Genomic DNA, 57671 nt, shown 5'->3' with positions numbered 1-57671 from the left:
GAGCGCGCCACAGGATTCCGAGGCAATCTCGTTCTGCATGGCCAGGGGGTCGATCTCGCCGAATACTTCGCAGTGGTGGATCAAGATGGCATGGACCCGGCGATAGCGGGGCTGCTCGAGTCGTGTTAAACCCTGGCGGCAGGCCAGGCGAATCGCTTCCAGTGGCGCATCGTCGAGGGCCGGATCGTCGATTTCGTCAATTAGTTCCTGAAAAGGCATGCGAACCCGATCGAGCATGGCGCGGAACAGGTCGGCCTTGTTGCGGAAATGCCAGTACACCGCGCCGCGGGTCATGCCGGCCTGGCGTGCAATCTGCTCCAGTGAGGTGCGAGCAACGCCACGTTCGAGGAAGATATCCTCGGCGGCATCGAGCAGGGCTTCACGGGTGGCAGCGGCTTCCGCCTTGGTGCGTCGGGCCATGATGGGGTGCGTCTCTCCTCGGGCGTGGCGTGGTCGCTATTCTACCTGAGCGATGCCTTTTTTACATTCAACTCTGTATGGATGTGGTTTGGGATCCATCCTCGTCATTTTGCTGGCATCGCGGTATAAGAGAGTAAACACTGTTCTATTACAGGAAGCCGCATCATGGCTCGCGCCCCCTTCGAACTCGCTGGCATCAAGGTGATGCCGGGAAACCGAATCCAGATCGATGTGCCGGTGGCACGTCTCTACACGCATGCACCGCTGCACATTCCCGTGGAAGTGGTTCACGGTCGTCAGCAGGGGCCAATATTGCTGGTATGTGGCGGGATTCACGGCGATGAGATCAATGGCGTCGAGATCGTGCGCCGGCTGCTTCGCTCGAAACAGATTCAGGGGCTGCGCGGTACCCTGGTGGCGGTGCCGATCGTCAACGTGTTTGGCTTCATGCAGCACACGCGCTACTTGCCGGACCGCCGTGACCTCAACCGCTGTTTCCCCGGCAGTGAATCGGGCTCGCTGGGAGGTCGTGTCGCGGCGCTGTTTCGCGAGCAGATCGTCGACCATGCCACCCACATCATCGACCTGCACACCGGCGCCATTCACCGTACCAACCTGCCGCAGATTCGCGCCCAGCTCAGCCCCGGCAGCGAGACCGAGCGCATGGCCAACGCCTTCGGGGCCCCGGTGATTCTCAACGCCGAGCTGCGCGAAGGCAGCCTGCGCCACTATGCCCAGAACCGCGGGATTCCCGTGCTGACGTATGAGGCCGGGGAGGCGCTAAGATTCGACGAGTGGGCAATTACCCCGGGTGTGCGCGGGGTGCTGCGGGTCATGCGGCGGCTGGGCATGCTCACCGGTGAGCATCGGCGTCGGCTTCCGCCTGCGGCCGAGCTGGCCAATGGCTCAAGCTGGGCTCGGGCACCCATCGACGGCATCCTGCGGCCCAAGGTACGCCTCGGAGCTCGGGTGGCGAAGGGAGAAGTGCTGGGTAAGGTGGCCGATCCCTTCGGTAACGCCGAAGAAGCCATCATGTCCATGGCTGATGGCATCGTCATCGGCATGAGTCGTCTGCCACTGGCCAACGAAGGCGAAGCGCTGTTCCACATTGCTCGTTTCGATGAGATCGAAGAGGCCGAAAATGCCGTGGAGGGTTTTCAGTCCAGCCTTGAGCCTCCCCCCGATTCGCTCTACTGAACGTCTCAGGCAGTCTCTGACGCTGGGGCTGTCTCTGGCACCAGGCTGAGGGCGTCGTCAAAGACCCTCAGGCAGGCGCCGTCCAAGTGGCCGTTCTCGGAAAGGTGCCGGCGGAAGCGGCGCCCGCCCGGCTGGCCCTGGAACAGGCCCAGCAGGTGGCGTGTGATGTGATTGAGCTTGGCACCCTCATCGAGGCGCCGGTCGATATAGGGACGGAAGGCCCGGGCGGCGGCATGGCGGCTGGTTGCCGGCCCCGCCACGCCGTAGAACGCCTGGTCCACGCCGGCCAGCAGCCAAGGGTTTTGATAGGCCTCGCGGCCGACCATCACGCTGTCCACGTGCTGCAGTTGCTCGCGGCACTCGTTCAGGCTCTTGATCCCGCCGTTGATACCGATGTGCAGCTCTGGCCGACTCGCCTTGAGGCGGTGCACTCGCGGATAGTTGAGCGGTGGCACGTCACGGTTTTGCTTGGGCGAGAGCCCCTGTAGCCACGCCTTGCGCGCGTGCACGAAAAACACTTCGCAGCCGGCATCCGCGACCTGGGTGATGAAACGCTCGAGGTCGGCATCCTCGTCCTGATCGTCGATACCGATGCGGCACTTGACCGTCACCGGAATCGAGACCGCCTCGTGCATCGCACGTACCGCCGCCGCCACCTTCTCCGGATGCGCCATCAAGCAGGCGCCGATCAGGTTGTTCTGCACCCTGTCGCTGGGGCAGCCCACGTTGAGGTTCACCTCGTCGTAGCCCCACGCCTCGGCGATGGCCGCACACTCGGCCAGCTCGCCGGCATCGCTGCCACCCAGCTGCAGTGCCAGGGGATGCTCCACGCCGTCGTAACCGAGGAAGCGCTCCCGCGGGCTGCCGTGGAGGATGGCGCCAGTGGTCACCATCTCGGTATACAGCAGGGCGTGCCGAGTCAGCGTGCGCGCGAACGCTCTCTGGTCCCGGGTAGTCCAGTCCATCATGGGGGCAACAGAAAAGGTGCGGTCGAGCTCAGGCATCGTCATCACTGGGTCGGGTGGAAGAAGGGGCATAGTATATCAGCCTTGGTCAATCCTTGACTGATCTTGCCCAGCAATTGTGGACACCGATCCAAGCGATCATTCGGGCCTCGAAGTCCACTGGAACTGGGTAAGATCACACAACCATAATAAAATCTATTTTCCATGCGATTGAATACGAAAAGCCAAGTCATTCGGGACGCTAAAAACATCTTTTTTTCTGTCTTTTCTTTTTCTCAGAAGTTCAAGTTTGTCTGACAGTTTCAAAAGATCTGTCCTGGCTGTTTGGTAAGATATTTCATATTCTTTTTTGTGCTGATTAATTGTATATTCTTCACCGGGGTTCTTTAATGCTCTTTCAATTAATTGAATTTGCCGGTAGTTTAGTTTGTCAACTAGATTGGTGCTGCGTAATAGTTCTTTTGTATCTTGGATCTGTTTGTTTTTCTCTCTTAGGTAGTCGTGAAGCTCTTGTATGCTCATTTGTATTACTTTCATCTGATGGTCGATGAAGTATGTAAGGTCGGCATCATCTGTTTCTGTGTATAGATATGATTTTATATAGCGAGCCAGTGATCTTTTTAATATTCTTGATATTGAAATATACTCAATAAGCCAGTATTTATTTTTGGCAAGGTACCAATAAAAAAGTGCTCTAGCAGTTCTTCCATTACCATCTACAAAAGGATGATCATATCCAATCATAAAATGCAATATTATTGCTTTTATTACTGGAGGGCAGTTGCTGTCATTTTCCGAATTTGCAAAGTTGCATATTTCTTGCAGTCTATTTTCTAATGTTTTTGCACTAGGCGGTATGTGCAGCAGCGTATCATCCGGCGCGAAGACACAGATGTCATCACTTGCTTTCCTGAGCTTACCTTCGTTTCCCTCATCTTGGGGATCGAAGGTGCCGTCGGTTAACATTCTGTGTAATTCAAAAATTATGGGCGGAGTAAGATCCTCATTTTCGATTTCTTTTATAAAATTCATTGCATAATAATTGTTAAAAATCATTTTTTCATGTTTGTCTTTAGGCTTCCTGTTCTTCTGAATCATTTCTTTTGCAACTCTCCTCGTTGTAGAGGCCCCCTCCAGCTGGCTAGAGCTGATTGCCTCCTCAATCAAAGAGTTGTAAATATAGCTTTTGCCAATTCTTGAGTTTGCGTCCTCATTCTCCATGAGAATCGAGCCAGAAGAGTTTTTTTCGATCCAAAGAAGCTCTTTTAAAAGTTTGTCAGTTATTATATATTTAAACGGCTGGTCATGCTTATCTTTCAAATGGGTGTGGCGATACTGGCTACTCCTTGCCGACTTTAATGCAAGCCAGTACTCTTCATGGCTAAGGTCTGAAGGTGGAGTAATATGCCTTAGCTTGTCCCAGTGAATATATTCATCATCCTTATGCAGCGGTCCAATGTTTTTTTGCAAGATATATATATATCTTTGATGATTTTTGCCTTCTATTAACTTGAGCATTATTTCCATGTGATCTGGGGGGGTTAAGGGAATTTTCATTTGCTCACCTTGATTGGCTGGCTGGAAATGATGGCTGTATAAATTCTACTAAAAATTTGAAAATTAGTACATTGTACAAATAATCTTTTGAAAAGCATTCAAAAACAATAGGTTGAAAGTTTTTTAGTCTTAACATGGTGCGTATGCCGCGATGCAACCAAGGGCTCTAGCTTTTGTTGTCAATGGGTAGGGTCAGGATTCTTGCTGGAGGGCGAGTTCATCAAGGAACTATGCAAGGAACTATGCAAGGAACTATGCAAGGAACTATGCAAGAAAGATCATTACCTGAAAGCCTGAAAGATCGGCCAGTTAACAGGCAGTGCACCATTACCGTGCGAGGCGCCCCGTAAAGCCTGTCATCTCGGGGCATGTCGTCCAGTCCATCATGGGCGCGACAGAAAAGGTGCGGTCGAGCTCAGGCATCGGCATCACTGGGTAGGGCGGAGGAAGGGGCGTAGTCTATCAATCCTGGTCAATCCTTGACCATCTCAGACACTAACCATCGCCGAGGAAGCCTCATGCAGTGAACACCGCATACACCATCTGCAGCGCCAGCCCCATCAGCATCACGGCGAAGACTCGCTTAAGCAGGGCGACGGGCAGCCGGTGGGCCAGCCTGGCGCCGATAGGGGCAGTGAGGATGCTGAACGGCGCCATCAGTAGCAGGGCGGGCAGGTAGACGTAACCCAGGGCGGCATCCGGTAGGCCCGGCGTAGCCCGGCCATTGAGGATGTAGCCCAGCGCTCCCGCCACGGCGATGGGTAGACCCACGGCCGCCGAGGTGCCGATGGCGCGGGGCAACTTGACGTTGCACCAGGTCAGAAATGGCACCGTCAGTGAGCCACCGCCAATGGCCACCAGCGCCGAAATACCGCCAATGCCGAGGCCAGCTCCACTTAGCCCGACTGGCCCGGGCAGGCTGCGGTTCGGCTTGGGCTTCAGGTTGGCCAGCATCTGAAGCGACATCAGCACCATGAAGCAGGCGAAGAATATGGCCAGGCCGCGGGTCGGCATCAGGGCGGCGATGAAGGTCGCCATGAAGGTGCCGGCCAGTATGCCCGGGGTAATGAAGCGTACGGTTTTCCAGTGCACGGCACCGTGGCGATGGTGGGATAGCAGGCTGGCGATGGAGGCGGGAATTATGGCAGCCATGGCGGTGCCCAGGGCCAGATGGGCGAGGTGCTCGTGGGGTACTCCTTGCAGCACAAACAGTGAGGTTAGAATTGGCACCATGATACCGCCGCCACCGATGCCGAGCAGGCCGGCCATGATGCCGACCGTGCCGCCCAGCGCAACGTAGGCCAGCCACCAGATGAGTTCCAAGGTCGCATCTCCTGAAAGTGCTTCACCAGAGTTGGCGGGCCATTGTACTGGAAGTTGCAAGGCGTTTTCTCTCCCGCACGATCTGTTAGAAGGTTGTTGCATAACGGCAGCCCGATGATGGCGTCGCCTACACCTGGCATGCGCTTGAGGCCCTACGGTGGGGTGGGCGGGAATAAAGTCACCGCTAGGTGCACAGGACGCGCTTGGAGCAGGCCAGTACCGGGTGCGAGTCAATTTATATCGTCGTTGGGACGAACCGTACAGGCCGATGGTAGTCTAGAAGATCACTGTTCGGTCTGGAGGGGTTCATGAAGGTACGGCGTCGACTGTCCTGCGTCGGATTGGTGGCTTTGCTGGCGCTGTCCGGCTGCGGTAACGACACTGGGCCGGAACACACCGGGCCGGAAGAAGAGGTGTCGAATGACGCGCCGGAAGTTCTCGCGACCGACGAGCGGCGTGCGGAACCTGCCGAGGAGGTGCCGGAAGCGGAGCCGTTGGCGGTGGATTTTGATGTCGCTGCGACGTTGCGTAACGACCGGCGGCTGATGGTCGAAGGAGAAACCAATTTGCCAGAAGGAGCGCGTCTTTTGATTGTGGTGGAGCGTGAGTTGAGCGGCGTGCGTTGGCAGTCGCGCACCGAAGTCCAGGGCAGCCGTTTTGAAGCGGGGCCATTCGGACCGGGAAGCGGATTGCCGGATGGTGGCTATACTATTACCGTCAATTTGCCTGAGGCCAGCGTGCAGCCCCAGGCGATACAGGAGCGAATCGGAGGGCAGGGCGAGCATCTAACTGGCCCGTTGGTGAGAAGCTCGCGGCACGGCTTGGGGCAAGTGGCGAGTTATTCACGGCGCTATCTGATTGGCAATGAACCGCGCCGGACCACCGATGAGGTGGTGGTGCTGGGTGTTGATTGAGGTCCTGGATGCTCAGCACCCCTCCTGGCGCCAGCGTGCCAAGAGCCTGCCGACCGGGCGATCGTTTTTCTGTAGTGGCCTGGCCTGGGCCGCTGCTACTTTCTCGCTGGTGTAGAGCAACTCTCCACTGTGTCCACGCTCCAGCTGTCCTATGAACAGGCCTATATCGCCTTCTATCAAGTAGCGGCCGGCTTGGTCGTAGGTGCCGATTGGACCAAAGGCGGCCAAGTCGCCCGTGGCCAGGTAGTCGAAACGCTCGCCGGGGGCCGGCGTTACCAAAAAGCATTCTCCCCGCCAGTTGGCACCCGCCAGAAAGCCTTCGGGAAGCGCGATACGGTTGGCATTGGGGTCATGCCAGGGAGCTGGCGGTTGGCTACGCAGATAGAGCGGTGTAAGTGGCGCGTCGACACTTTCATCCTCGAGCAGGCGGCGCAAGGGGCAGCCCAGGGCATCGGCCAGGGAGACTAGTCGTTCGTGGCCGATTTGCTTGATGGCGCCGGACTCCCAGTAGGAAATTGTGACATCGGAAACGCCGACTTTCCTTGCCAGTGCTGCCTTGTTGAGGCTTGCTTCTTGCCGAAGCTGCTTGATGCGTGGGCCCAATGCATGCATCTCTTCATTCCTGCCAACGATGAATAAAAGAAAGGGATAGTCGATGATCTGAAATAACTGTGCAAATTTAATGCTTCAACGATAATAAGACGTCGTGGCTCAGCATTAAATGGCTTCACTAGCTGTATGGAGCTGAAGTCACCTGCATATTGTGTGCAGCAAGCTTCAGTATTCTTTGTATGTATATGATAATGTATTGTTTTAATATGCTTTTTTATTGTAAGGAACTGCCTTGCGTGCCGCGAGGGAAAAGGATTCAGGGGCGGTCGAAGCGCGTAGGTTGTGAGAAAGCATTCGTGGTCGGCTGCCCGTGACTAGGCAGGTGCGTATAATGGCGCCATGCTAATTCCTCAACGGATAAGGACGACATGACCGTACGTACTCGCATTGCCCCGTCACCTACCGGTGATCCTCATGTGGGCACCGCCTACATCGCCTTGTTCAATCTCTGCTTCGCGCGCCAGCATGGCGGGCAGTTCATCTTGCGCATCGAGGATACCGACCGAGTTCGTTCCACCCCTGAATCTGAGCAGATGATCCTCGATTCGCTGCGCTGGCTGGGATTGGAATGGGACGAGGGGCCGGATGTGGGCGGCCCTCATGGCCCTTACCGTCAAAGCGAGCGGGGAGATATCTACGCCGAATACGCCCGGCAACTGGTTGCCGCCGGCCATGCCTTCAAGTGCTACCGTACCAGCGAGGAGCTGGATGAGTTGCGTTTGGCTCGCAAGACGGCCGGCATGCACCTGGCATTGAAGCCTGCCGACCTGGCCTTGCCCGGCGATGAGCAGGCGCTCCGCGAGCGAGAAGGGTGGCCCCACGTAGTGCGCATGAATGTGCCCACCACAGGAACCTGTCTCATACAGGACATGCTGCGTGACACCATTGAAGTCGATTGGGCACAGGTTGACGCGCAGATTCTGCTCAAGTCCGATGGCATGCCTACATACCACCTGGCCAATGTGGTGGATGACCACCTGATGGGCATCACTCATGTGCTGCGCGGCGAAGAGTGGATCAACTCGGCCCCCAAGCATCAATTGCTCTATGAGTATTTCGGTTGGCAGATGCCGGTGCTTTGCCATATGCCGCTGCTGCGCAACCCCGACAAGTCGAAGCTCTCCAAGCGCAAGAACCCCACCTCGATCAATTACTACCGCAGGATGGGCTTCCTGCCTCAGGCGGTCACCAACTACCTGGGCCGCATGGGCTGGTCGATGCCCGACGAGCGAGAGAAGTTCCGTCTTGACGAGATGATGGCTCATTTCGATATCCAGCGTGTCTCGCTTGGCGGACCAGTCTTCGATCTCGAGAAACTGACCTGGCTCAACGGTCTCTATATTCGTGAGGACCTAGATGACACGGCGTTCCTCAAGGCCTTGATGGAGTGGGCGTTTAACGACGAGTACGTTGGCCGGATCCTGCCCCAGGTACGCACACGAGTGGAAACGCTCTCCCAGGTCGCGCCTTTGGCCGGCCACTTCTTCTCCGGCCTTCCGGAGATCGAGGAGGGCAGTTTCGACAGCGTCAAACTGGGACGGGAGGAACTGATCAAGCTGCTGCAGTTCCTGGTTTGGCGCTTTGAAGTCGTGCCGGCCTGGCACAAGGAGGTGTTGCTCGGCGAGGTCAAGTCGCTGGCGGCCTATTTCGATCTGAAGATGAAGGATTTACTGGCGCCGGTCTTCATCGCCATTACCGGTTCGGCAGCGAGCACTTCGGTTATGGATGCCATGGGCATACTAGGCTCTGACATGACGCGGGCGCGGCTGCGTCACGCTATCGAGGTGCTAGGAGGGGTCTCCAAGAAGCAGGCCAAGCGCTTCGAGAAGGAGTACCGCGAACTGTAATAAAAGGACGGGAAAGCGCCATAATACCGTTGCGAGCGAAGATAGGCTGGTCGCCGCCGGAGCGCAGCTCCCGGAGTGTAGCCTGCTACATGAGGAGACGACCGGGCCGGTGCACCGGCACCGCCGGCGGCCAGGTTTTCACAAAGTGCGCGAGTGCAGCAGGTAATTGGTGTTTTTCTTGTTGACGAAGTCGAGATTAATCAGTACTATACGCCTCGTCTTCACGAGACGTATGGGGCCTTAGCTCAGCTGGGAGAGCGCGACACTGGCAGTGTCGAGGTCAGCGGTTCGATCCCGCTAGGCTCCACCAATCCTTTGCTCGTGTGCGGCGTTGCGTCCCATTCGTCTAGTGGTCCAGGACACCGCCCTTTCACGGCGGGAACAGGGGTTCGAACCCCCTATGGGACGCCACTTCATTCTACAAGTCAGTATTCTGCAGTCGAGATCTCCGAGACGCCTGGTGCGTCTTTTTTGTTGTCCTGCCCCCTTTGGTCGGTGACGGCTTCTGCTTGCGTGTAAAGTGCATTGAAGCGCCGGTTTTTGGCTATTTAGGGCTTGACTTGTCCACTCGTGCAAGTCTGTCGACGTGCACCTGTGTGTAGTTTTCTTATCCCTCCGTATCCCAGATGTTTCTACTAAAAGCCTTTTATTTCAACGTCTTATAATTGGTCAAAAAATGATCAATCTAACGGCAACCCTGTGGTCATGCCGATTCGATGGCGTTTTATGGTGGTTGTGAACAGGGTTATCCACAGAATGTGTGGAAAACGTTCCGAGGCGGAGGAAGACGGCGTTTCGTGCCTGATGAGTGAGTTTTGTCAAGCGCCGGGTTTCAGTTTCTTCATACTTGTAGAGTAGGGCACGGTCTCGGGCGTCACGTCCGGGACCGAGCCCGAGTCGGTTCAGTCGCGCCTGGGTAAGCGCAGGCGACGAAGCAGCGACGAAGTATCCCAGCGGCCGCCTCCCATGACTTGAACATCACCATAGAATTGGTCCACCAGTGCGGTCACCGGCAAGCGAGCTTGAAGCCGGCGGGCCTGCTCCAGGCATATTCCCAGGTCCTTGCGCATCCAGTTCACCGCGAAGCCGTGCTCATACTCATCCTCGATCATGGTCCTGTGGCGATTTTCCATCTGCCAGGACCCGGCCGCCCCCTTGGCGATCACATCGATGACGCGCTGCTGGTCGAGCCCGGCCTGCTCGGCGAAGTGAAGACCTTCGGCAAGGCCTTGCACCAGGCCGGCAATGCAGATCTGGTTGACCATCTTGGTCAGTTGGCCACAGCCGGCAGGCCCCATCAGGCTGACGGCGCGGGCGTAATGGGCGAGGGTGGGCTCGGCCCGGGAGAACTCGCTTTTTTCGCCGCCGCACATGATGGTCAGGGCGCCGTTGATTGCGCCCTGCTGGCCGCCTGATACAGGAGCATCGATAAAGCCGATGCCTTGCTCGTGACAGGCGGCGGCGAGCTCTTCGGCCAGGTCGGATGAGGCGGTGGTATGGTCGATCAGCAGGCTGCCGGCGGCCATGCCCTGCAGGACGCCCTGTGAGCCGGTTGTGACCTGGCGCACGTCATCGTCGTTACCCACGCACACCAGCACCATATCGGCCCCCTGGGCGGCTTCCTGGGCGGTTGAGTGATGGCTGCCGCCATATTCGTCGACCCAGGCTTCAGCCGTGGCGCTGGTCCGATTGTAGACACGCACCGTCAGACCTTGCCTGGCGAGGTGGCCAGCCATGGGATAGCCCATCACGCCCAAGCCGATGAAGGCGACAGTCGAGATAGTATGGCTCATTGATGATTCCTTCTTGATGATGGCGAGGGTGCTAAGAGTGATGAGTTCCAGCTGTATCAGGATCAGCTACGCAAAAGGCCGCCCCGTTGGGCGGCCTTTCGGTACCGAGCGGCCTGGGGCCGCTTCCTGTCGGGTAATGACAGGATAGATTACTTGACCGGATAGTTGCGTTGAGGATGGCCGATATAGAGCTGGCGTGGACGGCCGATCTTGTAGTCTCCGGTGATCATCTCGTGCCAGTGGGAGATCCAGCCAATGGTGCGCGACACGGCAAAGATCACCGTGAACATGTTGGTTGGAATGCCCATTGCCTTGAGGATGATGCCGGAATAGAAGTCAACATTGGGGTAGAGCTTGCGCTCGATGAAGTATTCGTCCTCGAGGGCGATTTGCTCCAGGCGCTTGGCAATCTTGAGCTGTGGGTCATCGGCCATGCCCAACTCGAGCAACACCTCGTCACAGGTCTCCTTCATGACCTTGGCGCGTGGGTCGAAGTTACGATAGACGCGGTGGCCGAAGCCCATCAAACGGAAGGGGTCATCCTTGTCCTTGGCCTTGTCGACGAAGCGCTGGATGTTTTCCTCGGAGTCGTCGCCGATCTCGTCGAGCATGGTCAGTACCGCCTCGTTGGCGCCACCGTGAGCCGGACCCCAGAGCGCAGCGATACCGGCACTGATGCAGGCGAAGGGATTGGCGCCGGTGGAGCCGGCCAGGCGTACCGTGGAAGTGGAGGCGTTCTGCTCGTGGTCGGCGTGGAGCATGAAGATACGATCCATCGCCTTGGCGAACACCGGGTTGATCGTGTACTCCTCGCAAGGGTTGCTGAACATCATGTAGAGGAAGTTCTCTGCATAGTTCAGGTCGTTGCGCGGGTAATTGAATGGTTGGCCGACGTTGTACTTGTAGGACATTGCGGCGATGGTAGGCATCTTGGCGATCAGGCGGACGGCGCTGATCTCACGATCCTCGGCCTTGGTGATGTCCATATGATCATGATAAAAAGCCGCCAGGCCACCGACTACGCCACACAAGATTGACATCGGATGCGCGTCGCGGCGAAATCCCTTGAAGAAATTGTTGATCTGGTCGTGGACCATGGTGTGGTTGCTGATGCGCTTCTCGAAATCAGCGTATTGCGCATCGTCGGGCAGTTCGCCGAACATCAGCAGGTAGCACATCTCGACAAAATTGGATTCCTTGGCCAACTGCTCGATGGGGTAGCCGCGGTGGAGTAGAACGCCTTCGCCACCATCGATATAGGTGATGGCCGACTGGCACGAGGAGGTGGCCATGAAGCCCGGGTCATAGGTGAACAGGCCTTCTGCGCCGAGGCCGCGCACATCGACCACGTCAGGCCCCAGGGTGCCCGAGTAGATCGGCAGGTCGACGGGTTTATCCAGACCGTCTACTGTCAGTGTCGCTTTCCTGTCAGCCATATAGGCCTCCTCTCAAAGTCGAATTGAAGCGTTAAGTCGTTATTTCGCAAACAGTGTTTTCTTATGCTGGGCCGCGAAAAAGGTTCGCCCACTATAGAAGCGTTCCTGGGATTGTCAATCCGCCTTAAGTGATCCCTATATTGTACATAACCATTGTTGTGTATCGTATTCTGTACAACAATTGATGCTATGCATCATGAATGCGGCTCGGGGCGGCTGGTTGGCACGCTGCCATCTCGTCGGGCACAACCCATGAGCTTGAACCATGGTCGAGTTCGGTGGGTGTTCATTTGTCACTAGGGGTTCATATCCCTATAATCCACTGCGCGCGACTGGCAGGTACTCGTTGTCATGCCCGTCCCGGCAACGGCGAGCCCCCTACCTCAAACCACCGCCCGTATTCCTGCCAAGCCAGATCGGCCAGGAGCGAGCCAAGAGAGTGTGTATAGAGCCGTGAATAGCAAACGACCCGTCAACCTCGACCTCACCACGATAGAGTTTCCACTTCCCGCTTTGACGTCGATCGCCCACCGGATCACCGGCGTCATCCTTTTCATCGGTCTGATCTTCGCCTTCTGGGCGCTCGACAAGTCGCTGTCGTCCCCGGCTGGCTTCGTCGCCGTCAGTGACACTCTGGCCAACAATGTCCTGGCGAAACTGGTGGCCTGGGGTCTGCTGTCGGCCTTGGCCTTCCACTTCGTGGCTGGCATCAAGCACATGCTAATGGATGCCGATTTCGGAGTGACCCTGGAGGGGGGCATCAAGAAGGCACAGATCACCGTAGTGGTGAGTGCCGTTCTGATCATTCTGGCGGGAGTCTGGGTATGGTAACCAATATCACCAATCTGGGCCGCAGTGGCCTGTCCGACTGGCTTATCCAGCGTGTGTCGGCGGTCATCCTGGCGCTTTATACACTGTTCATCGTCGGCTACCTGCTGTTCAACCCAGGACTCGACTACTACACCTGGAGCGGCTTGTTCGCCCAGGCTTGGATGCGCATCTTTTCACTGCTGGCCTTTATCTCTCTTGCCGCTCACGCCTGGGTCGGCCTGTGGACAGTGACCACCGATTACATGAAGTCGACGGGAGCCCGTGTCGGCACCCAGCTCGTCATCATCCTGGCCATCTTCGTGTTCCTGGTCTGGGGCATTCTAGTTCTGTGGGGAGCCTGATTCATGTCAACCATGCGTAGTCTGACATTTGACGCCATTATCATCGGCGGCGGCGGCGCCGGCATGCGGGCCGCCCTCGAGCTGGCCAAGTCCGGCAAGAAAACAGCCGTGCTGTCCAAGGTCTTCCCGACCCGTTCACATACTGTTTCCGCCCAGGGTGGCATCACCTGTGCTATCGCTTCTGCCGACCCCAACGATGATTGGCGTTGGCACATGTACGACACGGTCAAGGGCGGTGATTACATCACCGACCAGGACGCCGCCGAGTACATGTGCTCCGAGGGCCCCAAGGCGGTCTTCGAGCTCGAGCACATGGGTCTGCCGTTTTCACGCTTCGAGAATGGTCGAATCTATCAGCGCCCATTTGGTGGCCAGTCCAAGAATTTCGGCGAGGGTGGCCAGGCGGCGCGCACCTGTGCTGCGGCCGACCGTACCGGCCACGCCCTGCTGCACACCTTGTATCAGAATAACCTGAAGAACAACACCACCTTCCTAAACGAGTGGTTTGCCGTCGACCTGGTCAAGAATGCCGATGGCGACGTGGTGGGCTGTATCGCCATGTGCATCGAGACCGGCGAAGTGGTGCACGTCAAGTCCAAGGCCACTGTGTTGGCCACCGGCGGCGCTGGGCGTATCTACGCCTCCACCACCAACGCCCTGATCAATACCGGCGATGGCATCGGCATGGCGCTGCGTGCCGGCTTCCCCATGCAGGACATGGAGATGTGGCAGTTCCACCCCACCGGCATCTATGGCGCCGGGGTGCTGGTCACCGAAGGCTGCCGCGGCGAGGGTGGCTACCTGGTCAACAAGGATGGTGAGCGCTTCATGGAGCGCTATGCACCCAACGCCAAGGACCTGGCCGGTCGTGACGTGGTAGCCCGCTCCATGGTCATGGAGATACTCGAGGGCCGTGGCTGCGGCGAGAATGGCGATCACGTCTATCTCAAGCTGGACCACCTCGGCGAAGAGGTACTCAACAAGCGCCTGCCAGGCATCAGCGAACTCTCCAAGATCTTCGCCCATGCCGATCCGACCAAGGCGCCGATTCCGGTGGTGCCGACCTGCCACTACATGATGGGTGGCATACCCACCAACGTTCACGGTCAGGCAATCATGCAGGATGCCGACGGCAACGACCAGATCGTGGGCGGTCTGTTCGCCTGCGGCGAGGCGGCCTGCGTCTCGGTACACGGCGCCAACCGCCTGGGTGGCAACTCGCTGCTCGACCTGGTGGTGTTCGGCCGTGCTGCCGGCATGTTCATCGAGAGCGCGCTCAATGAAGGTATCGAGTATCTCGACGCCAGCGAGTCCGACATCGAAAGCGCCATGAAGCGCATCAACCGCTGGAATGAGTCCAGTGGCGGCGAGTCGGTTGCCGACCTCAAGGTCGAGCTGCAGAGCATCATGCAGAATGCCTTCGGCGTGTTCCGCCAGGAAGACAACATGCAAGAGGGCGTCAAGAAGCTCGCCGAGCTGCGCGGTCGCATCGCCGAAGCGCACCTGGTCGACAAGTCCGGCGCTTTCAACACGGCGCGTATAGAGGCCCTGGAGCTGGACAACCTGATGGAAGTAGCGGAAGCCACCGCCATTGCCGCACTGGAGCGCAAGGAGAGCCGTGGTGCGCACTCTCGCTACGACTATCCGGATCGCGACGATGTCAACTGGCTGAAGCACTCCATGTACTTCCCGCTTGAAAAGAAGGTGGGCAAGCGCGACGTCAACTTCAAGCCGAAGACCCTTGACACCTTCGAGCCCAAAATCCGCACCTATTAAGGGGGAGTCACGATGTCCATGCTTCAGGTATCCATTTACCGCTACAATCCGGAAACCGACTCCGCACCCTACATGCAGGAGTATCGGGTGGACACCCAGGGTCGCGACCTGATGGTCTTGAATATTCTCGAGATGCTCAAGGCCGAAGACACCACCCTGGCCTATCGCCGTAGCTGCCGCGAAGGCGTGTGTGGCTCCGACGGTATGAACATGAACGGCAAGAACGGCCTGGCCTGCATCACCTCGCTTTCCGATGTGGTCAAGAACAACAAGCTGGTGCTGCGGCCGCTGCCCGGCCTGCCCGTGGTGCGCGACCTGGCGGTCGACATGGGGTTGTTCTACAAGCAGTACGAGCGTATCCAGCCGTACCTGCAAAACGACGAGCCGGCGCCCGCCATCGAGCGCCTGCAGTCGCCGGAAGAGCGCGACAAGCTGGACGGGCTCTACGAGTGCATCCTGTGTGCCTGCTGCTCGACCTCCTGCCCATCGTTCTGGTGGAATCCGGACAAGTTCGTCGGCCCGGCCGGCCTGCTGCAGTCCTATCGTTTCCTGGCCGATTCGCGGGACACCGCCACCCAGGCGCGCCTCACCGACCTGCAGGATCCGTTCAGCGTATTCCGTTGCCGCGGCATCATGAACTGTGTCGCCGTGTGCCCCAAGGGGCTCAACCCGACACGTGCCATCGGCAAGATCCGTGACATGCTGCTCGCGAATGCCACTTAAAACGTGGCCAAGGGCTTGCTATCATGGCAGCCGGAATCAGCCCGCGGCGAGTTGCCGCGGTCGTTTCCCGTGCAGCAGGACAAGAGCCGGTGCCATAGGCGCCGGCTCTTGACCATGAAATTCAAGGATTCCGGCCTGGCGGCCGGAAGTGCCGGGTAAGGAAGACGCCCTTCCGGCAGGGCACCAGCCAAGCCGTCGCGGCTGGCCCGTGACGGCGCCGACAACACCCCATCAGTGTAGGGTGACCGAGAGATGCAACAAGGCATAATGGAGTTGATGTGGAACAGCTCCCACGTGAGCGGCAGCAACGTTCACTATGTGGAAGCGCTCTACGAGCAATACCTCGCCGACCCAGGTTCCGTCCCCGAAGAGTGGCGAACCTACTTCGATCAGCTGCCCACTGCGGAAGGCGGCGCTACCTACGATGTCCCGCTCAGTCCCATCCGCGATCAGTTCGAGCAGCTGGGGCGTGCGCGCCGAACGGCAGCGGTCGCCGCCGCCGACAGTGACGAAGGCAAGAAGCAGGTCAAGGTCCTTCAACTGATCAACGCCTACCGCTTCCGGGGACACCAGAAGGCCGATATCGACCCGCTTGACCTGCGAAGCCCAGTACCGGTTCCCGACCTGGACCTCTCCTTTCATCAGCTCTCCAAGGCCGATCTGGATACCGAGTTCCAGACCGGCTCCTTCTTTCTGGGAATCGACAAGGCACCGCTGCGCGAAATTGTCGAGGCGCTGGAGCAGACCTACTGTCGCTCCATCGGCTGCGAGGTCATGCATATCGTCGATACCGAGGAGAAGCGCTGGCTTCAACAGCGATTCGAATCGGTGCGTTCGTCACCCAAGTACAGCGACGAGGTACGCAAGCATCTGCTGGAACGGCTCACCGCTGCCGAGGGGCTGGAGAACTACTTGGCGTCGAAGTACCCAGGCACCAAGCGCTTTGGCCTGGAAGGTGGCGAAGCCTTCATTCCGATGATGGACGAGCTGATCCAGCGGGGCGGTGGCTATGGTGTCAAGGAAGTGGTCATCGGCATGGCCCACCGGGGACGGCTCAACCTGCTGGTCAATATACTTGGCAAGAATCCGTCCGAGCTGATTGACGAGTTCGACGGCAAGAAGATCATCGAGCGTGGCTCCGGTGACGTCAAGTACCACCAGGGCTTCAGCTCCAACGTGATGACACCTGGTGGCGAAGTCCACCTGGCGCTGGCCTTCAATCCCTCCCACCTGGAGATCGTGTCTCCTGTGGTCGAAGGCTCGGTGCGGGCGCGCCAGGATCGTCGTGACGACCTGGAAGGCACCAAGGTGCTGCCGATCAACATCCATGGCGATGCGGCCTTCGCCGGCCAAGGCGTGGTCATGGAGACGTTCCAGATGTCCCAGACCCGTGCCTACAAGACCGGCGGGACGATTCATATCGTCATCAACAACCAAGTCGGTTTCACCACCTCGCATCCGCAGGACACGCGCTCCACCGAGTACTGCACCGACATTGCCAAGATGGTCCAGGCACCGATCTTCCACGTCAATGGCGACGACCCGGATGCCGTGCTGCATGCGACACAGGTGGCACTGGATTACCGACAGCAGTTCAAGAAGGACGTGGTCATCGACTTGGTCTGCTATCGCCGCCGCGGTCACAACGAGGCCGACGAGCCCTCCGGCACCCAGCCGATGATGTATCGCAAGATCAAGGAGCATCCTTCGTCGCGGATCCTCTATGCCCAGCGCCTGGTGGAGCAGGGCGTGCTCTCCGAGGATGACGCCAAGGCGATGATCGAGACCTATCGCGAGGATCTGATGGCCGGTAACCATGTGGCCAACGCCCTGGTACAGCAGCCCAACACCTCGCTGTTCGTCGACTGGCAGCCTTACCTGGGTCATGAGTGGAGCGGTCATGCCGACACCGGTGTCGAGATGAAGCGCCTCCAGCGCCTGGCTGCCAGGATGTGCGAGATACCCGACGGCGTCGAGGTGCAGCGTCAGGTGGCCAAGATCTACGAGGACCGCCGGAAGATGCAGGCCGGTGGGCTGGGTCTCAACTGGGGCTTCGCTGAGACCCTGGCCTACGCCACGCTGCTCGATGAAGGACACGCGGTACGTATTACCGGCCAGGATGTGGGTCGCGGCACCTTCTCGCACCGCCACGCAGTAGTGCATAACCAGAAGGACGGCAGCGTGCATGTGCCGCTGCAGCACATGTCCGATGTCCAGCCGCGCTTCACTATCCATGACTCCTTCCTCTCCGAAGAGGCAGTGCTGGCGTTCGAGTATGGCTATGCAACGACGGCGCCCAACGACCTGGTCATCTGGGAAGCGCAGTTCGGCGATTTTTTCAATGGCGCCCAGGTGGTGGTCGATCAGTTCATCTCCTCCGGCGAAACCAAGTGGGGGCGCCTGTGTGGCTTGACCATGTTGCTGCCCCATGGCTATGAGGGGCAGGGGCCGGAACACTCATCCGCGCGACTCGAACGCTTCCTGCAGATGTGTGCCGAGCACAACATGCAGGTCTGCGTTCCGACTACGCCGGCGCAGATCTTCCATCTGCTGCGCCGTCAGGTAATCCGCAAGCTGAGAAAGCCGCTGGTGGTGATGACCCCCAAGAGCCTGCTGCGCCACAAGGAAGCCACATCAAGCCTGGATGATCTGGCCAACGGCCACTTTCATATGGTGCTGCCCGATCAGGGCAACCTCGATGCCGAACAGGTCAAGCGCGTCATCATGTGCGCGGGCAAGGTCTACTACGACCTGGCGGCTTGGCGTGAAGAGAACCAGCGTGACGATACGGCGGTCCTGCGTATCGAGCAGCTCTATCCCTTCCCCAAGGAGGAGCTTTTCGAGGCGCTCAAGGATTATGTCAATCTCGAGTCGGTAGTGTGGTGTCAGGAAGAGCCGCTCAACCAGGGAGCCTGGTACTCGAGTCAGCATCATATGCGGGCCGTGGCTGACATGCTCAAGAATGGCCTGGGCGGCGAGCTCATGTTCGCTGGTCGCCCCGCATCGGCGGCACCCGCCGCGGGCTACATGTCCGTGCACACAGAACAGCAGCGCCAGTTGGTGGAAGACGCTTTTAACCTCTAAGCGACGCCACCGGGACGAGAGAGAACATACAAGGGAAACGACATGGCTACCGAGATCAAAGCGCCCACCTTTCCGGAATCCGTTGCCGAAGGCAGCGTGGCTGCCTGGCACAAGAAGCAGGGGGATAGCGTCGAGCGCGATGAACTGATCGTCGAGATAGAAACGGACAAGGTGGTGCTCGAGGTCCTGGCACCCGAGGCCGGCACGTTAAGCGAAGTAATGGCCGAAGAGGGCGATACCGTCCAGTCCGAGCAAGTGCTTGGCAGGATCGGTGAAGGCAAGGCCTCGGGCGGAGAAAATAAGGGCGGCAACAAGAGCGAGAAGAAAGCCGACGCCAAGGCCGACCAGAAAGCAGCCACCAATAGCGATGCCAAGGCGGAAAAGTCGACCGGTGGTGGCAAGCAGCACCAAGTGAAGGCACCCACCTTCCCCGAGTCGATTCAGGAAGGTACCGTGGCCACCTGGCACAAGCAGGTCGGTGAGGCGGTCAAGCGCGATGACGTGCTGGCTGATATCGAGACCGACAAGGTGGTGCTCGAGGTCGTGGCACCAGCCGATGGCGCGCTCGCCGAAATCAAGGCCGAAGAAGGAAGCCAGGTCGAGTCGCAGGCGGTGCTGGCAATCTTCGCCGAAGGTGCGGGCAGTGCCGCTACGGCGGCTGACAAGACGCCGGCAGCTTCCTCCGATGACGGTGCCGGCGATGAGAAGGTGGGCGACAAGATACTCGCCCCGGCGGCTCGCAAGATGGTCGCCGAACATGATCTCGACGTCAGCAAGATCGACGGCACCGGCAAAGGCGGCCGCATCCTCAAAGAGGACGTCCAGAAGGCCGTCAATGAGGGCTCCGCCAAGAAGGCTGCCAAGCCGGCCAGTGCGCCTAAGCAGGCCGCCACCACGCCGGTCGTTGAAGGCGAGCGCCCCGAGAGGCGGGTTCCGATGAGTCGCCTGCGCAAAACCATCGCCAAGCGCCTGGTCGAGGCACAGCAAACTGCCGCCATGCTGACCACCTACAATGAGGTGGACATGGGCGCGATCATGGACTTGCGAGCCCAGTACAAGGACACCTTCGTAAAGACCCACGACGTCAAGCTGGGATTCATGGGCTTCTTCGTCAAGGCGGCTTCCGAGGCGCTCAAGCGCTTCCCGGACGTCAACGCCTCCATCGATGGCAGCGATATCGTCTATCACGGCTATCAGGATATCGGCGTGGCGGTTTCCACTGATCGTGGCTTGGTGGTGCCGGTGCTGCGCGACACCGACAGCATGAAGATCGCTGATGTCGAGAAGGGCATTGTCGACTTCGGCAAGCGGGCGCGTGACGGTAAGCTTGGTATCGACGAAATGCAGGGTGGCACCTTCACCATCACCAACGGAGGCATCTTCGGTTCACTGATGTCGACGCCGATCATCAACCCGCCACAGACCGCCATCCTCGGCATGCACAAGATTCAGGAACGCCCCATGGCGGTAAATGGCAAGGTTGAAATCCGACCGATGATGTATCTGGCAGTCTCCTATGATCACCGCATGATCGATGGCAAGGACGCGGTACAGTTCCTGGTCACCATCAAGGAGCTGCTGGAAGATCCGGCCCGCCTGCTGCTGGATGTCTGAGCGACGCCCGACTCAACGGACTCAAACGCGAACCGATCAAGGAAAACCACATGGCCGATAAATTTGATGTGATCGTCATCGGCGCGGGCCCCGGGGGCTACGTGGCCGCCATCCGTGCCGCCCAGTTGGGGCTGAAGACAGCCTGCGTCGAGAAGTGGATCGGCAAGGAAGGCAAGGTTGTCTTCGGCGGTACCTGCCTCAACGTGGGCTGCATTCCCTCCAAGGCGCTGCTCGAGGCTTCCCACAAGTTCGTCGAGGCCAAGCACGACTTCGCCGACATGGGCATCCAGGCCGGTGACGTCAGCATGGACGTCAAGAAGATGATGGCACGGAAGGACACGATCGTTAAAAACCTCACCGGCGGAATCGCCGGGCTGTTCAAGGCCAATGGCGTGACCGGCATTGAAGGCACCGGCAAGGTAGTCGGCGCGAAGCAGGTTGAGGTCACCGATCAGGATGGCAAGACTGCCACCTACGAGGCCGACAATATCGTCATCGCCGCCGGCTCTGTGCCCGTCGAGATTCCGCCGACCCCGCTGACCGAGGGTCTGATCGTCGACTCAACCGGTGCACTGGAATTCCAGGAGGCGCCGAAGCGTCTGGGGGTGATCGGTGCCGGCGTTATCGGCTTGGAGCTAGGTAGCGTTTGGAGTCGCCTGGGCAGTGAAGTCACGGTGCTCGAAGCCATGGAGAGTTTCCTGCCGATGGTGGATACCGCCATCGCCAAGGAGACTCAAAAGCTGCTCAAGAAGCAGGGCCTGGACATCAAGCTGGGTGCCAGGGTCACCGGCTCCGAGGTGAAGGGTGAGGAAGTCGTCGTGCACTACAGCGATGCCGGCGGCGACCAGGAGATGACCTTTGACAAGCTGATCGTCTGTGTCGGTCGTCGCCCCTATACCCAAGGCGTGGTGGCGGATGGCATTGGCGTTGGCCTGGACGAGCGTGGTTTCATCCACGTGGACGACCAGTGCCGTACCAGCGTACCGGGCGTCTATGCCATCGGCGACTGCGTTCGTGGGCAGATGCTGGCTCACAAGGCCTCAGAAGAGGGCATCATGGTTGCCGACATCATTGCCGGTCACAAGGCTGAGATGAACTATGACGCCATCCCCTGTGTCATCTACACCTTCCCTGAGGTGGCTTGGGTCGGCTTGACTGAGCAGGAAGCCAAGGCCAAGGGCATCGAGGTCAAGACCGGCTCCTTCCCATTCGCCGCCAGCGGTCGAGCCATGGCCAATAACGCAACGGAAGGTCAGGCCAAGATCATCGCCGACGCCGAGACCGATCGGATTCTGGGCATGCATATCGTTGGTCAGCATGCGGGCGAGATGATCGCCCAGGGCGTGATCGCTCTGGAGTTTGGCTCCAGCGCCGAGGATCTGGCGCTGACCTGCTATGCCCACCCGACCATGTCGGAAGCCGTGCACGAAGCCGCTCTGGCGGTGGAAGGGCATGCTATCCACATGGCCAACCGCAAGAAGCGCAAGTAAGCCAGTTAGCGCAGCTCAATAACTACGCGAATTAGGCAACAACAAGCGTCGCCCATTCGGGTGGCGCGTCGTACCCGGCCATGTATCGGGTGCGAACGGGGTAACCCGGGATAGACCGCATTTGGCGGTATTTCGTGGTTACCGTTCGAGTCACATGCAACCAATGGCATGAATCGATGAACCTTCACGAATATCAAGGCAAGCAGCTGTTTGCCGACTATGGCCTGCCGGTGTCCAAGGGCTTCGCAGTCGACACACCCGAAGAAGCTGCGGAAGCGTGCAAGAAGATCGGCGGCGAGATGTGGGTCGTCAAGGCCCAGGTCCACGCAGGTGGCCGCGGCAAGGCTGGCGGCGTCAAGCTGATCAAGAGCCCGGAGGAGGCCAAGGCCTTCGCCGAAAAATGGCTGGGCAAGAACCTGGTAACCTTCCAGACCGACGAGAAGGGTCAGCCGGTCGCCAAGATTCTGGTTGAGACCTGCACCGATATCGCCGATGAGCTCTATCTGGGTGCGGTTGTCGACCGTACTACCCGCCGGGTGGTCTTCATGGCCTCTACCGAAGGCGGTGTAGAGATCGAGAAAGTGGCAGAAGAAACGCCCGAGAAGATTCTCAAAGTCGAGATCGATCCGCTGGTCGGCGCACAGCCTTACCAGGCCCGTGAGTTGGCTTTTGCGCTGGGCCTGAAGGGCGACCAGACCAAGCAGTTCACCAAGATCTTCCTGGGCCTCTCACGCCTGTTCCATGAAAAGGATCTGGCACTGCTCGAGATCAACCCGCTGGTGATCACCGACGAAGGCAACCTGCACTGTCTGGACGCCAAGCTCGGCCTGGACAGCAACGCGCTGTACCGTCATCCGGACCTTCAGGCCATGCGCGACCCGTCTCAGGAAGACGAGCGCGAAGCCGAGGCCGCCGCCTGGGACCTCAACTACGTGGCTTTGGAAGGCAATATCGGTTGCATGGTCAACGGCGCTGGTCTGGCCATGGGCACCATGGACATCATCAAGCTCAACGGCGGCCAGCCAGCGAACTTCCTCGATGTGGGCGGCGGTGCGACCAAGGAGCGTGTGGCGGAAGCCTTCAAGCTCATCCTCTCCGACGATTCGGTGAAGGCCGTGCTGGTCAACATCTTCGGCGGCATCGTGCGCTGCGACATGATCGCCGAGGGCATCATCGGTGCCGTCGAGCAGGTTGGTGTCAACGTGCCGGTGGTGGTGCGCCTGGAAGGTAACAACGCCGAGCTGGGTGCCGAGAAACTGGCCTCCAGCGGTCTGAATATCATCGCTGCAACCAGCCTGACTGACGCGGCACAGCAGGTCGTCAACGCGGCGGGGGGAAAGTAATGAGCATCCTGATCGACAAGAACACCAAGGTCATCTGCCAAGGCTTCACCGGTGGCCAGGGGACCTTCCACTCCGAGCAGGCGCTTGCTTACGGTACCCAGATGGTCGGTGGCGTGACGCCGGGCAAGGGCGGCCAGGAGCACCTCGGTCTGCCGGTGTTCAATACCGTCAAGGAAGCGGTCGAGAAGACCGGCGCCGAGGCCAGCGTGATCTACGTGCCGGCCCCGTTCTGCAAGGACTCGATCCTGGAAGCCGCCAATGCCGGCATCAAGCTGATCGTCTGCATCACCGAGGGCATCCCGACGCTGGACATGCTCGACGTCAAGGTGAAATGCGACGAACTGGGCGTGCGGCTGATCGGCCCCAACTGCCCCGGCGTGATTACCCCGGGCGAGTGCAAGATCGGCATCATGCCGGGTCATATCCACCAGCCTGGCCGCGTCGGTATCGTATCGCGCTCCGGTACCCTGACCTATGAAGCCGTCAAGCAGACCACCGATCACGGCTTCGGCCAGTCCACCTGCGTGGGCATCGGCGGCGACCCGATTCCAGGCTCCAACTTCATCGACATCCTCGAGTTGTTCGAGAAGGACCCGAAGACCGAAGCCATCGTGATGATCGGCGAGATCGGCGGCACCGCCGAGGAAGAGGCGGCCGCCTACATCAAGGCCAACGTCTCCAAGCCGGTGGTTTCCTACATTGCCGGTGTCACCGCACCTCCGGGCAAGCGTATGGGGCATGCCGGCGCGATCATCTCCGGTGGCAAGGGCACTGCGGACGAGAAGTTTGCCGCCCTGGAAGATGCCGGTGTGCGCACCGTGCGCTCTCTGGCCGAGATCGGCGACGCGCTGAAGGAAGTGACCGGCTGGTAATAGCGGTCAAGGTTCGATGCATTCTCAAGCGGGGCGCCTTCGGGCGCCCTGCTTGCGTTTGGTCAGCAGTCTGATGGCGAAAATGCTCCTGGGAGGCTGGGCGGCCTGCATTGAGGAGGTGTTCGTGCAAAGGGCGGGCTATCCGTTATGCTCTGTTACAGTCGACTGCCCGACACTGCATCACGAGGAGGCCCGCATGGCCAAGGTTCCCGCCGCCTACCAGGCGACCCGCGGCTCGATTCTCGACGTTGATCATGGCTTCTATGCCCGCCTGACCGATCCCGTTGGCCGCAAGCAAATCGAGAAGCTGACCGTGCCGATTCGCGATGGCCTGGCGTGGAAGGTGCCGGCGGGACACGTGATACGGCTGTCTACCATGGAGGGGCCCCAGGTCGGCGATTTTAACCTCTGGAGCCTGCACAACCCCCGCGAGCGATTCTGGGCCTCGCGTACCCGACAACTACAACGTGCCCATGTTTCCACCTTCGACCGCCTCTGGTCGACGCTGCCCTACCTGCGTCCCATGGCGACCATCATCGACGACACTTTGGCCGGTTATGGTGTCGATGGCAGTGGCGTGGATGAGGAGGGTGGGCGTATCCATGACCTGCTGGGCACCCGCTGCGACCCGTATGTCAACCGGTTGCTTACTGGCGAAGACTTCGACCATCACTGCCATTCCAACCTGGTACGTGCCGTGGCGCCGTTTGGCCTGACCGAGTTCGACGTCCACGACGTGCTCAACGTCTTCCAGTGCACCGGGCTCAACGACGATGACCAGTACTTCATGAAGGCGTGTCCGGCGCAGGAGGGTGATTATCTCGAGTTGTTCGCCGAGATCGATCTGTTGTGCGCGCTCTCCTGTTGCCCAGGCGGCGACCTGTCGGTGGACTTGTGGGGCCCGAGCGCGCGTGATCCGCTGGCAACCTGCCACCCCATTGGCGTGGAGGTGTTCCGCCTCGATCCGGCCCTTCTCGAGGGCTGGCAGTCGCCGTTACCTTCCCCCTATGCCGGCGGGCATGGCCTGCGCGGCCCGGTCGTCGACTGGGCAGAGGAGAAACGTCAGCGCGGCTTCTGAGTCATACCCGTTTGCTCAACATGGCCCGCTATCACGCGGGTCCTTTTTTGGTTCTTCACACTTTGGCGTGAATCTGCTCTGCACAGACTGCATTGTGGAAGGACGCCTCGGCGATAGCGACGCAGGCGCTCCTTGTTGGAGCGCTCGGTTCGGCGCCCCGGCTCTGCATCGCGACTGGCGCCGTCAGGCGCCTTGGCGGAGGCCACAGCGTTGGCGATGGTCGCCGGCACTGGCAACCCCGCCGGGAGGCCTGCGGCCTATTCACGCCAGTCTGCGTAGAACCCTTTTTTTTACCTGCACGTTGACTATTCACTTGATAAGCCTATTATACCATCCATATGGATGGTATCTGGATTCCGCTGGGATGCTTCGATAGAGTGCTCTGTCCTTTTGACTAACGAGGTAAAGCGTATGAGCGTGCATGAACTGCGCCGCAAGACCGGCGACTCCAGTGAGAAGATCACCATCAACCTCGGGGTTATCGACCTGGGGCAGATCGATCTGCTGGTCCAGGAGGGGTTCTATTCCAATCGTACGGACCTGATCCGCACGGCCATCCGCAACCAGTTGGCGACTCATGCCGAGGTGGTCAAGGAAACCGTGACGCGCAAGGCCTTTGTGCTGGGGCTCGAGCATTACAGCCGCACGGATCTGGAAGCGCTGCAGTCGGCGGGAGAGACGTTGCAGATTCAGGTTCTGGGAATGGCCAGCATTGCCGAGGACGTATCACCGGAGCTTGCCCGCGCCACCATCGAATCGGTGGTCGTCCTGGGCGCTCTGCATGCCAGCAAGGCGGTCAAGGATGCCCTGGCGGATCGAATCCACTGAATGACTGAATAGGTGCATTGACGATGATCGACGCAACGATGACGCAACGAATGGAAGAAGCGACGCGGCTCACCCGTGCCGGGAAGCTACATGAGGCCATGGCCATCCTCCAGGGCGCCATGCCGAGCGGGAAGTGCAGGAAGAGAGGCGAGGACGTGCCGGTTAAGTCCTACTCCGCGGGAAATACCTTCGAGGGCACCTGCCAAGTCATGGATGAGGAGTCACCGGCGTCGAGGCCAGCATCTGCTGAGTCGGCATCGCACCGGGCAGACGAATCGTCAGCGGAAGCGGCGGCATCCTCGGCGTTTGAATATAACCGTCAGGCAACCTCTGGGAAAATTTCGGGCGGTGATATCGCGCTGCCTTCTGCATGGCGCGACAAATGGCGCCAGTTGCGTGACTCCATGGCCCAGCCCGAGCAGACGCGGGGCACCAACGAGGCAGTACAGCCTGGTGCGTTTACCGCTGGTTGCTTTACCAATCATTCCGGCACGCGCGATTACAAGCTGTATCTACCCAGCGGCTATCACGGCCAGGCACTACCGCTGGTGGTCATGCTGCATGGTTGCACGCAGAATCCCGATGACTTTGCGGCCGGGACCAGCATGAACCGGCTCGCTGAAGAGCAACAGTTTTGTGTTCTCTACCCGGCCCAACCGATGACTGCCAACAGTTCGAAGTGCTGGAACTGGTTCAAGGCCGAAGACCAGCAGCGCGAGAGGGGTGAGCCGTCGATCCTTGCAGGCATGACCCGCCGGGTAATCGATACGTATGAGCTCGATGCAAGCCGGGTTTATGTTGCAGGGCTGTCGGCCGGTGGCGCCATGGCAACAACGCTGGCGATGACCTATCCGGACCTCTATGCGGCGGTGGGCGTGCACTCCGGGCTGCCTCACGGCGTGGCCCAGAGTCTCCCTGATGCATTGGGGGCTATGCAGGGAGGCACAGGTCCCCTGGCTTCGTCGGCGCGTGTGTCTTCGTGGGAGTCGCGAGTGCCCGCCGTGGTATTCCACGGTGATCGCGACACCACGGTGCATCCCAGCAATGCGGATCGCGTTATCGCTCAGTATGCCGCCTCGCGTGAAGCTGGCGACTCGGCAAATGGCCGCGAGGGCAGTGTCGGTAAAACGGTGGAGCGGGGACAGGTCCCCAATGGCTACGCCTATACGCGGACCAGCCATCAGAATGCGAATGGGCGGACGCACCTTGAGCAGTGGGTGATCCACGGTGCCGGCCATGCCTGGTCAGGAGGCGATGCTCGCGGCTCCTACACCGATCCCAAGGGACCCGATGCGGCCAAGGAGATGCTGCGCTTCTTCCATTCGCATGCCAATAGCGCGTATCAGGCTGGCCGCATCGCGCCCTGAGGGGCAGCATCATGCGAAGCCGGCAGGAAGAAAAACGCCTCGACACTGGGTCGAGGCGTTCTGGTGTTGCAAGCAGCAAAGGGGCGGCTCAGATGGCGGGGCGGGCCACCAGCGAGCGAGTCTCCTCGCGGGCCTCGACCAGTTCCACGCGAACGACGTCACCAAGCTTGTAGCGCTCTTCGCCTTCCACCTGGATGCGGCCTTCCTTGTCGTCGATGACGACCTTGTCACGGTCGCTGTGCATCATCGGCGCGGGTACGAAGGCGGTGGCGCCGTTGGCTGTCAGGCGCACGCGCATGCCGCCGCGGTTGATGGCCATGACCTCCGCCTCGAAGGCTTCCTGGGCCTTGGCGGCCGGAGTCAGGTAGCGCACGTAGAGCCAGTCCTTGACGTCGCGCTCGGCCATGCGATTCAGGCGGCGACGCTCGGTCAGCTGCTCGGTCAGTGCCAGGGTGGCCTCCGCCGGCGCCTGTTCACCCTTGAGCACCCGCTTGATCAGGCGATGATTGACCATGTCGCCATACTTGCGGATCGGCGAGGTCCAGGTAGCGTAGGCGGCCAAGCCCAGGCCGAAGTGCGGGCCAGGGCGGGCGGACATGCTGGTGAAGCCCTGGAAACGGCGCAGGCGGGCATCCAGCCAGGCGTCGTCGCGGCTCTCCAGGGCACGCTTGAGCTCCTTGTAGCGTGGCAGCTCGGAGAGAGCCTCGATCTCGACCTCGACTTCCTGGGCGGTGAGGAACTCGTGGGCGGCTTCGGCCTTCTCCGGCTCGAAGGCGCGGTGGACGTTGAATATGCCATGGCCCACCTTCTCGGCAAGCAGGTCGGCGCAGCAGGCGTTTGCCGCGATCATCGACTCCTCGATCATGCGGTTGGCGATGCGTCGCTGCTCGGTTCGGACGTTGAGTACGTTGCCGGCCCGGTCCAGCTCGAAGACGAAATCGGGACGGTCCTTGAACACCAGGGCGTGCTCGGCGCGCCAAGCGCTACGAGCCTCGGTCATGTCACGTAGTGCCTTGAGCTGCGGGGCAATCTCTTCCGCGGGTGCCCAGTCTCCCTGGCCTTCGATCCAGTTCGAGACCCAGTCATAGGCCAGCTTGGCGTGAGAGCGTGCGGTGGCGGCGAAGAAGCGATAGTCGCCCAGGCTGCCGTCGGCTTCCACTTCCAGAGTGCAGGCCAGCACCGGGCGGTTCTGACCTTCCCACAGCGAGCAGAGATCGTCGGCCAGCTGCTCGGGTAGCATGGTGACATTCTGGCCAGGCAGGTAGACGGTGAAGGCGCGGGTGCGCGCCTCGAGGTCGGCAGCATGTCCCTCTTCGACGTAGGCGGTGGGGTCGGCGATGGCCACCGTCAGTCGCCAGCCGCCCTCGTCGCGGGGCTCAATGCGCAGGGCATCGTCCATGTCGCGGGTCTTCTCGCCGTCGATGGTGAAGAACGGCTCGGCGGTAAGATCCTTGCGCTCCAGGCCTTCGTCCAGCAATGGCCATTCGCTCCCGGCATCGGGACACTCCTGCTCCAGGGCGTGCCGGGCCAGGGTAACGCGCCACGGCACAGCCGGATCGTCGGTCTTGGCAACCAGTTCATCGATCTGGGCGAAGAAGCCGCGATCGTTTTCCTTGAGCGGGTGGCGAACCAGGCGCGATACAACCCAGTCGCCGTCGCCGATGCTCTCTTCGTCGAGGCTGTTCTTGATCCGCGACTTGAGGACATTCTTGATCGAGGGGTGGTCTGGGACCACCGCCAGGCGACCTTCGCGCTTCTGAACACGGGCAATGAAGCGTGTCAGCCCAGGTTCCAGCAGGGCGTCGGGCTCGACCGAAGTCTTGTCACCATTCTCGTGGATGGTGGCCTGGACGCGGTCGCCATGAAGCACGAGCTTCATGGCAGGCGGCGGCACGAAGTAGGACTGTCCGTCATCGGTTTCGAGAAAACCGAAGCCCTTGTCGGTGGCCTTGATCACGCCTTCGGCACGGGGCGTGGTCTTGCGAATATTTTGCTTGAGCTGAGCGAGCAGCGGATTGTTCTGCAGCATGGTCACGAACGTGTGGCGGGGTAGGAGAGCCACTATACGGATTCTCGCGGCCGGCGCCAAACGTCACTATGCTTGCCGTCGATGAATTTCATCGCGGCTTGCCATAGGGGCGGCCGGCGGGGTGGACGAACACAAGGATCTGCTTGAAGGGTTGCCCCGCGAACTCGCAGAGGAGTTCCGCCCCCACTACAAGCCCCAGTTCGAGCTGATGCACATGCACTCATTCTTCTATCATGCCGCGCAGAGCGCCAACTGGGCGAGACGCGTCTGAAAGACTACGAGTTGGCTGACGCCATGGAAGCACGCTGGGTCAACCTGTACCAGACGATCGAGCATAACCGTGCGGTCATGGCCGCCAAGGAAGCAGGCAGGGGCCTGTCGATACTGCGCGAGACAGGCATGCACCAGCCCTTTTCCCAGCACTTGCTATCGGCCCTGGCGACTGCCTGAAGGCAAGCCTGTCAGCGTACGGTAATGACCGTACATTCGGCGACGTGGCCCACTTTGTGGGAAACGCTGCCCACGACCAGTCCGCGCAGGTCGCTGAGTCCGCGGCTACCCATGATGATGGCCTCGACCCCGCGGGCCTTGGCTTCGCTGACGATGGTCCTTGCTGGATCGCCACGGCCGATGGCGGTCTCGATCTTGGTCACGCCCTTGTCGCGAGCCGCCTGGGCGGCTTTTTCCACCACCTGCTGCCCGATGTCGTCGCGCTCCTGACGGGAAGCCTCGACGGCGATGGCACCGATACCCCAGACCAGCGTCGTCTCGTGGGAGAGTTCTTCGGGGATATGCAGGATGTGTAGGGTAGCATCGGCTTGATTGGCCAGTTGGCAGGCAACGGAAAGGGCTTTCTTGGCGCTTTCAGAGCCATCGACGGGAACCAGTATGGTATTGAACATGGCAGTTTTCCTTCCCGATAGATAAGTGCTGATTCTTATGTTAGAGACTAGCGGCTTGGGGTCGAATTGTCATAATCGGGGTCAAGAAGCTCGTGGCTACGACGCTGATTCCTTCACCTCGAGACGGCGAAGTTGCTGCCAGAGTTCATTGCGCAGGTCGGCCATGCGTGGTGCCTCGCCGTCATCGAAGCCGATCGGCCGCGTCAGCCGCTGGGTTCGCAGGCCCAGCCGTGCGCTGAGCAGGCCCACCCCCATGCCCTGGCCGGCTCGGGTCGAGAGCCTACCGGCCAGGTTCAGCGAGAGTATCTCCATGCCCGCTTCGCTGGCCATCTCGGTTGCGCCGGCGAAGGCCATGTTGTAGAGCACGCTGCGTAGCAGACGTAGGCGACTGGCATAGCCGAGTTCCAGGCCGTAGAGGCGGCATATCCGGTCGATCATCGCCAGGTTGCGCCAGGCCACAAGGGCCATGTCCACCAGGGTCAGCGGGCTCACCGCCACCATAATTGCCGTCTCGCCTGACATGCGGGAGATCAGGCGTCGCGCTTCTCGGTCGCGGGGTGCCAGCAGGTGATGGGCCAGCAGCTGGCGCACATCGCCTCCGCTGTGGTGGGTCTGGTGGGCGGCGAGGAAGGCCTGCCAGTGAGGGTGATCATCATCGAGCTTCAACTGCGTCTTGAGCAATCTGGCCAGATCCATGGCTTCGCCGTTGTCGACTCCCTGGAACTTGCCCAGCCGGGCGCGCAGGGTGTCGTGTCGGCGCAGGCGACGCAGCCGCCAGGCCTCACGCAGCAGCGCCCCGGCGCCCAAGCCGATGGCGCTCAGGCCCAGCAGCGCCCAGCCACCGCTGAGCCAGTCGCCACCGATGAGGGCCGCCGGCAGGCGCAGGGCAAGCTCCGCCGTGCCCAGGCCCAGGCCACCGCCCAGCAGGGCCAGCAGGCCCCAGCGGCGTTTGCGTGGCCGGCTGAGGCTGGCAGCGAGAGCCTGCTCGGCGGGGCCATCGATGGGTTCCACAATGGGGCGTGTTGGCAGTTCGGCGGCGAAATCCTGGCGTGGCCGTGGTGTTTCGTCCCCGGTGGATGGAGTCGGCCCATCCAGGGTGAACCGGCGACCGGGGCGGGGATCGGTGGGACCGGATCCTTTGCTGTCCTGGCGGGGGTGACGGTCATCGCTCATCGTAGTTTGTCTCCGATCAGCCAGTCCAAAGCGGCGTCCAGGCGAATGTGGGGCAGGGCGCCGCCTTCCCGGGGAGCGGGGCGAAAGGCACGGAAGTCGAAGCCCTGCCTTGACCAGAACCCCGCCTCCGGCAGCTGGGAGGGCACCTCGCCGGGAAATACCAGTACTTCCTCGCCTTCCAGGGTGGTGCCACGTAGCGCCGGTGTGTGCTGTTTCTGGTGCACCACGGCATGGGTCTCGGTGGCACGAATTGCTGCGAGCGATAGCGCCTTGACGGGCACGTTGGCGTAGCGCAGGTCCTGCAGGGGTTCGGCGAGCAGCGCATCCAGCAGTGCAGTCAGGTTACCGTGCTGCTCGGGGGTCACGTGGTCTGCCTTGGTGGCGGCAATGGCCAGGCGGTCGATGCGCGGGGCGAACAGGCGTGATAACAGGCTGCGGTTGCCGTAATCGAAGCTCTGCATCAGCGTGGTGAGTGCCTGGGAGAGGTCCTCGAAGCGTTCCGGGCCGGCATTGAGCGCGCCCAGCACGTCCACCAGCACGATCTGGCGGTCGAACCGGCGGAAGTGATCGCGGTAGAAAGGCCGCACGATGTGCTGCTGATAATGGCGAAAGCGGGCGGCGAGGGTGGCGTAGACGCTATCGGCCGGCAGCTTGGTCAGCCGGGTATCGTCGTAGTCCTTCAGTGTGGGCAGGGGGAAGAACTGCAATACCGGCGCCCCCTCGAGATCGCCCGGGAGCAGGAAGCGGCCCGGTTGCAGGTTGGCGAAGCCGGCTTCCCTGGCGGTTTGCAGGCTGCGTGCGTAGAGGCTGGCGATCTCGGCCAGCTCTGCTTCGTTGGCTTCTGCGGCGGGGTCCAGCCCAGCGGCAACGCTTTCCCACTCGGCGAGCAGGGCGCGGCGTTGCTCGCCAGCCTTGGCCAGCATTGCCCGGCTCCAACTGGCATAGTCATGGCCCAGCAGCGGCAGGTCGAGCAGCCACTCGCCGGGGTAGTCGAACAGGTCCAGGCTCAGCTCGGCTGTCTCGCTGCGTAGCAGGCCGCGTCGCCCCGGACGGTAACGGATCGACAGGCGCAGCTCGCTGATGCCACGGGTGGGTTCCGGCCAGGCCGGCGGATCGGCGTCGAGGGATGCCATGGCCTGGTCGTAGGGAAAGCGCGGCACACCCAGGTCCGGCTGGCTGACACGGCGGGCTCCGAGCAAACGGCCTTCTCGGGCCACCGACATCAGGTCCAGCCTGGCTTCCAGGCCGGCATGGCGAAGCTGGTTGACCAGAGATGTAAGAAAGGCGGTCTTGCCGGCGCGCGATAGGCCGGTGACCGCCAGACGCAGCTGGCGATCGCGACCGCGTTCGATCAGGTTAGTCAGTTCCCGTGCCAAAGGCTGGCGCATCTATTGTGATTCCCTTCGCAGCAAGCTCAGCCGCTAATGTGAGGGCGTTGGCTGCGTCTGGCAAGGCGTTGCCACCCCAACAAGGCGATGGGCACCAGTGACAGGGGGATCAGCAGGGCGTTGAGCAGCGACCAGCCCAGCAGGCTGGCCAGCGGGCCGGCGAGCAAGGCAGTGAAGGCCACGGTGGAGAACACCAGGAACTCGTTGGCAGCCTGGGTGCGTGCCTTCTCGACCGGACGATAGGTCTCGGTAAGTAGACCGGTGGCCGGCAGGAACGTGAAGTTCCAGCCCAGCCCGAGCAGGATCAGTGCAGCATGAAAGCCCGTTACGCCCGCATCGAACTGGGCCACCAGGCCGCACGCGACCAGTAGCAGGCATCCGGTGACAATCATGCGGTGAGGGCCGAAACGGGCGGTCAAGTGACCGATAACGAACGATGGAAGGAACATGGCCAGTACATGCCATTGAATGGTGGTGGCAACGTGATCGAAATGATGGCCGGCGCCGGCCATGGCCAGCGGCGTCGCCGTCATTGCCAGATTCATGACCCCGTAACCGACCAGTGCCGAGACCACGGCGACGAGGAATACCGGCTGGCGCATGATCTCACCCAGCGGACGCGCTTCGCCTTCGCCGTGGGTGACCACGGGTGGTGGAAGTCGTATCAGCAACAGGATGACAAGGGCAACCAGATAGAGCACCCCGAGGCCGAGGAAACTGCCGAGGAAGGGCGTTTCAGCGAGTTCGCGGCTGACGCGGGCCAGCCAGGGGCCAAAGAATGCGGCCAGCACGCCGCCGCCCATGACCAGGCCAATGGCGCGGTCGCGCAGTGCCAGGGGGGCGGCTTCCACGGCGGCGAAGCGATAGAGCTGGCCGAAACCGATGCCGATACCGATCAGCCAGGTACCCAGCATGAACAGTGCGAAGTGCTCTCCTGTCAGCGCCTGGACGACAACGCCCACGCCAATCAGTCCCATGAGGTTGCCCAGCATGAAGCCCCGTTTGCGCCCCAGCCGGGCCATGATCAGCGAGGCGGGGATGGTGGCGCACATCAGGCCTAGCCACTGGGTCGCCACCGGCGCGGTAGACCAGGCCGGCGCGGGTGCCAGACTGGCACCTATCAGCGGCGAAACGGCGATCAACAAGATATTGCCGCTGATCAGCAGCGCCTGGCAGAGGGAGAGTAGCGTGACGCTGAGTGGCATGGTGTTGTGTCCTTTTTTGTTCAAATGCTTTCGTCACAGGCAGCCGAGGCGCTACCAAGGCCTAAGCGCTGGTCATGCAGCGCGGGGGGATACGCTTTAGTGGCGGTGATAGAGTCCGATAGGGACCGACCTCGAACGGGCTTTTCATGTGACGGTGCCTTGTGCTGCCATGCCCAGCCACATCTTATAGAAGAGCGGCAGGGCGGCGACCAGGAAGCCGGCGACCGCCATGGCATAGCCTGGCCAGCGATGGCGCATGCGCTGGGCCAGGGTCAGGCCGGCAAGGCAGATCACCAGGCCGATCAGGTTGAAGAACAAGGTGAACATTTCGATCAGTTGCTGGGCTGACATGCCGGCTCCTGAGTGTTGATGGCGGCCTGCTGGGGAGAATCGCCCCCAAGGTGCTACTGTCATCTTATCAGGCTGCTGAAACCGAACCGAATGCGGCCAGGATGAGCGTTACCTGAACAGCGAGGATGTGACATGGGCGATACGCTACCCAGCGCCGACGACGTCGTCGGCTACTGGTTCGATGAACTGACACCCAGGCAGTGGTTTCGCAAGGACATCGAACTCGATGCACAGATTGGCCAGCGCTTCTTCGGCTTGCATCGGGCGGCCGCGGCCGGCGAGCTGTGGACGTGGCGCCGATCTGCCACTGGAAGGCTGGCCGAGATCTTGGTGCTTGACCAGTTCTCACGCAACTTGTTTCGCGACCTGCCAGGCGCCTTTGTCCAGGACCCCATGGCACTGGTGTTGGCCCAGGAGGCAGTGGCGCAGGAGCTGGACCAGGAGCTCGACGTGACCGAGCGCGTTTTTCTCTACATGCCCTATATGCACAGCGAGTCGCTCAGGGTTCACGACGAAGCCCTGCGCCTGTTCGATCAAGCGGGTCTTGAAGACAACCTGAACTTCGAGCAGCGCCACCGGGATATTCTTCTGCGCTTCGGCCGCTACCCCCACCGCAACGCCATCCTCGGGCGCGAATCCACCGGTGAGGAGCTGGCCTTTCTGCTGGAGCCCGGCTCCTCGTTCTGAGCGACGCTTCCCCGTGGCACCGTACTGAGGCACCATGGGGCTTGTCCGAGCATTCGGACTCACCACCCCTGGAATCATCACCTCTGGCATCACAACAAGGAAGGAGAGACGATATGGGTTTGATCGCTTGGCTGATTATCGGTGGTCTCGCCGGCTGGATTGCCGGCAACATCATGCGTGGCGGTGGCTTCGGCATTCTGGCCAATATCGGCGTGGGTATCGTGGGTGCGGTGATCGGGGGGTTCCTGTTCAGCTTGTTGGGACTGCAGGCCGGGGGATTCATCGGTTCGCTGGTGACTGCGACCGTGGGTGCCGTGTTGCTGTTATGGATCATCTCGAAGGTCAGGGAGGCGTAGCTCGATAAATACCCCTGACTGGACGCAATACGGCCCGGTAATTACCGGGCCGTATTGCGTCTGGTCGTGACGTTACTCACCGTGACGTGCCGTCGTATACCGGGCTCTGGTCAAAGCCGAATGGGAAGGGCGGACTTTAATGCCATATACGTTATCTTTTGTACGCATAGCCTGGGCTGATTGGCAGCCAGTCGATGCCGGACTACCTTTCAAGCGAAGCAGGTAGATACCGATGGAACGACACTGCCACAGGAGCGTGACATGCCGAAAAATCCACATACCACATCCAACAGCGGCGAAGCCAACGATACTGACTTCAAGACCGACGAACACAGCAAGTCGGAGAACTTGGAAAAGTACCGTAGTGATGCCACAGGGCATGACCTGCGCACCAATCACGGCACGCGGATTGCGGACAACCACAACTCGCTGAAGGCCGGCGAGCGCGGCCCCACACTGATGGAAGATTTCGCCTTCCGCGAAAAAGTCAACCATTTCGATAACGAGCGTATACCCGAGCGTATCGTGCATGCCCGGGGTGCGGCGGCCCACGGCTACTTTCAGCCCTATGACAACGCCGCCCAGTACTCCAAGGCGGGGCTATTCCAGGATACGGGCAAGAAGACTCCGGTCTTCGTGCGCTTCTCCACGGTGCAGGGTGCGCGTGGCTCCAACGACACTGTGCGTGACGTGCGCGGCTTTGCCACCAAGTTCTACACCGACGAGGGTGTCTGGGATCTGGTCGGCAACGATATACCAGTATTCTTCATCCAGGATGCGGTCAAGTTCCCCGACTTTGTCCATGCGGTGAAACCCGAGCCTCACAACGAGATACCCCAGGGCCAATCAGCTCACGACACCTTCTGGGACTTCGTTTCGCTGATGCCGGAGTCTACCCATGCTGTGCTGTGGACCATGTCGGACCGGGGCTTCCCGCGGCACTACCGCAACATGGAAGGGTTCGGGGTGCACACCTTTCGCCTGATCGATAAGCAGGGCACGTCGCGCTTCGTCAAGTTTCACTGGAAGCCGCTGGCAGGCACCTGCTCGCTGATCTGGGATGAGGCCCAGAAGCTGTGGGGCCGCGACCCCGACTTCAACCGCCGCATGATGTGGGAAGACATCGAGAACGGCGATTTCCTCGAATTCGAACTGGGTGTCCAGATAGTGGAAGAGGAGGACGAGTACAATTTCGATTTCGATATCCTCGACCCAACCAAGCTCATCCCGGAAGAGGTGGTGCCGGTTACCCTGATCGGCAAGATGGTGCTCAACCGCAACCCGGACAACTACTTTGCCGAGACCGAGCAGGTGGCCTTCAACCCTGGCCATGTGCTGCCAGGCATTGATTTCTCCAACGACCCGCTGCTGCAGGGGCGGCTGTTCTCCTATCTCGATACTCAGATGCTGCGTCTCGGCGGGCCGAACTTCCACGAGATCCCCATCAATCAGCCGGTCTGTCCGTTTCACAACAATCAGCGCGACTCGATGCATCGTCAGATCATCAACAAGGGTCAGGCCTCCTACGAGCCCAATTCCATCGACGGTGGCTGGCCAAGCGAGACCCCGCCAGCGCCGGAGAACGGTGGCTTCGAGAGTTATCACGAGCGCATCGATGCCCACAAGATCCGTGCGCGCAGCGACTCCTTCGGCGATCATTACTCCCAGGCCACGCTGTTCTGGAACAGCCAGTCCGACGTGGAGAAGGAGCACATCATTGCCGCCTACGCCTTCGAACTTTCAAAGGTCCAGCGACCCTGGATTCGCAAGCGGGTGATTCAGGAGATCCTGCCCAATATCGATCTGGAGCTGGCGCGTCGGGTCGGCGAGATGCATGGCATAGAAACCCCCAGCAGCAAGCCCGCCCCGGCCGAGGAACTGGGCAAGAGTTCGCTTGCCGAATCTCCGGCCCTGAGCCTCATGGCGCGCCTGCCGGGCAATATCCGGTACCGCAAGGTTGCCATACTGGTGGCGGACGGTGTCGATGCCGAGCAGGTCGAGGCGGTCAAGCAGAAGCTCTCGGCCGAAGGGGCCTTGGGCCTCGTCATCGCGCCCAGCATGGCACCAGTCAAGGGGGCCAATGGCCAGACCGTGACGCCGGACGCCATGCTCAACGGCATGCCCTCGGTGGCGGTGGATGCAGTGATTGTCGCGGGTGGTAGCGAGAGCGTGGCGGCCCTGTCTGGCTCGGGGCTTGGCCGCTACTACGTGAAGGAGGCCTACAAGCACCTGAAGGTGATTGCCGCCGTGGGTGAAGGCAAGGAGTTGCTGGCAGCCGCCGATGTGCCCGCCGGGGAGGAGGGTATCGTGCTGGGTGGCACGGTTGACGATATCTTCACCCCGTTCAGCGAGGCCATGGGGCAGCACCGGGTATGGTCCCGCGATGGCAAGGCGAACGATATGCCGGCCTGACAGCCTATTGCGCTCGACGATACGGCGTTGAAATCTGCCTCGAGATGCTCATTTACTAACGTAAACTCCGCTCTCTCGTTAGATTTCGCCTTGTCTAGTCTTCGCTCATTACGGCTGTCTATGTGGGATGAAGCGCCTGCCAACGGCAGGCGCTTCTCGTTGGTCGAAGGTCAGGCGGTGGCCTTGCTGCCCACCAGCTCCTTGAGCGACGCCTCGACGATGGCCAGGCCTTCCTCGAGGATCTCGTCCTCGATGGTGACGGGCATCAGGAAGCGGATGGTGTTGCCGTACAGGCCGCAGGAGAGCAGGATCAGCCCCTTCTCGCGGGCCTTCTTGCACAGTGCGCCGGCGAGGTCGGCATCGGGCGTATGGTTGCCCTTGTTCGAAACCAGGTCGATGGCGGCCATGGCGCCCATGTTGCGGCCGTTGTCGACGCAGTCGAAGTCCTGCTGCCACTGGGCGAAGCGCTTGGCCAGCTTGTCGCCCAGCGCCTGGCTCTTGCCCAGGATATCTTCACTCTCGAAGACCTCGAGCACCGCCAGTGCCGCTGCACAGGCGGTGGGGCTGCCGGTATAGGTGCCGCCCAGAGAGTTGGGGCCGGAGGCATCCATGTGCTTGTCGGTGCCCACCACGGCGGAGATCGGCATGCCGTCGGCCATGCTCTTGGCCATGGTGATGATGTCCGGCTCGACGCCGCTGTGCTCGATGGCGAACATCTTGCCGGTGCGCCCGAAGCCGCTCTGGACCTCGTCGACGATCATCAGCATGCCGTGCTCGTCGCAGATCTCGCGGATCGCCTTGAGGAAGCTGGCCGGCGCCGGATAGAAGCCACCCTCGCCGAGTACCGGCTCCAGCACGATGGCGGCGGTGTCCTTGGGGTTGGCGTCGGTCTTGAGCGCCATCTTCAGACCGCGCAGGGCCTCATCCTCACTGACGCCATGGTAGGGCACCGGATAGGGAGCCCGGAAGACGTTGCCCGGCATGGTCCCGAAGTCGCTGGCGTAGGGGGCTACCTTGCCGTTCATTGCCATGGTCATGAAGGTGCGGCCGTGGTAGCCGCCGTCGAAGCAGATCACGTTATTCTTGCCGGTGGCGGCACGAGCGATCTTGACGGCGTTCTCCAGCGCTTCTGCGCCGGAGTTGGCCAGCATGACCTTGGCGTGACCGCGCACCGGAGTCACCTGGCTGAGCTTTTCGGCCACCTTCACGTAGCCTTCGTAGGGCATCACCGTCTGGCAGGTGTGCATGACCTTGTCCAACTGTGCCTTCACCGCCTCGACCACCTTGGGGTGGCGATGGCCGATATTGAGGACCCCGATGCCACCGGCGAAGTCGATGATGCGGTTGCCATCGGCATCCCAGATCAGCGCATTCTCGGCGCGGTCGGCGAACTGGGTCGCCGGACTGGCGGCGCCATTGGCAACATAGCGCTGCTTGAGTTCGTTGAGCTGTGCGTTATTCATCAAACCTGTCTCCTTGGAAAGACGTCGTGGGCGATCAAAGGCCGCCGACACAGACGTATTTTAGTTCAGTGAATTCATCCAGGCCGTGGTGTGAGCCTTCGCGGCCCAGCCCCGATTCCTTGACGCCGCCGAAGGGGGCCAGTTCGGTAGAGAGGATCCCCTCGTTCACCGCCACCATGCCATATTCCAGCGCCTCCATGACATGCCAGATACGCCGATAATCCCGGGCGTAAAAATAGGCCGCCAGGCCGAATTCGGTGGCGTTGGCCATGGCGATGGCCTCGTCGTCGCTGTGAAAGCGGAAGACCGGCGCCAGCGGGCCGAAAGTCTCCTCGGTCGCCACGCGCATCTCGGCGGTGACATCGGCGATCACGGTGGGCTCGAAGAAGGTGCCGCCCAGGCCATGGGGCTTGCCGCCGCAGACCAGCCGGCCGCCCTTTTCCATGGCATCGACGATGTGTGCCTGGACCTTCTCCACGGCGGCCCGGTTGATCAGCGGTCCCTGCACCACGCCGTCGTCCAGGCCATTGCCGACCTTCATCTGTGCCACCTTGGCAGCCAGCTTGTCGAGGAAGGCGTCATACACGCCATCCTGCACCAGCAGCCGGTTGGTACAGACGCAGGTCTGGCCTGAATTGCGGTACTTGGAGGCAATCGCACCCTCAACCGCGGCGTCCAGGTCGGCATCGTCGAAGACGATGAAGGGTGCATTGCCGCCGAGTTCCATGGAGGCTTTCTTGACGGTGCCGGCGCACTGGGCCAACAGAAGCTTGCCTACCGGGGTCGAGCCGGTAAAGGAAACCTTGCGCACGCGCGGATCGGTGGTCAGTACCTCGCCGATCTCGGCGGGGTGGCTTGCCGTGACCACGTTGAGCACACCGGCGGGGAAGCCTACGTCCTCGGCCAGTTTCGCCAGGGCCAGGGCGGTCAGCGGGGTAGCCTCGGCGGGCTTGATCACCACCGGGCAGCCGGCGGCGAGTGCCGGGGCGCACTTGCGCGTGATCATCGCCAGGGGGAAATTCCACGGCGTGATCGCCGCCACGACACCGATCGGCTCGCGAAACACCAGGATGCGCTTGTCGGCGCCGTGGCTGGGCAGTGTCTCGCCGGCCATGCGCTTGGCCTCCTCGGCGTAGAACTCCACGAAGGAGGCGCCGTAGGCGACCTCACCCATGGATTCGGCCAGCGGCTTGCCCTGCTCCAGGGTCATCAGTCGGGCCAGCGTCTCCTGGTTGGCCATGATCGCATCAAACCAGGCACGCAGCAGGGCGGCACGCTGCTTGGCGGTCTGCCGTCGCCAGGCGGGCCAGGCGGCATCGGCTGCGGCCACGGCATCTCGGGCGTCGCTTGCGTCGAGGTCCGCTACCTCGGCGAGCACCTCGCCGGTGGCGGGGTTAGTCACTGCAAAGCGGTTAGGGCCGTCGCGCCACCGTCCGGCGATATAGGCCTTATCGAGTATCAAGTCGTGGGGAAGAGGCATGGGGGCTCCTGAGCGTTGATTATTTTATCTGATGAGTGTGCATTATTTGAAACGGACCGCCAAGCTCTCCCACTGTGCCGTGCTTTTTTTCCTGTCTCTGGTCATCGGCGCGAGCGTCGCTTTCCGCTACACTAGGCGCCGATTTCCTGTTGGCGCGACATGACTGCGCCCTTTCCGTCGCGGCTGAATGTCGAGGTGAGCCTTGGTCGATCCCCTTTATGCCTGGTGGGCCCAACAGCTGGTGCTGTGTGAGTGGGCCTTCGAGCCCGAACCCGTCAAGGTCGAGGCCGATGTTGCGGCTTCGCGGCTGAAGGCACTGGGTGTCACAGGCCGCGGCGAACTCGGTTGGAGTCTGATCGAGGCGTTCGGTATCGACCGTCCCGATCCAGCGGGACTGTTGTCAGCGCTTGAGCTCACTGCCCTGGCCGGCTCTGCCGGCTGGTTGCAAGAGTCGCGAGTGCGAGACTGGGTCCTGCGTCTGGCTGACGAAATTACCAGCCAGTACGCCAGCCTGGATGCCTGGCACGAGGCGTTGCGCCATGCCAAGCGAGCCGAGGGTTGGGTTCGCGGTGACGATACGTTTGCAGAGGCCTGTGACGCCCTGGCGATTCTCGAGCACGACGACGAGGGCATTACCTGGGACAGGATTACCGAATGGCTCGTAGGGCGGTGCAAGGATTTGGCACTGTGGCCCGCTGCGCCGGGGGAACAGGCCTGGCGGCTGCGGGCTGCCTTTTCTCCGGTGCTGTCCACGCCGGCGAGTGTCGTCGACTGGCCCGAGGCCAAGGCGTGGCTGCTGGAATACTGGCAACTGGAGAGTCGCGAAGAGCTGGTGCAAAGCCTGTTGTGGTTGGCGGGGCAGGGGCACCGCCAGGGCTGGGACCTGGATGCCACGCGCCTGCTGGATTCTGATGCTGCCGCTCGCCAGGACTGGCTCGAGAGCCTGTCCGCCAGTGAGCGCGGTTATGGCAAGCTCTTGCTGACGCTGGTTGAGCAGGGGGAGCCGCTGGAATGGGCCGCCTGGGACTGGCTGCGACTGGTCGATCTGGCCTGGGCCGGGGTCTGTGTGGGCTGGCTCGACGAGATGGAGGCACGGGATTTCGCCACTCACGGCGCCGACCTGGTACAGCGCCGCTACAGCGACTGGTCGGCGGTGGCGCGCGCCTATCAGCGAGGCCGCAGCCTGTTCGAGGGGCATAATCGACTCATGGACATGCGAGCCGACTGGGAGCTGCTGCTACTATCGCCTGTCAGTCCCTGGCGTGTGGCGCTTCAGGAGCTGCTGGTCGAGGAGACGCGGCATGTATCGCGTCATGCCATGACCGCCTGGCGTCGCTCTCCGCGCCACTGGGTACTGGCGCTGGCTTCTGTGCGCGAGCCTGAGCTGGGAACCCGGCAGGGGCCGGCCACGGCGGTCACCGTCGAGCGGCGCAACGATGCTCTGCGCTACCTCGATGAGACGCTGGGGCTGCATCCCGACGAAGGTCCGGAAGCCCTGTCTCGCTATTGGCTGCCCGCCCAAGCGCATCACCTGAACCAGCTGGCCGCCGATGCGGCCCACGAGGCCTTGCCGGGTACTTCTACCCCTTTTGGCCGGCCCGAGGCCGCCGACCTAACAATCCTGGCGAGTCTTCGGCAGGGTAGTCGTCATGCTGCAACCATTCACATGGCCGAGAAATACGCCTTCTACTTGCAGATGGCCATGGACAGCGAGAGCTTTGAACCTGCCGCCCTGGAGGCGCTCGCCGAAGCGCTGCGTGGCACCCTATGTCACTTTTATCCCGATATCAGGCGCCTGCTCGAGGCCTGGGTGCAGTGGGAGTCATTGCTGCCAGAGGGCGAACACCCCCCGCTGGTGGCCGAAATCCGCTGGCACCTCGACGATCCCGGCAGCCCTTTTCACTGGCTGGATTGGCACGATTCTCAATGGCAGGAGCCGGGGCCGCGGCCTACGCTCCCGCGATTCACTGCCATGTCGCTGGTCGGTCCGCTCAATAGCGCAGCGTGGAGTGAACCCCATGTGGAGAGCACACGCGAAGCCGAGTCGATACGTGACTGGATCGACGGCCATTACGGCCTGCATGGCGAGGCGGAGATGACCGAGTTCCTCGATTTCCTGCTTGAGGCGGGCGATCGACTTGAGTACCAGATCAACTACGCACCCTATACGCTCAATCAGCAGCGGCTCGACTCCGAGATCGCCATGCTCGAGTCCGGCGAATGCGGCGATGAGGATCGCACTCACTTGCTACGCCTGCAGCGGGTGCGCGGCAATGAGGATGGCTGCAACGAGCTGGACATGACCGCTTGGGATCTGGCCCAGGTGGTGGACTTGGCCATTGCCGGGCGTCAGTTGGGCTGGCTGGATGCTGCCGCCTTCAGCATTGTCCTGGAGCGGGCCTACTCTCTGGCTGCCGCGCATTACAGTGGCTGGGAAGCCTACGCCGAGGGGCTCTATGCGGGGTTCTCTTTCTTCATGGGCGAGACCCCCGAGCGCGAGGCGTTCCTTGCTGGCTTTCGTCAGGCGCTGGTGGCGTGGCTCTCCGGCGCGCCTCCCCTGGCGGGGCCTTGGGCGAGTCTGGACTTCCCCGGGGCTCGGCCGCGGCACTGGGCCCCCCTGCATATCGATACATTGCCGGGTGATGGCAGAACATTACATTAGGCTCTGTCTGAAAAGTCGGCGAGCGATGGCCAGGCAAGGCAAAAATTGGCGAAAAGATGGAGTTTACGAGCTGTAAATGAGTACTTTGAGCCGATTTTTAACGCCGCATGGCCGAGCGCAGACATTTTTCGGACAGAGCCTGGGGGCTCGCCATATCAGGTTATGTGGCTTATAGTCGGAAAGTTTGTTGAAACGGCTCCTTATACAGGAGCCTATATCATGATCATAGCCAGCCGCCTCATAGGCCGCTCTGGCAGTGGTACAGGCAATGCGATGCCGACGCACCACTACCACAGCGATTCCTTCGGGTCTGTCAGGTAGAGCTCATGCTCGACCCGGGGAGGCGTGCGGCTCAGGGAACGAGGACGTTGCCAAGATGGTAGCCACGAGATCGAGTCGTATCCTGATGCTCGGTGTGTCGCTGGCCCTGCTGGCCCTGCTGGCCCTGCTGGCCGGTTGTGCCGGGAGCGCGAAACAGCCGCCGGGCGACGCCGACGACTACTTCGCGCGTAATCTTCCGGGCATGCCGGTTTCCTGGAACCCCATGATGTCCCCAGTGGATAACCCTATCCTGCAGACCCGTAGTTTGCACAACCCCCCGTCGGAACTGGTGGGTCAGGCACTGCTTGCCCAGTATGAGCGCTGGGCCGGCACACCCTATCGACTGGGCGGCACCAGCGAGCGGGGAATCGACTGTTCCGCCCTGGTTCAGAACGTCTTCAGCGAAACCTTCCGCCTCGAACTGCCGCGCTCCACCGGCGAGCAGGTGCATCAAGGGGCACTGGTGCCACGCGAGGAGCTACAGGTTGGCGACCTGGTCTTCTTCCGCCCACCCGGACCCTACGATCACGTGGGGATCTATGTGGGCGATGGATACTTCCTGCATGCCTCGACTTCTCAGGGTGTGATGCTTTCCGAGCTCGATAACGTCTACTGGCAGCGCCATTACTGGCAGGCTCGCCGAACTCTGGAGCCCAATATGCTTGCACAGCGTGTCGCCTCGGCAGGCGAAGGCTAGGCAGGCCTCGCCTAGAGCGGCTCGACGCTATCCGCCTGCTCATGTCGCTCTCGATGCTGGCTCTGATGCACGGCGTGGCCCTTGGCATCGTAGTCTCGCAATGATGCCGTGAGCGTGCGGTGCAGCCTATCGTCGTCGCTGGGTGAGCCAGGGGCTCAGGGCTGGCCGAGGCCGCCTGCTTCGTCGCCCCAGACATCTTCCAGACGTCGTTCACGGCCACAGGCCGCCTTGTAGTACTGGTAGCGTACCGGGTTTTTGCGATAGTAGCCCTGGTGGTACTCCTCGGCCGAATAGAACGCCTCGAAGGACGTGATCTCGGTGGCGATGTTGCGCTCGAACCGTTCGGCCAGCTCGTCGCGGGTGGCCTCGGCGAGCTCACGCTCCTCCTCGCTGCCATAGAAGATGGCACTGCGGTAGTGTTTCCCGCGGTCGCAGAACTGGCGTTCCACGGCAAAGGGGTCGACGTTGCGCCAGAACACATGCAGCAGGGTCGCGTAGTCGACCTGGTCGGGCTCATACTCCACCTTTACCACCTCGACGTGGCCGGTGCCACCGGCGACCACCTGATCGTAGCTGGGGTTTTCCACATGACCGCCGCTGAAGCCCGAGGTGGTCGCGACGACGCCGTCCACCTTGTCGAAGGCCTCCTCGACGCACCAGAAGCAGCCACCACCGAAGATGGCCGTGGCGGTTGCCTCGGCGTCATCGCCCAGGGCGGGGCTGGCCATTGCCAGCGGCAGTAGCGCGGGAATCAGCCAGGGGAACCGCAGAGGCATTTTCATTAAGGTGCACTCGCTGTTGCAGGGGATGTCAGTCTTAGAGGGTGCGCTCACGGTCGGGGTTCCGTCCACCGGGAGGTAACCGAGCCGATGCGATAGTGTAAGGATAGCGGACGGAGGCCGACGCAAGAGGACCGTACGACTCGATACGACGACTCGATGAATCAAGGGAGTGGAGTAGGTGGCAAAGCGACGTCTGATACTGGTGGCACTGATCATCCTGGTGGTGGGGTTTTTTTTTCTCAGTGGGGCAGCTGACTTCCTGACCCTGGAAAACCTCAAGGCCGAACAGGCCCGCTTCCATGCGTGGCTGGCCGATCAGCCTGTCACTGTCATCGGGGGCTTCTTTGTTCTCTATATCGTCATGGCAGGGCTATCACTGCCGGGCGCGACACTGTTGACGGTACTCGGCGGAGCGCTGTTCGGCCTCGGCTGGGGCCTGCTGATCATCTCTTTCGCTAGCACCATCGGCGCCGCCCTGGCAGCAGCGCTCGCCCGGACCCTGGCTCGCGGCCCGCTGGAAAAACGCTTCGCCCGGCAACTCGAGCGCATCAACGCAGGCATTCGACGCGAAGGAGCTTTCTATCTCTTTACGCTGCGCCTGATCCCGCTGTTTCCCTTCTTTGTCATCAACCTGGTGATGGGGCTGACGCGCATGCGGCTGTGGACCTTCTATTGGGTCAGCCAGCTGGGCATGCTGCCCGGGACGGCGCTATTCGTGAATGCCGGCCGGGAGCTGGGCAACCTGGAGAGTCTCTCCGGGATCCTGTCGCCGAGCCTGATTGGCTCCTTCGTGCTCATCGGCCTCTTCCCCTGGCTGGCGCGGGGGGTGGTGGCCGTTGCCAAGCGTCGCCGGCTGGCGAGCCGCTACGACCGTCCGGCGCGCTTCGATCATGACATCGTGGTCATCGGCGGCGGCTCCGCGGGCCTGGTGGCAAGCTATATCGCGGCGGCGGTCAAGGCGCGGGTCGTACTGGTGGAGCGCGACAGGCTTGGCGGCGACTGCTTGAATACCGGTTGCGTGCCCTCCAAGGCGTTGATCCGCGCGGCCCGTGTCGCCAGTGAAGTGCGTGAGTCCGCACGTTACGGTATTCATGCTGGAGAGCCACGGGTGGATTTCACGCAGGTGATGGGGCATGTCCAGCGTGTGATTCGCGAGGTGGAGCCACACGACAGTCGTGCGCGCTACGAGGGGCTGGGGGTCGAAGTGATCGCTGGCGAGGCCTGCTTGCTGGATCCGTGGCGCGTCAAAGTCACGGGCGAGGAAGGAGAGCGTGTGCTCACCACCCGCCATGTGATCATCGCCAGCGGGGCACGTCCACGCGTTCCCGACCTCCCTGGTCTTGACGATATCGAGGTGTTGACCTCGGACAACCTGTGGCAACTCGAGACCCTGCCTGGCCGACTCGTTGTATTGGGGGGCGGCCCTGTCGGCTGTGAGCTGGGACAGAGTTTCGCCCGGCTGGGCAGCCAGGTGAGCCTGGTCGAGATGGGTGGCCAGCTGCTGCCGAGGGAAGACGGCGATACCGCTGCGGCGCTAAGTCAGCGTCTCGAGGCTGAGGGCCTGTCACTGTGGCTGGATACCCGGGCGATCCGAGTGGAGGCGTGTGCTGGCCGGCAGGGTGCGCATATTCTGGTGGTCGAGCGCGTGAGCCCGACAGGTGAAACGCTAATCGAGCGAATGGATTTCGACCAACTACTGGTGGCGGTGGGGCGTGTGGCCAATGTGACCGGTATGGGCCTTGATGCACTGGGGGTAGAGACCTGCGCCGACGGTACCTTGGCGGTGGATGGAACCCTGCAGAGTGTACTGCCCAATGTCTGGGCCTGCGGCGACGTGGCCGGTCCCTTTCAACTGACCCATGCCGGCGCACATCAGGCCTGGCACGCCACGGTCAACGCCTTATTCGGTGAGTTCAAGCGTTTCCGGGTCAGCTATCGAGCGCTGCCGGCGGTCACCTATACCGATCCGGAAGTGGCCCGTGTGGGGCTGAGCGAGAAGGAGGCGAGGGCACAGGGCACCGACTTCGAGGTGACGCGCTATGCGCTCTCCGAACTGGATCGGGCCATTACCGAAGGGCTCACGGAAGGCTTCGTCAAGGTGCTGACGGAGCCGGGCAAGGACCGTATCCTCGGCGCCTTGGTGGTTGGGCATGGTGCCGGTGAATTGCTTGCGGAGTTCACCCTGGCGATGACCCACGGCATCGGACTCAACAAGTTGTTGGGAACGGTGCATCCCTATCCCACCTGGTCGGAGGCGGCCAAGGCCAGCGCAGGAGTGTGGAAAAATGCCCACAAGCCGGAGCGGGTGCTGGGCTGGCTTGAGCGTTATTTCGCCTGGCGGCGTGGCGGGTCGGCAAAGGTGAGAACGCCATTGGCACCGCCTCAGGCTGGGGCTGAGACTCGGGACATGGGCAACTGAGGTACTGGATCGTGGCGGCGCTCGGCCAATCACCCGGCCTGGAATGACGAAGGGGCAGCCGTATGGCTGCCCCTTCGATACCAGCAAAGCTGCGTTCGATATCAGCGTGCGCCGACGTGGTCGGCTCAGTGCTCGACGCCGCCTTCGCCATGCACGTGTCCGTGCTCGATCTCTTCCTGGCTTGCTTCGCGGACGTCGGCAATCTCGACATCGAAGTTCAGCTTCTGGCCAGCCAGCGGATGATTGCCGTCGACGGTGACGGTGTCGCCCTCGATCTTGGTCACGGTGACCATCAGCGGGCCACCCTGGGTCTGGGCCTGGAACTGCATGCCCGGCTCCACGGCCTCGACGCCCTGGAATGAGTCACGCGGGACTTCCTGAACCAGCTGAGGCTGCACTTCGCCATAGCCCTCCTCCGGAGCGACGGTGACATTGAGCTTCTCGCCGCTCTCACGACCCTCCAGCCCCTTCTCCAGGCCGGGAATGATATTGCCCGCGCCATGGAGGTAAGACAGCGGCTCGCGACCTTCCGAGCTGTCTAGTACCTCACCTGCATCATTGGTCAAGGTGTAGTGGAACGCGACAACAGAATTTTGAGCAATCTGCATTGATTAGCCTTTCGATGAGAGCATGTAGAGGCCATGGTAACGCGCCATATCCAGGCTGTCAGGGGGGTGGGGCAATTTTCAGGATCTTGCTCTCGATCCTGAACGCCATTCACGCCTATTAGCGTGGTTGCGTACCCGGAACTGCACAGCTACTCTACCCGCATTCCACTTTTCTGACCCCATCCCAACCTTACACATGGAGCAAGTCCCATGACCGAACTCGTGATCTGGCTGATCGCCTTCGCCCTTATCCTGTTTTTCAGTATCAAGCAGTGGGATGCCTCCGTCAGTGCCGGCCTGAACAAAGTGCTGCCACGTATCATCAAGACCAATGACGATAACCGCTGGGTATGGAGTGTGGCGCTTGGCATCTTGGGTGCCACCACCCTGGTCCGCCCGGTAGACATGCTGCTGACCTTGATCGTGATCGCAATCCTGGCGCTGATCGCCAAGAAAGTGGTCTGTTGGGCGATGGGCAGGGCCAATTTCCACTGAGCTGAGCCTGGTCGAGTGTCCAAGACAGAATGACAGAAGGCCCGCGACACATGCCGCGGGCCTTCTGTTTGCTGACTGCTTCAGCGACTGTTCGCTTGTTGATTTAGCGCGTTGTCTTGCGCTGAACTCGCTCTTGCACGGTCCGTTACCCGTGTAACGGTAGCCGCAAGACCAGGCATCGGGAACCGATACGGAGATCGGCTCCCGGCCTGACTCGCTCAGTAGGGTGCTACGCTGACGTTGGCACCGCTGCCGATCATGCGCACACGCTGACCGGCCTGGAACTGGCGGTCGGCTTTTTGCACCACGACGACATTCTGGCCATCGTCACGGCGAATCTCCATCTCCCAGGCGCGTACCCGGTTGGCCGATTCCTCGACAGCGGTACCGGCAACGGCGCCACCTAGCACGCCGGCAACGGTGGCAAGCTGTCGGCCTGAGCCGCCACCCACCTGGCTGCCCAGCAGGCCACCGACCACAGCGCCGCCACCGGTGCCGATGGCGCCGCCCAAGCGGCTGTCAGCTTGAATCTGGACCTGTCGCAGGGCGGTTATGGTTCCGAAGGTTACGGTCTGGCTGGTCTGTGCCTGGCTACCCCGGTAGACATCGCCACCCATGGGAGCTGTGTTGGCACAGCCGGCCAGGCTCAACACGCCAATGGCCAGTACGGTAAGAAGACGCTTCATGAAAAACCTCCTGGGTGCAGTTTCGATGGCGGGTTGTCCTTTCCGCGGTCGATACCGCAATGTTATGGAAACGCTGTTTGCTAACTAGCTTAACCAGTCATCGTCCGTTTGACCAGCATGAGCCGTTCTTGTGCCTTGTAGTATAGAGGGGAAGCAGTCAAGCAATGTGCAAGTTTGCCTGATGTAATGAAGGGTAAGCCGCTACGGGGGCGCAAGCCACCCACAAAAAAGGGAGGCTCAAGGCCTCCCAAGGGTTCCAGTCGTTCTACCGCAAAAGGGTGATCAGCCGAACTGATTCATGGTGTTGTCCTTGCCACCGGCCTTGAGCGCAGCCTCGCCGTGGAAGAACTCCTTGTGGTCGTCGCCGATGTTGGAGCCAGCCATGTCCTGGTGCCTGACGGTGGCAATACCCTCGCGTATCTCGCGGCGCTGGACGCCTTCCACGTAGGCCAGCATGCCCTCATCACCGAAGTAGCCCTTGGCCAGGTTGTCGGTAGACAGGGCCGCAGTGTGGTAGGTCGGCAGCGTGATCAGGTGGTGGAAGATACCGGCTTCCCGCGCGGCGTCGCGCTGGAAGTTGCGAGTCCACTCGTCGGCCAGCTTGCCAAGCTCGGTGTCGTCGTAATCGGCACTCATCAGGCCGGCGCGGTCGTAGGCCGAAAGGTCCTTGCCTTCCTTCTCCCAGGCATCGAACACCTGCTGGCGGAAGTTCAGGGTCCAGTTGAACGAGGGCGAGTTGTTGTAAACCAGCTTGGCATCCGGCACTTCTGCACGGATACGGTTGACCATGGCAGCAATTTGGCCGACGTGGGGTTTCTCGGTCTCGATCCACAGCAGGTCGGCGCCGTTCTGCAGGCTGGTAATACAATCCAGCACCACGCGGTCCTCGCCGGTGCCCGGCTTGAACTGAAACAGTCCGGATGCGAGGCGCTTGACCTTGACCAGCTTGCCGTTTTGCTTGATGACCACGTCGCCATTGTTGATATCGGAGGCGCTTTCGATCTCGTCGCCATCCAGGAAGCTGTTGTACTGGTCACCCAGGTCGCCCGGCTCGTTGGTGACGGCGATTTTCTGGGTCAGCCCGGCACCCAGGGAGTCGGTGCGAGCGACGATGACGCCGTCCTCGACCCCGAGCTCCAGGAAGGCATAACGCACGGCGTTGATCTTGGCCAGGAAGTCTTCATGGGGCACGGTGACCTTGCCATCCTGGTGGCCGCACTGCTTCTCGTCGGAGACCTGGTTCTCGATCTGGATGCAGCAGGCACCGGCTTCGATCATCTGCTTGGCCAGCAGGTAGGTCGCCTCGGCGTTGCCGAAACCGGCATCGATGTCGGCAATGATCGGCACCACATGGGTCTCGTGGTTGTCGATTTTGGCGATTAGCTCGTCGGCGCGGGCGTTGTCACCGGCCTTGTGGGCTTCTTCCAGGTCGCGGAATAGGTGGTTCAGCTCCCACGCATCGGCCTGACGCAGGAAGGTGTAGAGCTCGCCAATCAGACCCGATACGGTGGTCTTCTCGTGCATGGACTGGTCAGGCAGCGGGCCGAACTCGCTGCGCAGGGCGGCGACCATCCAGCCGGAGAGATAGAGGTAGCGGCGCTTGGTGGTGCCGAAGTGCTTCTTGATGGAAATCAACTTCTGCTGGCCGATGAAGCCGTGCCAGCAGCCCAGGGACTGGGTGTACTGGGCGGTGTCGGCATCATAGGCGGCCATGTCCTCGCGCATGATCTTGGCGGTGTAGCGGGCGATGTCCAGGCCTGTCTTGAAACGGTTCTGGGCACGCATACGCGCAACATTCTCGGGGCTGATGCTCGCCCACTTGCCTTGCTGGGCTTCGCGTAGTTGAGCCAGGGCCTTGATGTCGTCTTTATAGGACATGGGTACCATCCTTCCGATCAGAGGTGTAGTGACCGGCCTCGACTGCCGTGTGAGGCGTATCGCTGCCTTGTCGATCGCTCGCTTGCGGCATCTCGCCGGGGAAACCGGGTCATGCTGCAACTGCGAAGTAATGCCAGATTCCACCAGGCGGGGAGAGAAGTCTCTACGGCCTTGGTCGAACCGATCACGAAATGAAAACGCCTGTTGGTCTAGCCATGATTCGGCGAGCACCGAACGTTCGTTTTAATTTCGTCTTCGTACCACTATGCGCCATGGGGCGGGGCCATAGCAATTGACACTTGTGGGGAGGGAGGGTTGTAACTCGACTACAAGAGCGGCAGGAAGAGTGCGATTCTTGTAGTCGAATTTCGACTTCCTGAGTGGATTGGCATACATGGATCAACGTAGTGACAGGTGCATGTTGCGGTGCGGAATGCCAGCGTCCATGAACTCATCGCCGTAGGCGGTAAAGCCGAGGCGCTCGTAGAAATCGAGTGCGTGGGTCTGGGCGGCAAGTTCTACCTGACCATGGCCCAGGTGGCGAGCCGTATCGATGGCGGCTTCCATCAGCGCCACGCCGATGCCGAGCCCGCGCGCCTCGCTCAGCACGGCGACGCGACCAATATGGCCGTCGGGCAGCAGCCTGGCGGTGCCCAGGGGAATGTCGTGGCGCAGGGCGAGGAAGTGGCGACAGTCGCCGTCACGCCCGTCCCACTCCTCTTCCAGCGGGACCTGCTGCTCCTCGATGAACACCACACGGCGTATCTCGGAGGCGACCTCGCCCAACTGGCCCCAATTGCCATGCAGTATCTGGATATCGGCCATGCTAGCGTTCCTCCTCGTATTCTTCCGCCCAACCGAGACTGCCGGCATCTAGCAGGGTGACGAGCAGGGCTGCTGCACCTTCATGCTCAAGCAGGTCGGCATCGAGGGGCGTACCGTGGGCCAGGGCACGTGCCAGAGGCAGGGGGCAGTCGATCCCGTCGCCATCGACGAAGAGCGTTGCCTGGTCCACGTCCATCGGCCGCCAGGCAAAGCGTGAGCCGGAACTGCGAACCAGCTCCTCGCCTTCTTGTAGTGCAGCAACAAGCTCCTTGACCTCGGTGGGTTCTTCGTTGGGCACGAGCTGGTCGACGTACTTGGGCTGCGTCATGACACGACCGAACCATTGGGCCAGCTGAGTCGGATCGTCAAGGGTGGATAGAATCAGTGCGCGCATGCGGGCGACGGCGGCATCGTCGAGTTCCGCCGGGTCGGCGGAAGGGACCATCCCCGCATCGGAATAGCGCAGCGAGGCAGGCAGCTGTTCGCCCAGATAGTCGGCAAAGGAGGTAATGGCCTCGTCCGCCGAGGGGGCGCGAAAGCCCACCGAAAAGGTCATGCAGTCGTCAGACTCGCTGACCCCATGATGGGCCCAGGTCGGGGGTAGGTAGAGCATGTCGCCGGGCTCCAGCACCCAGTCGGCCCCGGCTTCCATCGAGAAACGTTCGAGAATGCGCAGGTCAATGCCGTCGAGGATGGGGGCGTCGTCGGCGACCTTGCCACCCAGTTGCCAACGACGTTGCCCGCTGCCCTGGATCAGGAAAACGTCGTACTGGTCGACATGGGGGCCGACGCTGCCGCCCGGCGGGGCGTAGCTGATCATGATGTCGTCGAGTCGCCAGCGCGGCAGGAAGTCGAAGTGCTCGAGCAGTTCGGCCACTTCGGGGACGAAGTGGTCCACCGCCTGTACCAGCAGCGTCCAGTTGCGCTCGGGCAGCCGCGAGAAGGCGGCCTCGTCGAAGGGGCCGTGGCTCACCTGCCAGGGGCCGTCGGCGCCGTGCTCCTCCACCAGGCGGGCCTCGACGCCCTCCTCGCAGGCGAGCCCGGCGAGTTCGTCGGGCTCCAACGGGCATTCAAGGTCGGGAAAGGCACCGCGGATCAGCAGCGGCCTGCGCTGCCAGTAGTCGCGCAGGAACTCGGCGGCGGAAAGGCCACCAAGCAGGGTTCGGGGCGTATCACTCGCCATGGTGTTTTCCTCGATAAAGCTCATCGGTTGGCGCCGGGCACCCACAGCACATCACCTGCCCCATTGTCGTTGGCCTTGCGTGCGGCGACGAACAGCAGGTCGGAAAGCCGGTTCATGTAGCGCAGCACCTCGGGGTTCACCGTTTGGTCGACCATCAGTAGCGTTACCAGGCGCTCGGCTCGCCGGGCGATGGTGCGGGCCATATGGAGGTGGGCAGCCAGCGGTGTTCCCCCGGGCAGAATGAAAGAGCGCAGGCTGGCGAGATCCCCATTCATGGCATCGATCTGTTGCTCCAGAAATTCCACCTGGGATGCCGTGACCCTCAGAGGCGGATACTTCGGGTCGTCCTGTTCAGGCGTGCAGAGGTCGGCGCCCACGTCGAACAGGTCGTTTTGTACGGTGGCCAGCACCTGCTGCAGTTCGCCTTCGGCATGCAGTTGTGCCACGCCAATGATGGCGTTGGTCTCGTCCACGGTGCCGAAGGCTTCCACGCGGCGGTCGTGCTTGGCCACGCGGCTGCCGTCGCCAAGCCCGGTATCGCCCTTGTCGCCGGTACGGGTGTAGATCTTGTTGAGTTTTACCACCACTCGCCTCCGCTGAAATGTTGCAACTGCCTCAGAGCCTTCTGGCCTGCCCCTCGGCGTTACCGATGTAGGTGCCTGGTGTCAGCGCCTTGAGCTCGCTCTTGACCTCGGCCGGCAGTTCCAGCGTATCGATGAAGGCGGCAAAGCCGGCCTGGTCGATGCGCTTGCCGCGGGTCAGCTCCTTGAGCTTCTCGTAGGGCTTCTCGATGCCGTAGCGGCGCATCACCGTCTGGATCGGCTCGGCGAGCACTTCCCAGCTGGCGTCGAGATCCTCGGCCAGGCGAGCCGGATTGGCCTCGAGCTTGGAGATGCCCTTGAGTGCCGCCTGGTAGGCGATCAGGCCGTAGGCCAGGCCCACCCCCAGGTTGCGCAGCACCGTGGAGTCGGTGAGGTCGCGCTGCCAGCGCGAGATCGGCAGCTTCTGCGCCAGGTGGCCGAGCACCGCGTTGGCCAGGCCCAGGTTGCCCTCGGAGTTCTCGAAGTCGATGGGGTTGACCTTGTGGGGCATGGTCGAGGAGCCGATCTCGCCCTCGACGGTACGCTGCTTGAAGTAGCCCAGCGAGATGTAGCCCCAGACGTCGCGATCGAAGTCGATCAGGATGGTGTTGAAGCGGCACACGGCATCGAACAGCTCAGCGATGTAGTCGTGGGGCTCGATCTGGGTGGTGTAGGGGTTGAAGGTCAGCCCCAGCCCCTCGACGAAGGTACGGGCGTTGGCCTCCCAGTCCACCTCCGGGTAGGTGGTGAGATGGGCATTGTAGTTGCCCACTGCACCGTTGATCTTGCCCAGAATCTCGACGCTCTCGATCTGCTTGAGCTGGCGGCGCAGGCGATAGGCAACATTGGCCATCTCCTTGCCCAGCGTGGTGGGACTCGCCGTCTGACCGTGGGTGCGTGACAGCATGGGCTGTGCGGCGTGATCGAAGGCCAGGCGTGCCACCTCGTCAGCCACCTGGCGCATCGCCGGTAGCAGGGTCTTCAGACCATCGGTGAGCATCACTCCATAGGAGAGGTTGTTGATGTCCTCGCTGGTGCAGGCGAAGTGCACGAACTCGGTAATCGCATGCAGCTCCGGCTGATCCTCGATCTTCTCCTTGAGGAAGTACTCCACCGCCTTGACGTCGTGATTGGTGGTGCGCTCGATGGTCTTGATGCGCTCGGCGTCCTCCAGGGAGAAGTCGCGCAGCAGGGCGTCGAGAAAGGCGGTTGCTTCGGCGGAGAGCGGTGGCACCTCGGTGATTCCGGGTTGCTCGGCCAGGCGCTGGAGCCAGCGGACCTCGACGATGACCCGGGCGCGGATCAGGCCGAATTCGCTGAAGTGTTCGCGCAGTGCCTCGGCCTTGCTGCCATAACGGCCATCGACGGGGGAGAGGGCGGTGAGTGCGGAGAGGGGCAGGGGTGCGGCTTGCATGGTCGGGTTTCCGGTACGGTGGTAAAGGATGGGGGAAGCGGGCGGTCAGCCCAGCTGATCCAGGGTGTTCTTCAGGGCGCCACGCTGGAAGACCAGCTTCCAGCGCCGCCCGCCCTGCTGGTGCCAGAGCAGGGCAAAACGGATGCCGGCGAGCAGGATGGCGCGCACCCGTTCGGGCATCATGCGGGTCTGCAGCAGGGAGGGGTCGCCCTGCACCACGATGCGGGTCTTCAGCGTCGACAGCGTTTCCTGATAGGCCTCGCCGAGGCTGGCGATGACATTCTCGTGGGTGGCACCGAAGTGCTCGGCCTGGCCCTGGATGCGGGTCAGGCGCTGGCCCAGTCCCGCCATCATGTCGTCATCCTGGCGCAGCTTGTTCATCAGCAACAGCAAGGTGAAGCCGTAGCGCAGCACCACCGGATTGGACTGTTTGCGACCCACTACCGCTTCCAGCACATCGAGGCCGCGCCGCAGGTTGTTGGGGTGGCCGCCATAGATGGCTTCGAAGCTGTCGGGGTTGGTATCCAGCGTGGCGCGAATCAGGGTTTCCCAGGCGCGCGGTTCGACCTGGCCGGTGCGTGCCAGCTCGTCGACCAGGCTGGCGGACTGGAACACGCCGGCCAGGGCCAGGGCCTGACGGGCGGTGGGTGAGTCCGGGATTCGGTGAATCGGGGTTGCAGTCATGCGGCTGGCTCCGTGGCTTTCCAGGTGGCGCGGATCACGCCGCCGCCGAGGCAGATATCACCGTCGTAGAGTACCAGCGATTGCCCCGGGGTGACGGCACGCTGCGGGTCGTCGAAGTGCACCTCCACGCCGCCATCGGCGAGGGTCTGCATCCTGCAAGGCACGTCGGCCTGCCGGTAGCGGGTCTTGGCGGTAAAGCGTCCTTCTCTCGCCGGGGGCTCGCCGGCCACCCAGTCCATCGCTTCGGTCGCCAGGTTGTCGCTGTACAGCAGCGGATGGTGCTTGCCCTGCACGGCGACCAGTACGTTTCGCTCCAGATCCTTGGCGGCCACGTACCAGGGCTCCTCGGGGAAGTCGGCGAGCCCGCCGATGCCGAGCCCCTGGCGCTGCCCGAGGGTGTAGTACATGAGGCCCATGTGCTCGCCGATGACGTCGCCCTCGGGGGTCTCGATCACCCCTGGCTGGGCCGGCAGGTACTGCTGCAGGAAGTCGCGGAAGCGGCGCTCACCGATGAAGCAGATCCCGGTGGAGTCCTTCTTCTTCGCCGTGGCGAGCCCGTGGCGCTCGGCGACGGCGCGCACCTCGGGTTTTTCCAGTTCGCCCACCGGAAACAGGGTGCGGGCGATCGCGGCCTCGGGCACGGCATGCAGGAAATAGCTCTGGTCCTTGTTGACGTCAATGCCCTTGAGCAGGCGAGGACGGCCTCCCCGGACCCCTTGACGAACATAGTGGCCGGTGGCGATCTTATCGGCACCGAGCATCTCGGCGTACTCGAGGAATACCTTGAACTTGATTTCCCGGTTGCACAGGATGTCCGGGTTGGGGGTGCGTCCGGCCCTGTATTCGGCCAAGAAGTGCTCGAACACGTTGTCCCAGTACTCGGCGGCGAAATTGGCGGTGTGCAGCCGGATGCCGAGCTTCTCGCAGACGGCTTCGGCATCCGCCAGGTCGTCCTTGGCGGTGCAATACTCGGTGCCATCGTCCTCGTCCCAGTTCTTCATGAACAGGCCTTCGACCTGATACCCCTGCTCCAGCAGCAGCAGGGCGGAAACGGAGGAGTCGACGCCGCCGGACATGCCGACGATCACCTTGCCTGGGGTGGCGGTCATGGGCGCTCTCGGATTGAATGGGTCGCAAATGGGCGGGGATTATACCTTATCTTGCCGGGAGGCTTCGACCATCGCCGCCACGGACCGCAGTAGCCACGCCACAAGACGAATTGACCGGTCGGCCAGTTCGTTAAAGAGGAAGACAACAGCATGAGGCAGAGTCGAAGAGTGGGCCTGGCAATGGCGGCGCTGGGGCCGCCCATGGCCTGGGCGATCATCTCGGGGCTTCTCGCCTCCACGCTGCTCACGCTACTGGTGATCCCGGCGCTCTATCGGCTGCTAATGAAATGGTAAGCAGCAACTACCGGCCTTGTTGGAGCGCCGCTTTGCGTCGCGACTGGCGCCGTCAGGCGCCCCGGCGGAGGCCGTGGCGTTGGCGGTGATCGCCAACATGGGCAACACCGCCGGGAGGCTAGCGCCTCCAGTCGTGAGCTGAAGCTTCCTCCAACAGCGGTGTGGCGCCGTTGGTG

General features: G+C 61.4%; 50 protein-coding genes and 2 tRNA genes (1 of these 52 running past the window's edge). 27 read left to right on the top strand and 25 right to left on the bottom strand.

Features of this window, described 5'->3' with window-relative positions:
* Positions 1-420, bottom strand: partial view of a TetR family transcriptional regulator gene (locus tag DU490_RS03895; protein ID WP_114573028.1) — the 5' portion only. 198 nt of this gene lie to the left of the window's left edge; only the first 420 of its 618 coding nucleotides appear in the window; the start codon lies at positions 418-420; its stop codon lies beyond the left edge, outside the window.
* A 165-nt stretch (positions 421-585) separates the two neighbouring features.
* Between DU490_RS03895 and DU490_RS03890 the strand changes: the two genes are divergently transcribed.
* Positions 586-1617 carry a succinylglutamate desuccinylase/aspartoacylase family protein gene (locus tag DU490_RS03890; RefSeq protein WP_114573027.1) on the top strand — a complete coding sequence of 344 codons (1032 nt, stop codon included), beginning with the start codon at positions 586-588 and terminating at the stop codon, positions 1615-1617.
* A gap of 5 nt (positions 1618-1622) precedes the next feature.
* Here the strand turns inward: DU490_RS03890 and dusA are convergent, their stop codons facing one another.
* The 3 genes from dusA to DU490_RS03875 all read right to left on the bottom strand — a co-directional run bounded on the left by dusA (position 1623) and on the right by DU490_RS03875 (position 5462).
* The gene (gene dusA, locus DU490_RS03885; RefSeq protein ID WP_114573123.1) at positions 1623-2621 is read right to left on the bottom strand and encodes a tRNA dihydrouridine(20/20a) synthase DusA; all 999 of its coding nucleotides are present in this window, start codon (positions 2619-2621) and stop codon (positions 1623-1625) included.
* A 156-nt stretch (positions 2622-2777) separates the two neighbouring features.
* The gene (locus tag DU490_RS03880; RefSeq protein ID WP_114573026.1) at positions 2778-4139 is read right to left on the bottom strand and encodes a Fic family protein; all 1362 of its coding nucleotides are present in this window, start codon (positions 4137-4139) and stop codon (positions 2778-2780) included.
* Between the two features lie 516 nt (positions 4140-4655).
* Positions 4656-5462 carry a sulfite exporter TauE/SafE family protein gene (locus DU490_RS03875; protein ID WP_114573025.1) on the bottom strand — a complete coding sequence of 269 codons (807 nt, stop codon included), beginning with the start codon at positions 5460-5462 and terminating at the stop codon, positions 4656-4658.
* Between the two features lie 308 nt (positions 5463-5770).
* Between DU490_RS03875 and DU490_RS03870 the strand changes: the two genes are divergently transcribed.
* On the top strand, positions 5771-6376 hold the full coding sequence (locus DU490_RS03870) for a hypothetical protein (RefSeq protein WP_114573024.1): 606 nt from the start codon (positions 5771-5773) through the stop codon (positions 6374-6376).
* Between the two features lie 12 nt (positions 6377-6388).
* Here the strand turns inward: DU490_RS03870 and DU490_RS17410 are convergent, their stop codons facing one another.
* Complete coding sequence (locus tag DU490_RS17410) at positions 6389-6988, bottom strand: helix-turn-helix domain-containing protein (RefSeq protein WP_258801245.1); 600 nt, start codon at positions 6986-6988, stop codon at positions 6389-6391.
* 368 nt (positions 6989-7356) lie between these two features.
* Here DU490_RS17410 and gltX point away from each other — a divergent pair, with 368 nt between their 5' ends.
* The 3 genes from gltX to DU490_RS03850 all read left to right on the top strand — a co-directional run bounded on the left by gltX (position 7357) and on the right by DU490_RS03850 (position 9246).
* Positions 7357-8835: a glutamate--tRNA ligase gene (gene gltX / locus DU490_RS03860; protein WP_114573023.1), complete on the top strand. Its 1479-nt coding sequence runs from the start codon at positions 7357-7359 to the stop codon at positions 8833-8835.
* Between the two features lie 234 nt (positions 8836-9069).
* A tRNA-Ala gene (locus tag DU490_RS03855) sits at positions 9070-9145 on the top strand.
* 25 nt (positions 9146-9170) lie between these two features.
* A tRNA-Glu gene (locus DU490_RS03850) sits at positions 9171-9246 on the top strand.
* A gap of 491 nt (positions 9247-9737) precedes the next feature.
* Here the strand turns inward: DU490_RS03850 and DU490_RS03845 are convergent.
* Both DU490_RS03845 and gltA read right to left on the bottom strand, forming a co-directional pair.
* Positions 9738-10628 carry an NAD(P)-dependent oxidoreductase gene (locus tag DU490_RS03845; protein WP_181869949.1) on the bottom strand — a complete coding sequence of 297 codons (891 nt, stop codon included), beginning with the start codon at positions 10626-10628 and terminating at the stop codon, positions 9738-9740.
* A 149-nt stretch (positions 10629-10777) separates the two neighbouring features.
* On the bottom strand, positions 10778-12064 hold the full coding sequence (gene gltA / locus DU490_RS03840; protein ID WP_114573022.1) for a citrate synthase: 1287 nt from the start codon (positions 12062-12064) through the stop codon (positions 10778-10780).
* A 453-nt stretch (positions 12065-12517) separates the two neighbouring features.
* Here gltA and sdhC point away from each other — a divergent pair, with 453 nt between their 5' ends.
* The 12 genes from sdhC (at position 12518) to DU490_RS03780 (ending at position 27411) form a co-directional block, all read left to right on the top strand.
* Positions 12518-12895, top strand: coding sequence for a succinate dehydrogenase, cytochrome b556 subunit (sdhC, locus tag DU490_RS03835; protein ID WP_220270448.1), 378 nt, complete (start codon positions 12518-12520; stop codon positions 12893-12895).
* The gene (gene sdhD / locus DU490_RS03830; RefSeq protein WP_114573020.1) at positions 12889-13236 is read left to right on the top strand and encodes a succinate dehydrogenase, hydrophobic membrane anchor protein; all 348 of its coding nucleotides are present in this window, start codon (positions 12889-12891) and stop codon (positions 13234-13236) included. Before sdhC ends, sdhD begins: the two co-directional genes overlap by 7 nt.
* Before the next feature lie 3 nt (positions 13237-13239).
* Positions 13240-15012 carry a succinate dehydrogenase flavoprotein subunit gene (sdhA, locus tag DU490_RS03825; RefSeq protein WP_114573019.1) on the top strand — a complete coding sequence of 591 codons (1773 nt, stop codon included), beginning with the start codon at positions 13240-13242 and terminating at the stop codon, positions 15010-15012.
* 12 nt (positions 15013-15024) lie between these two features.
* Positions 15025-15735 (top strand): succinate dehydrogenase iron-sulfur subunit, encoded by a 711-nt coding sequence (locus tag DU490_RS03820; RefSeq protein WP_114573018.1) that lies wholly within the window; start codon positions 15025-15027, stop codon positions 15733-15735.
* Between the two features lie 252 nt (positions 15736-15987).
* Positions 15988-18819, top strand: a complete 2832-nt coding sequence (locus tag DU490_RS03815; RefSeq protein ID WP_114573017.1) for a 2-oxoglutarate dehydrogenase E1 component — start codon at positions 15988-15990, stop codon at positions 18817-18819.
* Positions 18820-18861: 42 nt separating this feature from the next.
* On the top strand, positions 18862-20433 hold the full coding sequence (odhB, locus tag DU490_RS03810) for a 2-oxoglutarate dehydrogenase complex dihydrolipoyllysine-residue succinyltransferase (RefSeq protein ID WP_114573016.1): 1572 nt from the start codon (positions 18862-18864) through the stop codon (positions 20431-20433).
* A 50-nt stretch (positions 20434-20483) separates the two neighbouring features.
* Positions 20484-21923 carry a dihydrolipoyl dehydrogenase gene (lpdA, locus tag DU490_RS03805; protein ID WP_114573015.1) on the top strand — a complete coding sequence of 480 codons (1440 nt, stop codon included), beginning with the start codon at positions 20484-20486 and terminating at the stop codon, positions 21921-21923.
* A gap of 176 nt (positions 21924-22099) precedes the next feature.
* Positions 22100-23266, top strand: coding sequence for an ADP-forming succinate--CoA ligase subunit beta (gene sucC, locus DU490_RS03800; RefSeq protein ID WP_114573014.1), 1167 nt, complete (start codon positions 22100-22102; stop codon positions 23264-23266).
* The gene (gene sucD / locus DU490_RS03795; RefSeq protein WP_114478684.1) at positions 23266-24138 is read left to right on the top strand and encodes a succinate--CoA ligase subunit alpha; all 873 of its coding nucleotides are present in this window, start codon (positions 23266-23268) and stop codon (positions 24136-24138) included. The genes sucC and sucD overlap by 1 nt, the downstream gene beginning before the upstream one ends.
* Positions 24139-24334: 196 nt before the next feature.
* On the top strand, positions 24335-25216 hold the full coding sequence (locus tag DU490_RS03790; protein ID WP_114573013.1) for a DUF1989 domain-containing protein: 882 nt from the start codon (positions 24335-24337) through the stop codon (positions 25214-25216).
* A 411-nt stretch (positions 25217-25627) separates the two neighbouring features.
* A complete protein-coding gene (locus tag DU490_RS03785; protein ID WP_114573012.1) occupies positions 25628-26044 on the top strand; it encodes a CopG family transcriptional regulator in 417 nt (138 codons plus the stop codon).
* 23 nt (positions 26045-26067) lie between these two features.
* A complete protein-coding gene (locus tag DU490_RS03780; RefSeq protein WP_114573011.1) occupies positions 26068-27411 on the top strand; it encodes a PHB depolymerase family esterase in 1344 nt (447 codons plus the stop codon).
* An 88-nt stretch (positions 27412-27499) separates the two neighbouring features.
* Here the strand turns inward: DU490_RS03780 and DU490_RS03775 are convergent, their stop codons facing one another.
* Positions 27500-29440 carry an exoribonuclease II gene (locus DU490_RS03775; protein WP_114573010.1) on the bottom strand — a complete coding sequence of 647 codons (1941 nt, stop codon included), beginning with the start codon at positions 29438-29440 and terminating at the stop codon, positions 27500-27502.
* Positions 29441-29561: 121 nt separating this feature from the next.
* Here DU490_RS03775 and DU490_RS17115 point away from each other — a divergent pair, with 121 nt between their 5' ends.
* Positions 29562-29711: a hypothetical protein gene (locus DU490_RS17115; RefSeq protein ID WP_181869948.1), complete on the top strand. Its 150-nt coding sequence runs from the start codon at positions 29562-29564 to the stop codon at positions 29709-29711.
* Between the two features lie 23 nt (positions 29712-29734).
* A complete protein-coding gene (locus DU490_RS17110; RefSeq protein WP_181869947.1) occupies positions 29735-29890 on the top strand; it encodes a hypothetical protein in 156 nt (51 codons plus the stop codon).
* An 11-nt stretch (positions 29891-29901) separates the two neighbouring features.
* Here DU490_RS17110 and DU490_RS03770 read toward each other — a convergent pair whose 3' ends face one another.
* The 5 genes from DU490_RS03770 to DU490_RS03750 form a co-directional block, all read right to left on the bottom strand.
* Positions 29902-30342, bottom strand: a complete 441-nt coding sequence (locus tag DU490_RS03770) for a universal stress protein (RefSeq protein WP_114573009.1) — start codon at positions 30340-30342, stop codon at positions 29902-29904.
* 96 nt (positions 30343-30438) lie between these two features.
* Positions 30439-31515: a YcjF family protein gene (locus tag DU490_RS03765; RefSeq protein WP_114573008.1), complete on the bottom strand. Its 1077-nt coding sequence runs from the start codon at positions 31513-31515 to the stop codon at positions 30439-30441.
* The gene (locus DU490_RS03760; RefSeq protein WP_114573007.1) at positions 31512-32903 is read right to left on the bottom strand and encodes a YcjX family protein; all 1392 of its coding nucleotides are present in this window, start codon (positions 32901-32903) and stop codon (positions 31512-31514) included. The genes DU490_RS03765 and DU490_RS03760 overlap by 4 nt, the downstream gene beginning before the upstream one ends.
* 26 nt (positions 32904-32929) lie before the next feature.
* Positions 32930-34108: an MFS transporter gene (locus DU490_RS03755; protein ID WP_114573006.1), complete on the bottom strand. Its 1179-nt coding sequence runs from the start codon at positions 34106-34108 to the stop codon at positions 32930-32932.
* A 144-nt stretch (positions 34109-34252) separates the two neighbouring features.
* Positions 34253-34459 carry a hypothetical protein gene (locus DU490_RS03750; protein WP_114573005.1) on the bottom strand — a complete coding sequence of 69 codons (207 nt, stop codon included), beginning with the start codon at positions 34457-34459 and terminating at the stop codon, positions 34253-34255.
* Positions 34460-34591: 132 nt separating this feature from the next.
* On the opposite strand from DU490_RS03750, the gene DU490_RS03745 reads away from it, so the two are divergent.
* From DU490_RS03745 to katE, 3 genes are all read left to right on the top strand, one after another.
* Positions 34592-35146: a DUF924 family protein gene (locus DU490_RS03745; protein WP_114573004.1), complete on the top strand. Its 555-nt coding sequence runs from the start codon at positions 34592-34594 to the stop codon at positions 35144-35146.
* A 113-nt stretch (positions 35147-35259) separates the two neighbouring features.
* Positions 35260-35502: a GlsB/YeaQ/YmgE family stress response membrane protein gene (locus tag DU490_RS03740; RefSeq protein WP_114573003.1), complete on the top strand. Its 243-nt coding sequence runs from the start codon at positions 35260-35262 to the stop codon at positions 35500-35502.
* A gap of 261 nt (positions 35503-35763) precedes the next feature.
* On the top strand, positions 35764-37914 hold the full coding sequence (katE, locus tag DU490_RS03735) for a catalase HPII (protein WP_114573002.1): 2151 nt from the start codon (positions 35764-35766) through the stop codon (positions 37912-37914).
* A gap of 170 nt (positions 37915-38084) precedes the next feature.
* Here the strand turns inward: katE and gabT are convergent, their stop codons facing one another.
* Together gabT and DU490_RS03725 are read right to left on the bottom strand one after the other, a co-directional pair.
* On the bottom strand, positions 38085-39377 hold the full coding sequence (gene gabT, locus DU490_RS03730; RefSeq protein WP_114573001.1) for a 4-aminobutyrate--2-oxoglutarate transaminase: 1293 nt from the start codon (positions 39375-39377) through the stop codon (positions 38085-38087).
* A gap of 34 nt (positions 39378-39411) precedes the next feature.
* Positions 39412-40857, bottom strand: coding sequence for an NAD-dependent succinate-semialdehyde dehydrogenase (locus tag DU490_RS03725; protein WP_114573000.1), 1446 nt, complete (start codon positions 40855-40857; stop codon positions 39412-39414).
* Positions 40858-41059: 202 nt separating this feature from the next.
* On the opposite strand from DU490_RS03725, the gene DU490_RS03720 reads away from it, so the two are divergent.
* Positions 41060-43519: a DUF1266 domain-containing protein gene (locus DU490_RS03720; protein ID WP_114572999.1), complete on the top strand. Its 2460-nt coding sequence runs from the start codon at positions 41060-41062 to the stop codon at positions 43517-43519.
* 376 nt (positions 43520-43895) lie between these two features.
* Positions 43896-44537, top strand: coding sequence for a C40 family peptidase (locus DU490_RS03715; RefSeq protein ID WP_114572998.1), 642 nt, complete (start codon positions 43896-43898; stop codon positions 44535-44537).
* Positions 44538-44692: 155 nt separating this feature from the next.
* Here DU490_RS03715 and msrA read toward each other — a convergent pair whose 3' ends face one another.
* Positions 44693-45319: a peptide-methionine (S)-S-oxide reductase MsrA gene (gene msrA / locus DU490_RS03710; RefSeq protein WP_220270447.1), complete on the bottom strand. Its 627-nt coding sequence runs from the start codon at positions 45317-45319 to the stop codon at positions 44693-44695.
* Between the two features lie 178 nt (positions 45320-45497).
* Here msrA and DU490_RS03705 point away from each other — a divergent pair, with 178 nt between their 5' ends.
* Complete coding sequence (locus tag DU490_RS03705; protein WP_114572997.1) at positions 45498-47738, top strand: FAD-dependent oxidoreductase; 2241 nt, start codon at positions 45498-45500, stop codon at positions 47736-47738.
* Between the two features lie 125 nt (positions 47739-47863).
* On the opposite strand, the gene DU490_RS03700 is transcribed toward DU490_RS03705, so the two are convergent.
* Positions 47864-48346, bottom strand: coding sequence for a peptidylprolyl isomerase (locus DU490_RS03700; RefSeq protein ID WP_114572996.1), 483 nt, complete (start codon positions 48344-48346; stop codon positions 47864-47866).
* Between the two features lie 210 nt (positions 48347-48556).
* Here DU490_RS03700 and DU490_RS03695 point away from each other — a divergent pair, with 210 nt between their 5' ends.
* Positions 48557-48841 carry a hypothetical protein gene (locus DU490_RS03695; protein WP_114572995.1) on the top strand — a complete coding sequence of 95 codons (285 nt, stop codon included), beginning with the start codon at positions 48557-48559 and terminating at the stop codon, positions 48839-48841.
* 218 nt (positions 48842-49059) lie between these two features.
* Here the strand turns inward: DU490_RS03695 and DU490_RS03690 are convergent, their stop codons facing one another.
* From DU490_RS03690 to mnmA, 8 genes are all read right to left on the bottom strand, one after another.
* Positions 49060-49527: a glycine zipper 2TM domain-containing protein gene (locus DU490_RS03690; protein ID WP_114572994.1), complete on the bottom strand. Its 468-nt coding sequence runs from the start codon at positions 49525-49527 to the stop codon at positions 49060-49062.
* 282 nt (positions 49528-49809) lie between these two features.
* Positions 49810-51405 carry an isocitrate lyase gene (locus DU490_RS03685; protein ID WP_114572993.1) on the bottom strand — a complete coding sequence of 532 codons (1596 nt, stop codon included), beginning with the start codon at positions 51403-51405 and terminating at the stop codon, positions 49810-49812.
* A gap of 399 nt (positions 51406-51804) precedes the next feature.
* The gene (locus tag DU490_RS03680; RefSeq protein WP_114572992.1) at positions 51805-52230 is read right to left on the bottom strand and encodes a GNAT family N-acetyltransferase; all 426 of its coding nucleotides are present in this window, start codon (positions 52228-52230) and stop codon (positions 51805-51807) included.
* Position 52231: 1 nt separating this feature from the next.
* Positions 52232-53413: a cupin domain-containing protein gene (locus DU490_RS03675; RefSeq protein WP_114573120.1), complete on the bottom strand. Its 1182-nt coding sequence runs from the start codon at positions 53411-53413 to the stop codon at positions 52232-52234.
* 20 nt (positions 53414-53433) lie between these two features.
* On the bottom strand, positions 53434-53997 hold the full coding sequence (locus tag DU490_RS03670) for a cob(I)yrinic acid a,c-diamide adenosyltransferase (protein ID WP_114572991.1): 564 nt from the start codon (positions 53995-53997) through the stop codon (positions 53434-53436).
* Between the two features lie 31 nt (positions 53998-54028).
* Positions 54029-55393, bottom strand: a complete 1365-nt coding sequence (purB, locus tag DU490_RS03665) for an adenylosuccinate lyase (protein ID WP_114573119.1) — start codon at positions 55391-55393, stop codon at positions 54029-54031.
* 60 nt (positions 55394-55453) lie between these two features.
* Positions 55454-56092, bottom strand: a complete 639-nt coding sequence (hflD, locus tag DU490_RS03660; RefSeq protein ID WP_114572990.1) for a high frequency lysogenization protein HflD — start codon at positions 56090-56092, stop codon at positions 55454-55456.
* Entirely contained in the window at positions 56089-57201 is a 1113-nt protein-coding gene (gene mnmA / locus DU490_RS03655; RefSeq protein ID WP_114572989.1) for a tRNA 2-thiouridine(34) synthase MnmA, read from the bottom strand. Before mnmA ends, hflD begins: the two co-directional genes overlap by 4 nt.
* A 150-nt stretch (positions 57202-57351) precedes the next feature.
* Here mnmA and DU490_RS17105 point away from each other — a divergent pair, with 150 nt between their 5' ends.
* Positions 57352-57495, top strand: coding sequence for a hypothetical protein (locus DU490_RS17105; protein ID WP_181869946.1), 144 nt, complete (start codon positions 57352-57354; stop codon positions 57493-57495).
* Positions 57496-57671: the final 176 nt, after the last annotated feature.

Origin of the sequence: Halomonas sp. DQ26W (assembly GCF_003339685.1) — a bacterium.
GTDB lineage: Bacteria > Pseudomonadota > Gammaproteobacteria > Pseudomonadales > Halomonadaceae > Halomonas.
The sequence above is the reverse complement of the archived record's forward strand: the minus strand, read 5'-3'. Positions and strand labels throughout refer to the sequence as shown.

Bases quoted from the DNA above. Each gene is read 5' to 3' on its own strand.
- DU490_RS03890 (WP_114573027.1), top strand. From the start codon at position 586: ATGGCTCGCGCCCCCTTCGAACTCGCTGGCATCAAGGTGATGCCGGGA.
- dusA (WP_114573123.1), bottom strand. From the start codon at position 2,621: ATGCCTGAGCTCGACCGCACCTTTTCTGTTGCCCCCATGATGGACTGG.
- DU490_RS03880 (WP_114573026.1), bottom strand. From the start codon at position 4,139: ATGAAAATTCCCTTAACCCCCCCAGATCACATGGAAATAATGCTCAAG.
- DU490_RS03870 (WP_114573024.1), top strand. From the start codon at position 5,771: ATGAAGGTACGGCGTCGACTGTCCTGCGTCGGATTGGTGGCTTTGCTG.
- DU490_RS17410 (WP_258801245.1), bottom strand. From the start codon at position 6,988: ATGCATGCATTGGGCCCACGCATCAAGCAGCTTCGGCAAGAAGCAAGC.
- gltX (WP_114573023.1), top strand. From the start codon at position 7,357: ATGACCGTACGTACTCGCATTGCCCCGTCACCTACCGGTGATCCTCAT.
- DU490_RS03845 (WP_181869949.1), bottom strand. From the start codon at position 10,628: ATGAGCCATACTATCTCGACTGTCGCCTTCATCGGCTTGGGCGTGATG.
- gltA (WP_114573022.1), bottom strand. From the start codon at position 12,064: ATGGCTGACAGGAAAGCGACACTGACAGTAGACGGTCTGGATAAACCC.
- sdhD (WP_114573020.1), top strand. From the start codon at position 12,889: ATGGTAACCAATATCACCAATCTGGGCCGCAGTGGCCTGTCCGACTGG.
- sdhA (WP_114573019.1), top strand. From the start codon at position 13,240: ATGTCAACCATGCGTAGTCTGACATTTGACGCCATTATCATCGGCGGC.
- DU490_RS03820 (WP_114573018.1), top strand. From the start codon at position 15,025: ATGTCCATGCTTCAGGTATCCATTTACCGCTACAATCCGGAAACCGAC.
- DU490_RS03815 (WP_114573017.1), top strand. From the start codon at position 15,988: ATGCAACAAGGCATAATGGAGTTGATGTGGAACAGCTCCCACGTGAGC.
- odhB (WP_114573016.1), top strand. From the start codon at position 18,862: ATGGCTACCGAGATCAAAGCGCCCACCTTTCCGGAATCCGTTGCCGAA.
- lpdA (WP_114573015.1), top strand. From the start codon at position 20,484: ATGGCCGATAAATTTGATGTGATCGTCATCGGCGCGGGCCCCGGGGGC.
- sucC (WP_114573014.1), top strand. From the start codon at position 22,100: ATGAACCTTCACGAATATCAAGGCAAGCAGCTGTTTGCCGACTATGGC.
- sucD (WP_114478684.1), top strand. From the start codon at position 23,266: ATGAGCATCCTGATCGACAAGAACACCAAGGTCATCTGCCAAGGCTTC.
- DU490_RS03790 (WP_114573013.1), top strand. From the start codon at position 24,335: ATGGCCAAGGTTCCCGCCGCCTACCAGGCGACCCGCGGCTCGATTCTC.
- DU490_RS03785 (WP_114573012.1), top strand. From the start codon at position 25,628: ATGAGCGTGCATGAACTGCGCCGCAAGACCGGCGACTCCAGTGAGAAG.
- DU490_RS03780 (WP_114573011.1), top strand. From the start codon at position 26,068: ATGATCGACGCAACGATGACGCAACGAATGGAAGAAGCGACGCGGCTC.
- DU490_RS03775 (WP_114573010.1), bottom strand. From the start codon at position 29,440: ATGCTGCAGAACAATCCGCTGCTCGCTCAGCTCAAGCAAAATATTCGC.
- DU490_RS17110 (WP_181869947.1), top strand. From the start codon at position 29,735: ATGGAAGCACGCTGGGTCAACCTGTACCAGACGATCGAGCATAACCGT.
- DU490_RS03770 (WP_114573009.1), bottom strand. From the start codon at position 30,342: ATGTTCAATACCATACTGGTTCCCGTCGATGGCTCTGAAAGCGCCAAG.
- DU490_RS03765 (WP_114573008.1), bottom strand. From the start codon at position 31,515: ATGAGCGATGACCGTCACCCCCGCCAGGACAGCAAAGGATCCGGTCCC.
- DU490_RS03760 (WP_114573007.1), bottom strand. From the start codon at position 32,903: ATGCGCCAGCCTTTGGCACGGGAACTGACTAACCTGATCGAACGCGGT.
- DU490_RS03755 (WP_114573006.1), bottom strand. From the start codon at position 34,108: ATGCCACTCAGCGTCACGCTACTCTCCCTCTGCCAGGCGCTGCTGATC.
- DU490_RS03750 (WP_114573005.1), bottom strand. From the start codon at position 34,459: ATGTCAGCCCAGCAACTGATCGAAATGTTCACCTTGTTCTTCAACCTG.
- DU490_RS03745 (WP_114573004.1), top strand. From the start codon at position 34,592: ATGGGCGATACGCTACCCAGCGCCGACGACGTCGTCGGCTACTGGTTC.
- DU490_RS03740 (WP_114573003.1), top strand. From the start codon at position 35,260: ATGGGTTTGATCGCTTGGCTGATTATCGGTGGTCTCGCCGGCTGGATT.
- katE (WP_114573002.1), top strand. From the start codon at position 35,764: ATGCCGAAAAATCCACATACCACATCCAACAGCGGCGAAGCCAACGAT.
- gabT (WP_114573001.1), bottom strand. From the start codon at position 39,377: ATGAATAACGCACAGCTCAACGAACTCAAGCAGCGCTATGTTGCCAAT.
- DU490_RS03725 (WP_114573000.1), bottom strand. From the start codon at position 40,857: ATGCCTCTTCCCCACGACTTGATACTCGATAAGGCCTATATCGCCGGA.
- DU490_RS03715 (WP_114572998.1), top strand. From the start codon at position 43,896: ATGGTAGCCACGAGATCGAGTCGTATCCTGATGCTCGGTGTGTCGCTG.
- msrA (WP_220270447.1), bottom strand. From the start codon at position 45,319: ATGAAAATGCCTCTGCGGTTCCCCTGGCTGATTCCCGCGCTACTGCCG.
- DU490_RS03700 (WP_114572996.1), bottom strand. From the start codon at position 48,346: ATGCAGATTGCTCAAAATTCTGTTGTCGCGTTCCACTACACCTTGACC.
- DU490_RS03695 (WP_114572995.1), top strand. From the start codon at position 48,557: ATGACCGAACTCGTGATCTGGCTGATCGCCTTCGCCCTTATCCTGTTT.
- DU490_RS03690 (WP_114572994.1), bottom strand. From the start codon at position 49,527: ATGAAGCGTCTTCTTACCGTACTGGCCATTGGCGTGTTGAGCCTGGCC.
- DU490_RS03685 (WP_114572993.1), bottom strand. From the start codon at position 51,405: ATGTCCTATAAAGACGACATCAAGGCCCTGGCTCAACTACGCGAAGCC.
- DU490_RS03680 (WP_114572992.1), bottom strand. From the start codon at position 52,230: ATGGCCGATATCCAGATACTGCATGGCAATTGGGGCCAGTTGGGCGAG.
- DU490_RS03675 (WP_114573120.1), bottom strand. From the start codon at position 53,413: ATGGCGAGTGATACGCCCCGAACCCTGCTTGGTGGCCTTTCCGCCGCC.
- hflD (WP_114572990.1), bottom strand. From the start codon at position 56,092: ATGACTGCAACCCCGATTCACCGAATCCCGGACTCACCCACCGCCCGT.
- mnmA (WP_114572989.1), bottom strand. From the start codon at position 57,201: ATGACCGCCACCCCAGGCAAGGTGATCGTCGGCATGTCCGGCGGCGTC.
- DU490_RS17105 (WP_181869946.1), top strand. From the start codon at position 57,352: ATGAGGCAGAGTCGAAGAGTGGGCCTGGCAATGGCGGCGCTGGGGCCG.